Raw genomic sequence first — 55,652 nt, 5'->3', positions numbered from 1 at the left:
GTGGACGTGCATCTCGAGCAACGCCTGGAGGTCAATCTGAACGAAGATCGCGCCTCGATCAGCGATCTGGTGCTGGAAGCCGCCGGCACCCGCACCACCGGCCAGGCCACCGTCACCGGGCTGACCGGCAAGATGAAAGTGGCCGGCCAGCTCAACACCGAACCGTTCGACGCCAACAAGGCCCTGGAAGCGATCGGCGAGAAACCGATTGAAACCAGCGACGACAACGCCCTGAGCAAGATCGCCATGAGCGCCACCCTGGCGGGCCCGGAAAACAGCGTCATGGTTAACCCGCTTAAGATCACCCTGGACCAGAGCACCCTGAGCGGCAGCGCCGGATTGCAAAGCCTGGACACCGGCAAAATCGTGTTCGACCTGGCGCTGGACAAGATCGCCCTGGACGGCTACCTGCCGCCGCAAGCCGCCGCCAAGGAAGAGCCCAAGGGCGAAGCCACCGCCGCCGGCTCCAGCACCGGTAAGACCGGCGGCACCGAAGCGCTCTCCGACGCCGAACTGATTCCGGTGGACACCCTGCGCCCGCTGCTGGTGGACGGCAAACTGCGCATCGGCCAGCTCAGCTACCAGGGCATTCAGGCCCAGGACATGCTGTTCGCGGTGAACGCCAGCAACGGCATCTTGAAACTGACCCAGGCCAGCGGCAAGGCGCTGCAAGGCAGCTTCAAGGCCAGCGGCAGCCTGGACGCTTCCGCCAAGACCCCGCGTATTCAGGTCGCCAGTGAGCTCAACAACATGCAGCTGCAACCGCTGGCGCAACTGGCCAGCGACAAGGATCTGGCCAAGGGCATCCTCAACCTGAAAGCCAATCTCAACGCCAGCGGCAACAGCGAAAAAGCCCTGGTCGGCTCCGCCAAAGGCAACGTGGACATCGGCCTGAGCGACGGCACCGTGCGCGGCTTGAACCTCTACAACACCCTGGTCGGCGGCATCAACGACATGCTCGGCCGCTTCCAGGCACTGGCCGCGCTGATTCCCAACCAGGAATCCGGCAAGCTGCCCAAGGCGCTCTCCGAGGACACCAAGATCATTGATCTGAACGCCAAGGCCAGCCTGGACAAGCAGGTCGCCACCCTCAACAGCCTGGACGCCAAACTGGAGAAAGGCAGCATTTCCGGCAACGGCTGGGTGAACACCCTGAACCAGGATTTCGATCTGCGCATCGGCATGCAAAGCCCGGAACTGGGCGGCGGCAAGTATCTGCAACAGGCCACCTGGCCGCTGCGCTGCCAGGGCAATCTGGCCGGCAGCCCGGCGAAATGGTGTGGCCCGGACCGCGAGGGCTTTGAAAAGCTCGCCCAGCAGGCCGCCACCAACGCCGCCAAGGGCAAGCTGAAAGAGAAGCTGGGCATCGACGCGGAAGGCGATACCACCGAGGAAGTACTGAAAAACGCCGCCAAGCAGAGAGCCCAGGAAGAGATCGACAAAAAACTGGGCGACAAGCTCAAGGGGCTGTTTAACCGTTGAGCGAACCCGCCTTCAGCGACGCCGTGCTGGCCTGGTACGACCAGCACGGCCGCAGCGACTTACCCTGGCAGCACCCGCGCACGCCTTACCGCGTCTGGGTTTCCGAAATCATGCTGCAACAGACCCAGGTGAGCACCGTGATCGGCTATTTCGACCGTTTCATGGCCGCGTTCCCCGACGTGCACGCCCTGGCGGCGGCGGACACCGACCAAGTGCTGCACCTGTGGACCGGCCTCGGTTACTACGCCCGCGCCCGCAACCTGCACAAGGCGGCGCGGCAACTGGTGGCCGAGCACGGCGGCGAATTTCCCGCCACCGTCGAGGAAGTCGCGGAGCTGCCCGGCATCGGCCGCTCCACCGCCGGCGCCATTCTCGCGCAAAGCCGGGGCGTGCGCGCACCGATTCTGGACGGCAACGTCAAACGGGTGCTCGCGCGCCTGCACGCGGTGCCCGGCTGGCCGGGCAAGAAACCGGTGGAAAAGCGGCTCTGGGAACTGGCCGAACAGCACACCCCCACCCGGCGGCTGGCGGATTACACCCAGGCGGTAATGGACCTCGGCGCCACGCTGTGCGCCCGCCGCCCGGATTGCCCGCGCTGCCCGGTGGCGACACTGTGCCAGGCGCGCGCCGACGGCAACCCCCAGGACTACCCCGGCCGCAAACCGGCCAAACAAAAACCGGTACGCCAGACCCGCATGCTGATTCTGCGCAACCGCGACGGCCAGGTGTGGCTGGAGCCACGCCCGCCCAGCGGCATCTGGGGCGGCCTGTGGTGCTTCCCGCAACTGGACGGCGACGAGCCGGAGCAACACGCCCTGCAAGCGCGTGGCCTGAGCGTGCGAGACACGGAAAGCCTGACGCCCTTCCGCCACACCTTCAGTCACTTTCACCTGGACATTCAACCGCGCCTGCTGCGGGTGGACAGCACCGGCCGCGACCTGCACGATGCCGACGGCCGCTGGGTCAGCCCCGCCGACCCCGGCGAACTGGGCCTGGCCGCCCCGGTCAAGAAACTGCTCGACCGGCTCGACTCACCCCGCCAGCGCGGGCTTCTGTAACCACGGCCCCGCCCCGGAATCAGCAAGGAGAAACCCATGACCCGCACCGTGTTCTGCCGCAAAAACCAGCAGGAGCTGGAAGGCCTGGACAAGCCGCCGTTCCCCGGCCCCAAGGGCCAGGACATCTTCGACAACGTGTCCCGCCAGGCCTGGCAGGAATGGCTGCACCACCAGACCCTGCTGATCAATGAGAAGCATCTCAACGTCATGGACCCCAAGGCCAAGGCCTTTCTCGACGAACAGCGTGATCGCTTTTTAAACAACGAAAGCGTAGAGAAAGCAGAGGGTTATGTTCCGCCCACGAAAGACGCCAACCAATAGCCGCCGACTCTTGACGGAGCCACGCACAGCCGGTTTAATACGCGCCCTAACGCCCGGATAGCTCAGTCGGTAGAGCAGGGGATTGAAAATCCCCGTGTCGGCAGTTCGATTCTGTCTCCGGGCACCATCTCTGAAAGGCCTCGCTTATGCGGGGCCTTTTGCGTTGTGGCCGCGTGGTCTGAGATCCACACTGTTACCTGTCACCACCGCCGCCGGATGCCCGCCATGATCGTTCGAGACCGCCCCCACGCCCTGGCCCTGCTGATTGCCCTGCGCGGTTCGGTGGTGCCGGCGATACTGCCGCACATTCTGGCTGCCTCGCTGTTCGCCGCCGGGCTGACTTTGATCAATCAGTTTCACTACCTGGACATCAGCCATTACACCGTGCTGCCGGTGACGCTGCTGGGCATTGTGTTGTCGATTCTGCTCAGCTTTCGCAACAACGCGGCCTACGACCGTTGGTGGGAGGCGCGCAAGCAGTGGGGCCAGATGGTTTATGAGATCCGCGCGCTGGCGCGGGCCAGCGGCACGCTGCTGGGCGCGGAAAACGCACAGCGGCGGGCGTTGCTAGGCTTACTGCTGGGGTTCGTCCATGCCCTGCGCGGGCAATTGCGCGATGAGACGGTGGAGGAGGACCTGCGCCGGGTGACGGGCGACGCCGCCGTGCAGCGTGCGTTGACACGCAGCAACGGCGCCGACGATTTTTTGCATCAGGCCGGCGAGCTGCTTGGGGAGCTTTACCGCGGCGGACAACTGGACAGCGTCGGCGTGCGCGTCCTCGACGAACGGCTGACCGCACTGGCCGGCATTCAGGCCGCCTGCGAGCGCATCGCCTCGACGCCGCTGCCGTTCGCCTACACCTTGCTCGCCCACCGCACCGCCTATCTGTACTGCTATTTGTTGCCGGTGGCGCTAATCGGCGCGATTGGCTGGGCGACGCCCCTGTTCGTGGCGCTGGTGGCCTACACCTTCTTCGGCCTGGACCGCCTCGCCGAGGAACTGGAGACGCCGTTCGGCCGCAATGCCAATGACCTGCCCCTGGACGCGCTGTGCCGCACCCACGAAATCTCGGTGGCGCAGGCGCTCGGCGAGACACCACCGGAGCCGTTGGTGCCGGTTAAGGCTTGGTTGCAGTGAGGTGGGGCGCTGAGCGCCTGACGCTGGACGCTGGACGCTGGACGCTTTTAAACACCTTAACTGAACCGGGTTGCGGCTTCGCAATGCGGCGATGCAAATCCGCAACGCTGGCAAACCCGGGTTTTGATTTTAGCGTCCGGCGTCCAGCGTCAGACGCCTACCCTCAAACCCCACCCTTATCCGAACCACCCTGCTGAGCCACGGCGGTGCCGGCTTGCTGGTCGTCGCGGTCCAGTTTGAAGTAACCGGCGTAGCGGCTTTGGAAGCGCTTGAGCTCGTCGCTTTGCAGTTTGCCCTTGGTGGGCAGGGACACCGCCATGGCGTTGACCGGGCGGCCGTTCATGCGCAGTTCGTAGTGCAGGTGCGGGCCGGTGCTGCGGCCGGTGTTGCCGCTGTAGGCCAACACCTGGCCCTGGTGGACGGTGTCGCCGGGGCGCACCTTGATGCGGCTCAGGTGCAGGTAACGGGTCTGGTAGCCATCGCCGTGGTCGATCACCACGTAATTGCCGGCCAGCGCATGGTGCACCACCTGTTTGACCACGCCGTCGGCGGGCGCTTCCACCGGCGATCCCACCGGCATGGCAAAGTCGGTGCCCAGATGCGGGCTGACCCGGCCGGTGATCGGATGCAGGCGACGCGGGTTGAAGTTGGAGCTGATCCGGTAGCTCTGCTCGAACGGATAGCGCCAGAAGCTGGGCAGCAGGCTTTCGCCGCTGGGGGTATAAAAACGGTCGTCGTCGAAGCGGGCGGCGGCCACCTGGATCTTGGCGCCTTCGTAGTCAAAGCCCATCAGTTTGGCGGAATAGGCTTCGGCGTGATCGCCGAGCCGCTCCACTTGCACCATCACCGAGAAACGGTCGCCACGGCGGGCTTTCTTGGTCAGTGGCAGCAGTTCCGCCACCTGCCGCGCGATGCTGTCGGCGCTGCCGCCCAGCGACGGGTCGCCGGCCAGGGCGGCGGCCAGGCTGGTGTCGATGCGCCCGGCGATCTGTACCTCATGGAGGGTGCGGCTCAGGTTGAGCGGCCCGCCGCTGATGGCGTCGCCATCCAGGTGCCACTGATAGCCCTCACCTTCGTTAAGCCAGACGCGCAGGTTCAGCAACCGGCCTTCGCTGTCGGCCTGCCATTCCAGGTGCTGCCCGGGGCGCAGGCGCGCCAGCATCTGGCCCTTTTCGGCGTTGGCGAGCAGGTGATAGAGGGTCTCGCGCGGCAGCTGCCACTGATCGTTCCAAAGGTTGGCGAGCACGTCGCCACGGGCAATCGTGTAATGTTCCCAGGGCAGCGGCTCCGGGGTCTCATCCAGGGTGTGGAATTCGGTGTTGCCGGTCAGGCGCATCAGGGCCTGATCGAGCATTGGCGGTGGCTCCGGCAACGGCCGGCTGGCCCACCAGAAGGCCAGGGATACGACAATCAGAGCCGGCGCCAGCAGCGGCTTGAAAATCGAACTCAAAGGGGTGGCCTTCACCGTAGTGCTGGACATAACGATGACCTATTCTTGCGCCTGCTCACAGGCCGATCTGATTCGCGAAAGGCGTTACTCTATTACATCTTTTGCCAATTGCCCAATTCTTCACGCCTTGACGACCGGTTCGCCAGCCAGAATCCGCTTGCCCCGGGCCAGGTTATAAAGAGGGATCACCCCGGTGGCGAACAGCATCGCCAGCAACAAAAAAGCGTCCCGGTAGCCCTGGGCGGCCCCGGCGCCCTGACCGAACGGGAACAAAGCGGAGTTCTCCTGCAGCACCACCGCCACCAGATTGATGCCAAAAGCGCCGCCCAATTGGCGGGCAAAACTGATCACTCCGGCGCCCTGATTGATCTGATCCTCACGCAGCAAGCTCAACGCGGCGACGATCACCGGCGGCATCAGGAAGGCGCAGGCCACCCGGGTCATCACCGCCCAGAACGCCAGCCAGAAGAACGAGGCGCCACCGGCGCACACACTCAGCGCCAGCGCGGCCAGGCAAAAGCCCACCAGCCCCACCGACGCCATGCTGGTGACGCTGTAACGGTCCGCCAGCCGGCCCACCACCGGATAAATCAGGCCCATGGCCAGGCCGGCGGGCATCAGCATCAGCCCGGCCTCGGTGGGCGAATAATCGAGCACCGTTTGCATCAGCAGCGGCAGCAGATAAACCGAGCTGAACAGGCCGCCGCCGGTGAGCATGGCCAGCCCGAAGGCGCCCTTGAAGCCCGGCCGGCGGAATACCGACAGCGCCAGCAGCGGGTCCCGGCAGGTCAATTCCCGGGCCACGAACAGCACCGCCGCCAACGCGCCGATGGCCAGGGCGCTCAGTACCGCGCCATCGTCCCAGCCACGGTGAGGCCCCCTTGCCAGGGCCCACAGCAGGGTCGGCAGCCAGCCGACCAGCAGGATCACGCCGGGCAGATCCAGACGCCGGCGCCGGCCCTCTTCACGGCCATCGAACAGAAAGCGCGAGCCCATGAACAAAGCCACGAAGGAGCTGGGCACCACCACCAGAAACACCGCCCGCCAGTGAATCAGATCCACCAGCACGCCGCCGAGCACCGGCCCGAAGGTGGGCGCCAGGATCACCCCCATGCCATAAAGGCCAACGCTGCGGCCGCGCTGCTCGACGGGAAATACCCGGTAGATGATCAGCAGCGCGAGCGGCTGCACCAGCCCGGCGGTCAGCCCTTGCACCGCCCGCACCGCGATCAGCGAGCCGAATGAGGGCGCGATGCCACCGGCCGCCGAGGCCAACAGGAACACCAGCAAGGCGCCCCGGTAGGTGTATTTGACGCCGAACGCGCCGACGCACCAGGCGTTGATCAGCATGCCCATGGTCATGCAGCTCAGAAACGCGGTGGACAACCATTGGGCGTCGGTGTGGCCAACGTGGAAGTCGACCATGATGTGCGGCAGGGCCACGTTGATAATGGTTGAGGAGAGCGACATGGAAAGCGAGCCGACCATGGCGGTGGCCGTGACCAGCCAGCGGTAGCGCTCACCGTGGCGTTCGATCATGCGGCTTAATTCACTACTCAACCGGCCTCTCCTCTGCGGTGTTTTGTTGTTGTGCGCGCCGCTTCCCACCGCGCCTTCAGGGCGTTCTCAGGCTCCCGGGTCACGCGGGGCGGCACAGGAGCCGCGCAGCACCAGTTCGGTGGGCACCGTGACACGCCCCGGCGCGGCGCCCGCGGCCACGCCATTGATCTGCGCCAACAACAAGCCGACCAGGGCGTCCGCCACATCGTCGGCGCTCCAGCGCAGCGCGGTAATCGGCGGTTCGTGGACCGCGGTCCACTCGGTATCGCCGATGCTGATGATCGACAGGTCGGCGGGAATCCGCAGCCGGCGCTCGCGCAGGGTACGCAGGGCGCCGGCCAGAATGCGCGTGCCCAGCAACACCAGCGCGGTGGGCGGTTGCGCCACATCGAGCAGGTCGGCGACGTCATCGGCGGTGTCCAGCCCCAGATTTTGCGGCCGGACAAGGGCGTTTTGCTCCGGCAACCCCGCTTCCCGAAAGGCCGCGCGGAATCCCGCGATGCGCTCGCGCCCGGGCCACAGGTGCGCCAGCGGTGTCAGCAAGGCAATACGACGGTGGCCCAGATCCAGCAGGTAACGGGTGGCGGACTTCACGCCGCTGCGGTAATCGGTGGTCACCGAGGCGAAGCGACGCGGGAAGTCGCCGCTCATCAAAGCGATTGGCGCGCCAAAACGCTCCAGGGTCTCCAGCATCGGCCCATTGGCGTCGCTGCCCGGCGCCATCAGCAGGCCGTCCACGCGGCGGCGCTTGAATTCCGCCAGCACGTCCAGCTCGGTCTGCAAGCGGTTGCCGGAACTGGCCAGCAGCAGCATCAAACCGTTGGCGCGCAGGCGCGCGTCCACCGCGTTGATGGTGGCGCCATAAAGAGGGTTGGAAATGTCGGTGACCAGAAACCCCACCGCGCCGGTGGAGCGGGTGCGCATGCTGCGCGCCAGACTGTTGGGCTGGTAGCCCAACTTGGCGACCGCGGCATCGACCTTTTTTTTCATCGCCTCACTGACCGCGAGGCCGTTCAACACCCGGGAAACGCTGCCCACCGAGACCTTCGCCTCACGTGCTACGTCCTTGATGGTAAATCCCGTCATCTGGGTTCCAGGGTGCCGCGCCGGGATCACAAAAAACGCGTTCGCGGGCACCCGACGTGCCCGCAAGCGGTCAAAATCAGGCGCGATTATATCGTTTCATTCACGCCCTGTCGCCTTGTCGCCTGCCCGGCCGGCTACATCAACGACGGCAGATACAGCGCCAGGCCGGGAAACAGGATCAGAATCGCCAGCGTGATCAGGTCCATCACGATGAACCAGCTGACACCACGAAAGATCTGCCCCAGCCGGATACTGTCGCCGGCCACCGCCTTGATGATGAACACATTGATGCCGATGGGCGGCGTCACCAGGCCGATTTCCAGGTACTTGATCATGATGATGCCGAACCAGATCAGGTCGTATTCCAAGCCCTTGATGATCGGGATCACGATGGGCAGCGTCAGCAGCATGATCTCCATGGCACCCATAAAGGTGCCGAGAAACACATACAGCAACGACAACGAAGCGAGGATCACCAGCGGCGGCACATTCTCGAACCCGGCCGCCCAGGTGGTCAGATCGCCGGCGATGCCGGTCAGCGCCGTGAAGGTGGTCACCATATAAGCGCCGATGATGGCGGCGAACAGCATGGAGGTGTTCTTCAGGGTCTCCTTGAACGCATTGGACGTCTTGTGGCGGTTCAGCCGGCCGCTGAGAAAGCAGATCAGAAAGGCGCCGAACGAGCCGATGCCGCCGGCCTCCGACGGCGTGAACATGCCGGTGTAAAGGCCAATCACGATCACGCCGATCAAGGTGATCATGCCCCAGGTGCCTTTCAGAGAGTGTACTTTTTCACGGAAGCTGACCTGCGGCACCGGCGGCGCCAGCGCCGGGTTCAGCTTACAGCGCAGCATCACCATGCCCACGTACATAAACAGCGACAGCAACCCCGGAATGATGCCGGCGACGAACAGCTTGGCGATGGATTGTTCGGTGAACACCGCATAGAGAATCATCAGGATGCTGGGCGGAATCAGCGAACCCAGCGTGCCCGACGCCGCCACCACGCCAGCGGCCAGGCCCTTGTCGTATTTCCAGTTGAGCATCTCGGGCACCGCCATGCGCCCCATCGCCGCGGCGGTGGCCAGGCTCGAACCGCTGATCGCGGCGAACAACGCGCACCCCACCGACGACGCCACCGCCAGGCCACCGGGCACGCGCGCGAACCACAGACGCGCGGTGCCGTAGATGTCCCGGGTAAAACCGCCTTCGGTGGCGAGATAGCCCATTAACAGAAACATGGGAATGGTAGTGAAGGTGTATTCCGCAGTACTGGAATAGGCCAGCTGGCCGAGGAAGCTGTTGGCGGCGTTGAAGGCGTTCTCGAACATCAGGGTGTCGCCACCGCGCGCCGCCAGCACCAGCACCAGGCCGCCATAGCCGGCGGCCACCAGGGAAATCGCGATCGGCACGCGCAATAACAGCATGCCCAGCATCAATACGGTGACGCCGATACCAATGGTTTGCGGGTTCATGGGCGCGTCTCCCGGTGGCGGGCGCCGTCGCCGCGATCCGCGTCGGCGGCCATGTCCACTTCGTCGAGCGCCTGGCGCACCTCGGTCTGCGCCACCGCCGGGCGGGTGGCGGGCAGCACCAGTTGAATCAGCATGCGCAGACACCACCAGCCCAGCCCCAGGGGGATCAGCATTTTCACCGGCCACTCCGGAATATAAAGCACGCTGCTGAAGCCATAGCCGCCGGTCCGCCAGGATTCATAGGCATTCAGCCAGCCCAGCCAGGCCATCAGCCCGAATACCACGATGCCAAACACCAGCCCCATGGAGATCAGCAGGCTCTGCACCCGCCGGCTGAACAGGTCGCTGAGCACGGTGACCTCGATATGCGCGCCCACCGATTGCACATAACCGAGCGGCAAAAACACCATGCCGACCATCAGCATTTCGCTGATCAACAGGCCATCCGGAACCGTTTTGTGCAGAAAACTCCGGCCCACCACGGAAACGAAAGTGAGCAGCATCATCGCCGCCAGCAACAGCTGCGCGACGAAAATAAACACGCCATCCACGCGGTCCATGAAACGCACCAGTGGAGAATCGATTGTTGTCATTATTGGCTCCTTATTGATTGCCGCCATTGGTCGCAAGCGTTGATCGCAAGCCAGCCGGCGGCCGTTACATCGGCGCCGCGCCCACCGTGATACCGCCGCACACGTACAGCACTTGGCCGGTCACGAAGCCGGCGGCGGCGAAGAACGCCACCGCGTCGGCCACGTCGGCGGGCTCGCCCATGCGGCGCAGGGGCACGCCGTCGATAATCGCCCGGGTCGCGTCACTGTCCGCCGGGTTGGCGCCTTCAAAGCCGGCGGTGCGAATCGGCCCGGGAGCCACGCAGTTAACGGTGATGTTGTCGCCCGCCAGCTCCAGCGCCATGGTTCTGGCCATGCCGATCAGCCCGGCCTTGCTGGTGGAATAGGCGGTGCGCAGTTTCTTGCCCAGCGCGGTGCGGCTGCCAATGTGCACCACGCTGCCACCCCCGGCGCGGCGCAGCGCCGGCAACACCGCCTGGGTGGCGGCGATGCTGCCGCGCAGGTTGATGGCGAAGATGCGGTTGATCTGCTCATCGGTGGTGGATTCGAGGTCGGCCGGCAGCGCCACCCCGGCGTTGTTGACCAGGCAGGTCACCGGATAGAGGTTGCCCAGCGCGGTCACTTCTTTTCTTAACGCGACGCTGTCCGCCACATCCACAACCCGGTGCTCGCTGGCGTGCGGGTGCTCTGGCGTCAGCGGATCAAGCACCAGCACCTGATAACCATCGGCGGCGAAGCGCTCGCAAATGGCGGCGCCAATGCCCCGCGAGCCGCCGGTCACAATCACTGCGGTCATTTCGAATTCCTTATTAGGGACGATGCCCACGTTAGGGACGATGCCCACTCAGTTTGATGGCCGCGCCGGCGGGAAGCTGTCCATGGAAGGCTCGTTGTCTTCCAGGTCGACTTCGAAGTTCTCCAGCAGGCGGCTCACCAGCATGTAATAGCCAATGGTCAGTTGAAGCTCCACCAGCGCCCGCGGCGAAAGCCGGTCGTGCAGGGCGTAAAACAGCGAATCGCCGGCTTTGCCACGCAGCACCACCTGGTCGGTAAAGCGCAGCACCAGGGCCTCGTCGGCGTCGAACACGGCGGCCTCCGGGCCATCGTGCAGCGCCTGGATTTTCGCCTCGCTGACCCCGACCCGTGCCGCCAGCCGTTTGTGTTGGTGCACCTCGTAATCGCTGCCGCACAGAATGCCGGTGCGAACAATCGCCAACTCACGCCAGCAATCGTCAAGCTCGTTGTCGCGCAGCAGCGCCGAGCCGAGAGCGAGCATGCCCTCGGCGGCGGGCCCGGCGTGGGCGGCGATGCGGTAAATATTCAAGGGCGGCCGGGTGCTCACCAAAGCTTTGAGCGGTGCCGAGGCATCCCGCAGGTCGAAATAGGCGATACGTGCCATGGCGCGGCTCCTTTACTGGCTGGCCTGCTTGTCCCAGGGATAACCGTCGCGCGCCACTTCCTGCTCGACCTTGTCGATCTCGGCGCGGAATTTCTTGTGGAAAGCGGCGGCGTGATCGCTCCAGCGCGACATTTGCTTGACCATTTCGTCGGCACCCAGCGCCAGGCCCTTGGCCCATTCCGCGCGCTGCTGCGCGTTGATCTTTCTGAACTCAAGCGGGTATTTGGGATCTTTCTGCAACGACACCCGGTAATGCGCTTCGTCTTCCACGCTGGCGCGGGCCAGTTTCACCAGCAACTCGTCTTGCAGGCCGTCGATCAGCGTCTGCTGCTTGGCGTCGAGACTGTTCCAGGTGTTCAGGTTCATCATCACCACGTTGCAGTTTTGCCCCAGGTTGGGCTCGACCACATATTTGCCGACCTCGTTCTGGCTGTTCGGGCCGATCAACGGCACATAGGTCATGGCGCCGTCCACGGTGCCGCGCTCCATGGCGGAATAGATGTCGGGGAACGGCAGGCTTACCGGCGAGACATTCCAATCCGCCAGCATCGCCACCTTGGCCATGGTGCCGGGCATGCGCACCTTGTCGCCCTTGAAATCCTCTGGCGTCAGGTAGGGGCGATCCTTGCTGAGAAACACCTGCGGGCCGTTGGAGACATGCACGATGTATTTCATGTTGTTGCGCTTCTCTTCTTCCTTGAGCGGCGCGTCCTCATTACGTACCCGCCGCAACGCCTCGGCCACCACGTACTGATCGCCGGAGCCGGTGCGGGTGTTCTCCAGATACCACAACGGCATTTTGTCCGGCGAGTGGGCTGGAGAGATAAAGGCGATGTCGGCGATGCCCGAACTCACCGCGCCGGCGGCGTCTTTCAATTTCACCAGGCTTTGCAGCCAGTAGTATTTGATTTCCAGCGAGCCAGCGGATTGCTCTTTGACTTGCCCGGCCCACCATTCCCATACCTGGTTGACCCGAGTTTCACTGGGCGGGCTGGACATAGCGAACGACAGCGTTCTGGCCTGGGCCGCGCTCACGCAGCTCAGCAGCAGCACGCCCAGCGCGATCGCCAGGGTGCGCCCGCCGGTGACGGATTTTCCGTTTGCGTTGATCATCGTTGTTCTCCTGAGTTGTTGTTATCGGAGCCACGGCACGCCCGGCCCTTCCGATCAGGCGGAGGGCGCGGGCTCGCTGTCTTCCAGATCCACTTCGAAGTTCTCCAGAAAACGCGACACCATCATGTAAAAGCCGATCAGCAGATGAAGCTCCACCAGTTGCTGGGCGCTGAGCAGTTTTTCCATGGCGCGGAACGCGGTCTCTCCGGCCTTGACGTTGAGCACCACGGTGTCGGTGTAGCGCAGCAGGGTGCGCTCCTGTTCGCTGAACACCGCCGCGTCGGGGCCGTCGTACAGAGCGTCGATTTTTTGTTGCTCAATGCCGACGCTGAGCGCCAACCGGGTGTGCTGGTGCACTTCGTAAGGCGCGCGGCAAAGAATGCCGACGCGCACGATCACCAGCTCCCGCCACTGGGTATCCAGGCTGTTTTCGCGCAGCAGCGCCGAGCCCAAAGCAAGAAAGCCTTCCGCCGCCGGGCCGCCGTGGGCGAGCATGCGATAGATGTTCAGTGGCCGGCGTGAGGCCACCAGGGCGCGCAGCTCATCGGACAGGGAATCCACATCCGCATAGGGAATTCTGGCCATGGCGTTGTTCTCCTGTGTGTCGGATTAAAAAATGCTGTTGCCGAGACCGCCGTCGACCATCAGGGTGTGGCCGTTGACGTAACTGGATTCATGGCTGAGTAGAAACAGCATCGGATAGGCCACTTCCCAGCCGGTGCCCTGGCGGCCAAACGGCACGTTAACCGCGCGGTCAGCACGGCGCGCGGTGGCGGCGCGGCCCATCGGGGTATCGATCAGGCCCGGCGCCACCACGTTGCAGCGAATGCCCTGCCCGTGGCCGGCCATGGCAACGCTGCGGCCCAGCGCCAGTTGCGCCGCCTTGGAGGTCTCGTAAGCGGGGTTGCGGCCAGTGGGTCGCTGGCTGGCCAGCGACGAGGTCAGCACGATCGAGGAGCCCGGCTCCATCACCCGCAACGCCTGCTGACAAATCAACATGTGGCTGCGGATATTGATGCCGTGTTCCTTGTCCCAGCTTTCCGCGCTGATCTTGTCCAGCGGCAGCCCGTGGCTGATGCCCACGTTCACTACCAGCGCATCCAGTTGGCCGAGCGCGGCGCGCGCCTGCTCGATCATCGCGCTGATCGCTTGCGGGTCGGACACATCCACTTGCAGGGCGCTGGCCTGGCCGCCGTCGGCGGTGATCCGGTCCACCGTGCCCTGCACGCTTTGCTGGTTGATGTCGGCGCACGCCACCCGGGCGCCCTCGCGCGCCGCCAGCAGTGAAATGGCGCGGCCATTGCCCACCGCCACTTCTTCGTCGTCGGTGTCGCGCTGCCCGGCGCCCACCACCAAAAGATGGCGGCCTTCCATGCGGCCACGGCCGGGGGCCGCGCCAATCGCTTCCTGGAACATCTGCGTGGCCGGGCTGACTTTCCGTTCTGGCACATTCATCGGCTTATCCTTTTCTTATTCGTTGGTCTCTTGTTCGCGGGTCTTTTCCGTTTGTTCATCAATGGCGGGCATGGCGGGCGCACTGAAATTATATCGATTCAATTTCTCACCCAAGCCAGCCCAACGCCATAACTCTAGAAGGTAGTTTTAGGCCAACCGGCGCGTCAAACTATTTATTGAATCGTTTCAATTTCGACCCTGAAAAGGCGCCAACCCAAAGGCAAAATCAGCGCAGGATCAGACAGTTAGCCGGCGAGATACAGAATAAAGAAATACATATACCGTGCGCACGTGCATTGCACAGCGATGGCGCAGCCGCCCCAAGAAAACGCACCGCCGGCCGCTGGCGGCCTCCCCTTCGCTCTGCCGCTCATATCGATAACCATTTGATTTTACTGCTCTTTTATTTTTTCTGCTGGCTGGCACCCGCTTTGCACCGCAGCGCATACCCACTTGTATACAACGAGGTATGCGAACGTGCTTGGCTGGACCATCGATCAATGGCGCGCGGCCTATCGGGACCATCACTACACCCCGGTATCGGCCATGAAAGCTCTCTCCGCTCAGCTGCAAGACAGCGAGCGGGCCCTGTGGATTCACCTGCTCGACGAATCCAGTCTGCTGGCCCAGGCGGAGCGCCTGCGTGATGACTCCCTGCCGCTGTATGGCGTGCCGTTCGCGGTCAAGGACAACATCGATGTGGGCAGCCTGCCGACCAGCGCCGCCTGCCCGGCCTACACCTATACCGCCAAACAGACCGCGCCGGCGGTGCAGGCTCTATTGGATGCCGGCGCCATTCTGGTGGGCAAAACCAACCTGGATCAGCTCGCCACCGGGCTGGTCGGCGTGCGTTCGCCGTTCGGCGAAGTGCCCAATCCGTTCAACCCGGACTACGTCACCGGTGGCTCCAGCTCCGGCTCGGCGGCGGTGGTCAGCCTGGGCCTGGTGCCGTTCGCCCTGGGCACCGACACCGCCGGCTCCGGCCGGGTGCCGGCGGCGTTGACCAATCTGGTCGGGCTGAAGCCCACCAAGGGCAGCATGAGCACCCGCGGCGTGGTGCCGGCCTGCCGCACCCTGGATTGCATCAGCGTGTTCGCGCTCACCGTGGACGACGCCGACACCGTGTTCCAGCTCTACAGCGGTTTCGATGAACAGGACGGTTACGCCCGCCAAGCGCCCGCCAACCGCCCTGGCGCTCTACCCGCACGCCCGCGCCTGGGGGTGCCCACCGATACCCCCTGGTTCGGCGACCAGCAAGCGGCGAACGCCTGGCAGGCGCAGCTGACCGAGCTGGGCGAAATCGCCGAGCTGGTGCCGATCGACGCCGGCGTGTTCCACCGCACCGCCGCCCTGCTTTATCAGGGCCCCTGGGTGGCGGAGCGTTACACCGTGGCGGAACAACTGCTCGACCAGCCCGACGCCCTGCTGCCGGTGATCCGCGACGTGATCATGCCGGCCCGGACGATGAGCGCCGCTGACGGCTTCCGCGCCCAATACCAGCTCGCCGATCTGCGCCGCGAAGCGGATCAGTTGATGGCCGGGCTGGACGCCCTGGTGGTGCCCAGCACACCCGGCATCTATACCCGCGCGGCGGTCAACGCCGACCCGATCACCCTGAACAGCCAACTCGGCACCTGGACCAACTTCGTCAACCTGCTCGACCAGTGCGCGCTGGCCCTGCCCGGCGGATTGCGCGAGGACGGCCTGCCCTGCGGCATCACCCTGATCGGCCCGGCCTGGCACGACGCCGCCCTGGCCGAGTTCGGCCGCCGCTGGCAACGCCGCCGGCCATGGCTGGCCGGCGCCACCGGACAACCCTTGCCGACGCCCGCCGATGAACCCGCCGCCAGCGCCGACGACGGCACCGTGACAGTCGCCGTGGTCGGTGCCCACCTCACCGGCATGCCGCTCAATCATCAGCTCACCGAGCGTGGCGGCGAGCTGCTGGAAAGCACCAACACCGCCGCCTGCTATCGCCTCTACGCCCTGGCCAACACCACGCCGCCAAAGCCTGGCCTGATCCGCGACACCGGCGGCGCCGGCGCGGCCATTCCGATTGAACTGTGGAAATTGCCGCTCAGCGAATTCGGCGGCTTCGTTGCGCTGATCCCGGCACCGCTGGGCATCGGCACCCTGGAAACCGCCGATGGGCGCCTGGTGAAGGGGTTTATCTGCGAAGGCTGGGCGATCGCCGACGCCACCGAAATCACCGCCCTGGGGGGCTGGAAGGCGTTTCTGAAACTGCGCGAAGAGCAGCAACAAAACGCCGACACCGGCGCCTGACCGCGCCGACCGGGGGCCGCGGCGCGGCCCCCGTTTCAATAAAAGCAAAAGCAACTGTATGAGGTCCGCAACATGCTTAAGTCTGCCGCACTGACCAAGAGACCCATGGCCAAAGTGCTGATCGCTAACCGGGGCGAGATCGCGGTGCGCATCTGCCGCACCTTAAAACAAATGGGCGTTGCCTCGGTGGCGGTGTACTCCAACGCGGATCGCAACAGCCAGCATGTGCGCGCCGCCGATGAAGCGGTGGCTCTGGGCGGCGAAACCGCCGCCGAAAGCTATTTGCGCGCCGATGCCATTCTCCAGGCCGCGCGCGACACCGGCGCCGACGGCATCATCCCCGGCTACGGTTTTTTATCGGAGAACGCGGATTTCGCGGACACCTGCGAAGCCAACGGCATTGCCTTTATCGGCCCCACCGCCTCGCAGTTGCGCCGCTTTGGTTTAAAGCACGAAGCGCGCGCCCTGGCCGAGCAGGCCGGCGTGCCACTGGCACCGGGCACCGGCTTGCTCAACGACCTGGATGAGGCAAAACGGGCGGCGCGGCAAATCGGCTACCCGATCATGCTGAAAAGCACCGCCGGCGGCGGCGGCATCGGCTTGTCCCGTTGCAACGACGAACAGCAACTGGTGGCCGCCTTCGAATCGGTGAAACGACTGGGCGAAAGCTTCTTCTCCGATTCCGGCGTGTTCATTGAACGGTTCGTGGCGCGCGCCCGCCACATCGAAGTGCAGATCTTCGGCGACGGCGAAGGCAAGGTCCTGGCACTGGGTGAGCGCGAATGCTCCCTGCAACGGCGCAACCAGAAAGTGGTGGAGGAAACCCCGGCGCCCAACCTGCCTCAGGCGACCCGCGAAAAGCTGCATGAAAGCGCCGCGCGGCTCGGCGAATCGGTGAAGTACCGCTCCGCCGGCACCGTGGAATACATCTACGACGACGAACGCGACGAATTCTATTTCCTGGAAGTGAACACCCGGCTGCAGGTTGAACACGGCGTCACCGAATCGGTGTTCGATGTGGACCTGGTGCGCTGGATGGTGATGCTCGCCGGCGGCGAGCGCCCGCCCCTGGACGCCACTTACATCAGCCGCGGTCACTCCTTCGAAGTGCGCATTTACGCCGAAGACGCGTTGAAGCAATTCCAGCCCAGCCCCGGCGAACTCACCGAGGTCTTCTTTCCCGATGACATCCGCCTGGACGGCTGGGTGGACACCGGCACCCAGGTGAGCCCGCACTATGACCCGATGCTCGCCAAGGTGATCGTGCACGGCGACGACCGCCCCGCCGCGCTGAAAAAAATGCAGGACGCCCTGGCCGCCACGCGGCTCTCTGGCATCGCCACCAATCTGGATTACCTGCGCCGTATTCTGATCGACGAGAACGTTGTCGCGGGCCGCGTTTCCACGCGCTATCTGGAGACCTTCGAGTACCGGCCCACCGCCTTCGAGATCATCGAGCCCGGCACCTACACCACGGTGCAGGACTACCCGGGCCGCGCCGGCTACTGGGACATCGGCGTGCCGCCCTCCGGCCCGATGGACGACTATGCCTTCCGGCTTGGCAACCGCATTGTCGGCAACCATCCCAGCGCCGCCGGCCTGGAAGCCACTCTTGTTGGCCCCGCCCTGCGGTTTCATAGCAACACCGTGATCGCCCTGACCGGCGCGCCCTGCGCCGCCACCCTGGACGGCGAACCGCTGGCGTTCTGGAAACCGGTGGCGGTGAAGGCCGGCCAGACCCTGATCACCGGCAAGGTGAGTCACGGCTGCCGCACTTATCTGGCGGTGCGCAACGGCATCGACGTACCCGACTACCTCGGCAGCAAATCGACCTTTGTGCTCGGCCAGTTCGGCGGCCACGGCGGGCGCACCCTGCGCAAAGGCGACGTGCTCGCGCTCTGCCAGCCGCAACTGGCCGGCTGCCCGACTCCGGCACCCGAGGACGAACCCGGCGCCGTCGATGCCGCTCTGATCCCCGATTACCCACAACACTGGCACATCAAAGTGTTGTACGGCCCCCACGGCGCGCCGGATTTTTTCAGCGAAGACGCCATCGAAACGTTCTTCGCCGCCGACTGGCAGGTGCACTACAACTCCAACCGCCTGGGCATTCGGCTGGTCGGTCCCAAACCGCAATGGACCCGCACCGACGGCGGCGAAGCCGGCCTGCACCCCTCCAACGTGCACGACAACGAATACGCCATCGGCTCGATCAATTTCACCGGCGACTTCCCGGTGATTCTCACCAAGGACGGCCCCAGCCTGGGCGGTTTTGTCTGCCCGGTGACCATCGCCAAAGCGGAGCTTTGGAAAGTCGGCCAGCTCAAACCCGGCGACAGCATCCGCTTCGCGCCGATCGGCTTCGCCGACGCCCTGGCCCTGGAGCAAGCCCAGGACGCCAGCATCCAGCGGCGCCTGGCGGTGCCGGCGATCACCACGCCGGACAGCGCTTTAACTTCGCCGGCGTTTACCTCCAATACCATGCTCGCCGAACAGCAGGCCGACGGCGACACGCCCCGCATCACCTACCGCCAGGCCGGCGACAAATACATCTTGATCGAATACGGCGACAACGTGCTCGATCTGGCCCTGCGCTTCCGCGTGCACGCGCTGATGGAAAACCTCAAGGCGACGCCACTGCCAGGCATTCTCGAATTGTCGCCGGGCGTGCGCAGCCTGCAGATTCACTACGACTCGCGCCGGCTCGGCCAGCACGAATTGGTGAACGCGCTGTTGGAGCGCGAGAAATTGATCGGCTCGGTCGACAACATGGTGGTCACCTCGCGCGTCGTGCACCTGCCGCTGGCCTTCGAGGACAGCGCCACGCTGGACGCGGTGCAGCGCTACCAGGAAACGATCCGCGCGGACGCTCCCTGGCTGCCCAACAATGTGAAATTCATCCGCCGCATCAACGGCCTGGACTCCGTCGAGCAGGTGCGCGACATCGTGTTCGAGGCCAGCTACATGGTGCTCGGCCTGGGCGACGTGTATCTGGGCGCGCCGTGCGCCGTTCCGGTGGACCCCCGCCACCGCCTGATGACCTCCAAGTACAACCCGGCGCGCACCTACACCGCCGAGGGTACGGTGGGCATCGGCGGCGTTTATATGTGCATCTACGGCATGGATTCGCCGGGCGGCTACCAACTGATCGGCCGCACCCTGCCGATCTGGAACAAGCATCTCAAGAACCCCCAGTTCCAACCCGGCGAACCGTGGCTACTGAAATTCTTCGACCAGGTGCGCTATTACCCGGTCGGCGAGGCGCGGCTCGATGAAATGCGCGAGGCGTTCCGTGAGGGCCGCCTGCAAGTGGAGATCAGCGAAGAAACCTTCAGCCTCGCCGAACACCGCGCCTTCCTCGCCGACATCGAACCGGAGATGGCGGCGTTCCGCGACAAACAGCAAGCCGCCTTCAATCGGGAAGTGGCCCGCTGGCAGAACGAAGACGCGGCGGTGGAATCGGCGCTGATGGGTGAGCGCGTCGAGATTGGCGACGTGGACGGGCATCTGATCAGCGCCGAAATCAGCGGCAATGTGTGGAAGCTGCTGGTCGCCGAGGGCGCCGTGGTCGAGGCCGGCCAGACCCTGGCGATTGTCGAGGCGATGAAAATGGAGTTTGAAATCACCGCCAGTGTCGCCGGCATCGTCACCGGCCTGCATTGCAAACCCGGAGCGGTGATCAACGCCGGCGACCCGGTCGCGGTGATCGACACGGAGAGCGCGGCATGAGCCTCTCTTTGCAAACCGGCGGGCGCAAAGGCGAGAACCTGGCGGACCGCATCTATCAGCACCTGAAGAAAGACATTTTCGATTTTCGCCTGCTGCCTGGCGATCGCTTCAGCGAAAACGAGATCGCCGAACGCATGGGCGCGTCGCGCACACCGGTGCGCGAGGCGCTGTTCCGCCTGGAACGGGAAGCCTATGTGGAGGTGCTGCATCGCAGTGGCTGGCAGGTGAAACCGTTCGATTTCACCTATTTCGAAGAGCTCTATGACGTGCGCACGGTGCTGGAATGCGCGGCGGTACGCCGCCTGTGCGAACACAGCGAACCGGCACCGCTGCTCGACGACCTCAACCGCATCTGGCGGGTGCCGGCGGCGGCCCGGCTGGAAGACGGCGCCACGTTGTCCGGCCTGGATGAGCGCTTCCACGAAATGCTGGTGGAGGCCGCCGGCAACGGCGAAATGGCACGCATCCACCACGACCTCACCGAGCGGCTGCGCATCATCCGCCGCCTGGATTTCACCAAGCCGATGCGCATCGGCGCCACCTACGACGAACACGGCGCGATTCTCGAAGCGATTGAGCACCGCCGCTGCGAGCCGGCGCAAATGATGCTCAAGGCGCACATCCGCGCCAGCCGCAACGAGGTCCGTAAGATCACGCTTCACATGCTGCACGAAGCACGCCAGCGGGGTGGCGAAGCCGTATGAACGACAAGTGGCAAGTACATAAAACGCCGGCAAGGCGACGGTTTATCAATGACGATGGGGGGAAACCCATGTACCACAAAGCAGCACTGAAACACGGCGTATTGCTCGCCGCCCTGGGGGCTTCGGCAAGCGCCGGCGCCGTGCAGATCAATGACAAGTTGTCGGTGGGGGCCGGCCTGAGAACCAGCTTTACCAGTGTGGAGAACGGCGCACCGGATGGCGACTCCCGTTCCAACGACTTCAATCTCGACAGCATCCGGCTGTACATCAACGGCCAGATCACCGACCAGATCGGCGTCACCTTCAACACCGATTACGACGACGTGGACGAGAAGGTGAAGGTGCTCGACGCCATCGCCCGCTTCGAATATTCCGACACCGTCAATTTCTGGGCCGGTCGCTTCCTGCCGCCCAGTGACCGTTCCAATCTTTCCGGGCCCTATTATCTCACCACCTGGAACTTCCCCTCCGTGCAGGCCTACCCGGCGATCTTCGCCGGCCGCGACGACGGTGTCGCCTACTGGGGCCAATACCAGGGCGGCCAGGTGAAATGGCAGTTCTCGGTCACCGAAGGCCCCGACGATCCGGTGCCCGCCGACGACGATGACGATCTGCTGTTCAGCGGCCGGCTGACCTTCAACTTCCTGGACCCGGAACCGGGCTATTACAACGCCAGCACCTACTACGGCGAAAAAGACATTCTCGCCCTTGGCCTGGTGACCCAGCAACAGGGCTCCGACAACGCCTACAGCGTGGACGCTCTGTTCGAGAAAAACCTGGGCGTCGGCACCGTTACCGTGGAAGGCGCCTACTACAAATACGACGGCCTCGGCGGCCTCGCCGACCCGATCGATCCGACCCTCGATGAAAGCGAAGGCTACTTCGCCTTGATCGGCTATCTGTTCCCGCAGGAAATCGGCCCAGGCCGCTTCCAGCCGGTGGTGCGCTACACCAAGGGTGAAGTCACCGACGGCGCCGAAGGGGACATCAAGGAGTTCAACCTGAACTACATCATGCTCGGCCACAACGCGCGCATCAGCGCCGCCTGGCAGCAACGCGACGACGAGCTCTTCACCGACAACAACACCTTCGTACTTGGTCTGCAGTTACAGATGTAACCGCGGTGATCTCACACGGAAACGCAAAGGGGAAAGTGATGAAATCGAAAATCAATCTGAAACGGCTGGCCGCCGCCGGCCTGGCCTGCGGCTCACTGCTCTACGGTAGCGCCGCGCTGGCCGCCGACACCATCAAGGTGGGCGTGCTGCATTCGCTGTCGGGCACCATGGCGATCAGCGAATCAACGCTCAAGGACACGGTCCTGATGATGATCAAGGAGCAAAACGCCAAGGGCGGCGTAATGGGCAAGAAGCTGGAACCGGTGGTAGTGGACCCGGCCTCCGACTGGCCACTGTTCGCCGAGAAAGCGCGCCAACTGATTACCCAGGACAAGGTGGACGTGATCTTCGGCTGCTGGACCTCGGTGTCGCGCAAGTCGGTGCTGCCGGTGGTCGAAGAACTGAACGGCCTGTTGTTTTATCCGGTTCAGTACGAGGGCGAGGAATCGTCCAAGAACGTGTTCTACACCGGCGCCGCGCCCAACCAGCAGGCGATCCCGGCGGTGGACTATCTGCTTAACGACCTGGGCGTGAAGCGCTTCGTGCTGGCCGGCACCGACTACGTGTACCCGCGCACCACCAACAAGATCCTGGAAGCCTACCTGAAAGCCAAGGGCATCAAGGAAGACGACATCATGATCAACTACACGCCGTTCGGGCAGTCCGACTGGCAGTCGATCGTGTCGCGGATCAAGGAGTTCGGTGGCGAAGGCAAAAAGACCGCGGTGGTGTCCACCATCAACGGCGACGCCAACGTGCCGTTCTATAAAGAACTGGCCAACCAGGGCGTGGACGCCTCGGACATTCCGGTGGTGGCGTTCTCGGTGGGTGAACAAGAGCTGTCCGGCATCGACACCGGGCCTCTGGTCGGCCATCTGGCCGCCTGGAACTACTTCGAAAGCGTCTACAACGACGCCAACGACAAGTTCATTGAGCAGTGGCATCAGTACATCGGCGATGACAAGCGCGTCACCAACGATCCCATGGAAGCCACTTATATTGGCTTCAACATGTGGGTGAAAGCGGTGGAGAAAGCCAAATCCACCGACACCGACAAAGTCGCCGCCGCCATGATCGGCATGCAAACCCCCAACCTCACCGGCGGCACCGCGGTGATGAACAAAAACCACCATCTTTCCAAACCGGTGCTGATCGGCGAGATCCAGGACGACGGCCAGTTCGCCGTGGTCTGGCAGACCGATGGCCTGGTCAAGGGCGATGCCTGGTCCGACTACCTGCCCGGCTCCAAGGATTTGATCGCGGACTGGACCAAACCGGTGATGTGCGGCAACTACAACAGCAAAACCAAGACCTGTGGCGGACAGGCGGCTCAATAGCCGCCGCCAACGTGCAACCCCGCGGGCCGGTGCGCCGGCCCGTTTTTTTCACTGAAGAATGCCCGCCGGGCGTTTTCAGGGGTGAAGGCTCACCCCGCCATCAAGAACGCGAGGAAGCATCATGCCCAGGGTTCTGATTTTATTACTGGTGCTGATCGGTGCCAGTGGGCTGGCCCGTGCCGACCTGCACGAGGCGGTGGCCGGCCTTGGCAGCCGGAGTTTTGACGATAAGGCGCAGGCGATTGAACAAATCGCCCGCTCCGGCGACCCCCAGGCAACGGTGATTCTCGATGCCTTGGAGAGTCGCGAACTGGTGGAAGATCGCGCCAACCAGCGCATCGTACTCGGCGAAAAAGGCGGCGACGGCTGGGTTCTCAAAGACCCGATCAGCGGCGAAGCGCTGGGCACCGTGGGCAGCCGCGACGCGCGCCCGGTGGTGATCAACAACCGCCTTCGCGAGCTGATTCATAATTTACGCGCGGTGGCGGCGCTGGCCAGCGCCAATCCGCTGGAACGCCGCGCCGCCGCCAGCCAGCTGGTGGGCAACGACGACCCGGTGGTGCTCGATGCCCTGCGCGAACGGCAGCGCGAGGAAGACAACCCGCTGGTCAGCGGCGTCATCGACACCGCTCTGAACATCGCCGTGCTGCGCAACCCGGACACCGAGTTGGCGGTGCGCCTGAACGCCATCGACGCGGTCGCCGGCAGCCTGGAACCAGCGGTGCGCAATGTGCTGCGCGACCGTTTTTCTGAAACCGATGCCAGCAGTGAAAAACGCGCCGCGCAAAAAGCGTTGGCCAGCATTGATGCCCGGGCCGAACGTTACCAGATGGCCGATACCTTGTTCTTCGGCCTCAGCCTGGGTTCGGTGCTGCTGCTCGCCGCCATCGGCCTGGCGATCACCTTCGGCGTGATGGGCGTGATCAACATGGCCCACGGCGAGCTGATCATGCTCGGCGCCTACACCACCTACATGGTGCAACAGATCTTTCCGCAAGGGCACGAATGGTCGCTCTTGGTGGCGGTGCCCGCCGCGTTTCTGGTGTCCGGCTTCGCCGGCGTGCTGATCGAGCGGCTGGTGATCCGCTTTCTTTACGGCCGCCCCCTGGAGACCCTGCTTGCCACCTTCGGCGTCAGCCTGATTCTGCAGCAGGCGGTGCGGCTGATCTTCTCACCGCTCAACCGCACCGTGGTCACCCCGGAGTGGATGAGCGGCGCGCTGCAAATCAACCCGGTGTTTTCGCTCACCTTCAACCGGCTCTATATCGTCTTCTTCGCGCTGGCGGTGTTTCTGCTTCTGCAACTGGTGCTGAAAAAAACCCGGCTCGGCCTGCAGGTGCGCGCCGTCAGCCAGAACCGCAATACCGCCCGTGGCCTGGGCATCCGCCGCGAGCGGGTCAACGCGCTCACCTTCGGCCTGGGCTCGGGCATCGCCGGCATTGCTGGCGTGGCTCTGGCGCAACTGACCAACGTGGGGCCCAACCTGGGCCAGGCCTACATCATCGATTCGTTCATGGTGGTGGTGTTCGGCGGCGTCGGCAATTTGTGGGGCACACTCACCGCCGCCTTCGGCCTGGGCATCGCCAACAAGCTGATCGAGCCGATGGCCGGCGCGGTGCTCGCCAAGATCGTGATCCTGGTGTTCATCATCCTGTTTATTCAACGCAAACCGCGCGGCCTGTTTCCGCAGCGCGGCCGGGCAGCGGAGGAGTAATGCGACACTCGGACCTGAAAACCGCGCTCACCGACCGCGCCGCCAAAGTGTTCATCGGCGTGTTGTTCAGCGCCGTGATTCTGGTGGCGCTGCTTAACCTGCTGGTGCCGGTGGACTCGGCGCTGCACGTGAGCAGCTACACCGTGACCCTGCTGGGCAAGTACCTGTGCTACGCCCTGCTGGCGCTGGCGCTGGATCTGGTGTGGGGCTTCGGCGGCATTCTCAGCCTCGGCCACGGCGCCTTCTTCGCTTTGGGCGGCTACGCCATGGGCATGTACCTGATGCGCCAGATCGGTGATCGCGGCGTCTACGGCAACCCCAACCTGCCTGATTTCATGGTGTTCCTGAACTGGAAGGAACTGCCCTGGTATTGGCAGGCCTCCGACCACTTCGGCCTGACCCTGCTGCTGGTCGGCCTGGCGCCGGGCCTGCTCGCGTTCGTGTTCGGCTGGCTGGCGTTTCGCTCGCGGGTCACAGGCGTTTACTTGTCGATCATCACCCAGGCGCTCACCTACGCCTTGATGCTGGCGTTTTTCCGCAACGAGTTCGGCTTCGGCGGCAACAACGGGCTCACCGACTTCAAGGACATCCTCGGTTTCTCGCTGCAGGCGGACAGCACCCGGGTGGCGCTGCTGATCGCCACCGCCCTGGCTCTGGCCGGCGCCTTCGTGCTGTGCCGCTGGATCACCGGCAGCCGCTTGGGGCGCGTCACCCTGGCGGTACGCGACGGCGAATCCCGCGCCCGCTTTCTCGGCTACCGCACCGAACACTACAAGCTGTGGATCTTCACTCTCAGTGCCGTTTTGGCCGGCATCGCCGGGGCGCTGTACGTGCCCCAGGTGGGCATCATCAACCCGGGTGAATTCTCACCGCTCAACTCCATCGAACTGGTGGTGTGGGTCGCCGTCGGCGGCCGCGCGACCCTGTATGGCGCGGTGATCGGCGCGATTCTGGTCAACTACGGCAAAACCGTGTTCACCGGCGTGATGCCGGAAGCCTGGCTGTTTGCGCTGGGCGGCCTGTTCGTGGCGGTCACCGTGTTCCTGCCCCAGGGCCTGGTGGGCTTGGCTTCCGATCTTTTAAAGCGGAAACGCCGCACCCCACCCACTGCGCCACAAACGACGAACAAGGAGAGCCCCCATGAGCCGGCCTGATTCGTTGCCCAACGCCGTGCGCGACACCTTCCGCCGCGACCAGGTGTTCTCGCCGCTGCGTTCCGGGGTTCGCCCGGTGCAACCCGGCGAACTGGACGCGCGCGGCAAATACATTCTCTACATGGAAGAGATCACCGTCAGCTTCGACGGCTTCAAAGCGCTCAATGACCTGACGCTGTACATCGAACCCGGCGAGCTGCGCTGCATCATCGGCCCCAACGGCGCCGGCAAGTCCACCATGATGGACGTGATCACCGGCAAAACCCGGCCCGACCACGGCACCTGTTATTTCGGCCAGACCCTGGACCTGACCCGCCTCAGCGAAACCGACATCGCCACCGCCGGCATCGGCCGAAAATTTCAAAAACCCACCGTGTTCCCCGAGCATACCGCCCTGGAAAACCTGGAACTGGCCATGGCCGGCCCGAAAGGCCCCTGGCAGGCCCTGCTCGCCCCGATCACCGGCGAACAACGGGACTGGATGGCCAGCACCCTGGACACCGTGGGCCTGCTCGCCGAACGGGACCGCCCCGCCGGCGCGCTCTCCCACGGGCAGAAACAATGGCTGGAGATCGCCATGGTGCTGATGCAGAAACCGCGACTGCTGCTGGTGGACGAACCGATCGCCGGCATGACCCGCCAGGAAGTGGAACGCACCGGCGAACTGCTGCAATCCCTGGCCGGCGAGCACTCGGTAATGGTGGTCGAACACGACATGGAATTCATCCGCTCCATCGCCAACACCGTCACCGTGCTGCACCAGGGCAGCGTGCTCGCCGAAGGCCGCATGCAGGATGTGCAGAACGACGCGAAGGTGATTGAGGTTTATCTCGGGGAAAACGTTGAAAGTTAAAGGTTAAAAGTTGAAACGCGGCAGAAGCCGTGCCGACCGCACGGCCGTGCTCGCGCCTTTTAACTTTCAACTTTTAACTTTCCACCGCCCCCTACGGAGAAAAAAATGCTGAACATCCAAGGCCTGAACCAATTCTACGGCCAATCCCACACCCTCTGGGATCTGGACCTTGCACTGCCCGAAGGCGAATGCCTGTGTGTGATGGGGCGCAATGGCGTGGGTAAGACCACCCTGCTGAAATCGATCATGGGGTTGCTACCGGTGGCCTCCGGCGCGATTGGGTTTCAGGACCAGGACCTAAGCAAAAAAGCCGCCGAGGAGCGCGCCCGCGCCGGCATCGGCTACGTGCCCCAGGGCCGGGAAATCTTCCCACTGCTGAGCGTGGAAGAAAACCTGGAAACCGGCCTGCAGGCGCGCGCCGACCGCAGCCGTAAAATTCCCGAGCGCATCTACGAGCTGTTCCCGGTGCTCCATGAAATGCGCCACCGCCGTGGCGGCGACCTCTCCGGCGGCCAGCAACAACAACTGGCCATCGGTCGCGCCCTCGCCCTCGGCCCCAAGCTGCTGATCCTCGACGAACCCACCGAAGGCATCCAGCCCAACATCGTCGACATGATCGCCCGGGTGATCAAAACCCTGAACCGGGAAGAGGGCCTCACCATTCTGCTGGTGGAACAAAAACTGCACTTCGCCCGCGCCGTCGCCGACCGCTTCGCGATTCTCGACCGGGGCAGCAAGGTGGCGGAAGGGGGCGTGGGGGAATTGAATGACGGCCTGGTGAAGAAATATCTGACGGTTTGAGGCCAGGGGCTAGGCGTAATGGCTCCAGAGGCGAAGCACTTTCACAACGCGTTGGTTTTCAAGCACCTGATAAACCAGACGATGTTGAATGTTGATACGCCGCGAGTACGCCCCGGAAAGGTCACCGATGAGCGTTTCAAACGGAGGCGGCCTGCGAAACGGGTCCTCACCGATCAGTGTCAGCAATTCCTGGGCTTTCGGCTTGAGGCCGCTTGAAGCCAGCTTCCTTGCGTCTTTTTGGGCTTGTTTGGTGTAAACCAACTTCCATGTCACCAATCCAACTCCTTGCCGCATTCATCCACGGGGGTATCCATCCCCTCACGAATTGACTCCCGCATCCCCGGTACGGACAGCAGATAGAGTGTTTCCTGAATCGCGGACCAATCCTCCTCGGACACCAGGACCGCCTTGTTCCGCTTACCCAGGATCACGATAGGCTGATGGGACTCGGCGGTCTCATCGATCAACCGGTAAAGATTGCTGCGCGCCTCAGTTGCGGTAATGCCGGTCATGACGCACCTCTGATAAGTTCATGCCGACACAGTGTACGCTTTCCAGTACGTACGTCAATGCGAACGTAATCGTTTTGGCCGTCATCAACAACTCAAGCAGACGGCCCGCGATGGAATCAATGCCGCCAGAAACGAAGGCAGAGAGTGAACGTCGCGGACACCAATACAATGGCCTACCTGTACCTGCCAACGGACCAGACCGACGATGTGATCTCGCTGCTGCAAAAAGACCCGCGGGCTGAACCTGAAGCTGATCACAGGAAAAAAACTGTTTCGCGCCTTTCCCGCGATCGCGCTGTCCGCAGGGGATCACTTGGGAGATCAAACAACCGACTATTGAGAATGCCGCTTCTCGCGCCATGAAAGCAGACCATCCAACACCGGGCACAGGGCCTGGCCCCAGTCGGTAAGCTGATATTCCACCCTGGGCGGCACTTCCGGGTAGACCGTTCTTCGCACCAGGCCGTCCGCTTCCAGCGCACGCAACTGTTGCGCCAGCATCTTCTGCGAGATGCCGGGAATGCGTTTTTTCAGCTCCGAATAGCGGCGCACCTGTCCACCAAAAAGATGAAAAAGAAGAATCAGCTTCCAGCGCCCTTCCAGGACCTTCAACGCCGCCGCCACATCGGCCGCCGCCGTCTCCGGCGTGTATCCCTTACCCATAGGTAACCCACTTACTTAGCAGTGCGTTCTTGATGAATGGACGCGCCCTGATCAAACTTCAGGACCATCCATTCACCACCACAGGAACCGCCAATGGCCATTCATTTCCCGGCGCCCATCGCTCTCTTCTTCCAGCTCAGCAACGACAAGGACAGCGCTTCACTGGATCGTTGCTTCGCCCCGGACGCTGCCGTTCATGACGAGAAGCATACCTACAACGGGATCGCCGAGATCACCGATTGGTTTATCGAAGCCAAGAAGAAGTACAGCTATACGGCGGACCCCCTGGAAATGGAAGAGCATGATACAGGCGTTGTTGTTCGCGCCCGGGTGTCGGGCAACTTCCCCGGCAGCCCGGCGGTGCTTCGCTACGTGTTCGAAACTGGCAACGACAAGATTCAATCACTCGCTATCGGTTAAACCGGCGTCGCGGCGAACCTCTTGAATGTTCAATAATTGCTCGAGTTGTACGCCACCCCGAACGTGCGTCAATACGAGCGCGGGGCAGCCACCATGCTCACCGAATCTCGGCGTGGGTGACCAAGGGCCTTTAGAATGAACGAAACCCGCGCTTCCACCCCGGCCCGCGGCACCTCCACCGTGTCGTACCCCCACCGCGAGTACCAGCGCTTGATACCCTCGAACACCGCCACGGACTCCTCGAAGGTCTGATCGCGCTCGGTATCCGTGCCGTAGATGGCCTCCCAGGGCGGCAGAAGGAACACCCGATCATTGTAAGAAAACCGCTGAATCAATTCGGCGGCCTCTCCCTCCGTGATCGCGGATTCCAGGTCCAGCATGTAAAGCGCATCCGGCACGCCCCGGTCGAAGAAGGTGATGTCGTCATGGGCCGTCGCGGCCTGATACTGCTGCATATCCGAATTCAGGATGGCGCGCGCAAAGCAGACAGGGTCCGGACGCGGCGCAAGCCCCGCCGCCAACCGCCCCTTGATGATACGCCGGGCCACTTCCGGCATGACGCGATAGCCGCGCGCCGCCAGAGCATCGAGCAGGGTGGTCTTGCCACCGCCGGGTCCGCCGGTAATCACGAACCTCAGCTTCATCGCGCTACGGCCCGCAGCGCCACTCGCCCTGCCAGTCACGCTGCGCACCATCGGCCCGGTCGTAGGTCAAGGAGGCCGGTCTGGGCGGCGACTCCCCGCCCTCGGTGGGCTCACCGGTGACCTCAATGCGCACCGTCTTGCCCTTGCCATTGAAGGTGGGCGAATCCGTCATGCCATCGAAACCACCAGGCGCGGCGACGCGCTCCACATAACCGGCGACCTTCACCACACCCTGTGCCGCATCGGACGAATCCACATTGCCCTTGGCCAGCAACAGAACCTCCCCGCCCGCCGTGGTGAACTGGCAACCCAGCTCACCGGAAAGACCGGCCTCGCCGATGTCGCCCTCCGTCAGCGCGTTCAATGTAATCTCCGAGCCATCCCCGCCCCGGGTCGGCGACACCGGCTCCGCGGCGTCTTTGCGGTCGGAGACCTGCCCCCCTGCGGGCATCTGGTCGGCCGGCGCCGTGGGTGAGGGTTCCCGGGATGTCGTGTCGTCGCTCGGCGAAGACGAATCCGAGCAACCGGCCAGCAGCACCAGCGTGAGTAAGGTTGCGGTCAGCGTGCCGGCATGACGTTTCTGGTGTGCGGAAACCAACATGGAACCTCCTTGAAAAGTCGATGACGTCCTGTATTGATCCTGTGATGACTGTATCGCACAGTGGCGGTTAGATCTTGCCTTGGCAAGACGCAGCATCCGAGGCCGAATGGCGCCGCCCGCAAACCAATCTTTTGCGAGCCACCATTATTTTTCAGGCAAATATCGGGTTACATCCGTCCACGAAATCAGGCGATTAAGCTGGATAGTCTCAAATACCGCTTTCGCCTTTCGTTCACTGCTCATCAGAGCCAGCAAGACCAGCGCCCCTTGATAAGAAGGAATCCCGCCATTGCTGGAGACTCTGTTGCGGTCAACCACCACATTGCGGTCCTCGACCACATTGATGTTCGGGAACTCGCGCTGCAACTGCTTCTCACCACCCGCCCACGTCGTCGCGGTATAGCCATCCAACAGCCCCGCATGAGCGTACAAAAAGGCGCCGGAGCAATTGCTTGCCAACCAAGACACTTTACTCGCCTGCGCCTTCAGAAATTTCGTTAGATCCTTGTTGTCAAAAAGCGTGTCCATCACATACGAACTGGTCACAATCAGCGCATCCAGTTTGGGGGCGTCATAAATGGTTTTGTCCACCGTCAGTCGTATGCCCTCCTCGGTGGTAACAACGGATTTGTCCCGGTCCACACCAATCAGCAACACTTCGTACTCCGAGAACCACGACTTTCTCGTGGCCACACCAAACACCTCGGCGGGCGCCGTCACGTCACTGCTCAACACCTTGTCGTAAACCAGAATGCCGATCCGCTTGTCAGCCGCGAACGACGGCAACGAATAAAGCGCAACAACAATCAACAACGTAACCTTGCCGATAAAACCCAGACTCTTCATCAAGCTTTCCTCCAGCCAATCAAACTTGTCAATTTCGGTCATCGTCGAATGAGCTTCACCCGACCTTGTCAGGCAGCCCCGGCGGCACCGTCCAGCACACGCGTGAGCCGATCCAGGTTCTGCTCGTTCGCGGACCCCGCCCTCGCCTTCACCGCCCGAGCGGTCTCCGCGTCGTCAAATACCTGATTCCAGGTCAGATGCGTGCCCTCCCCGGCGGGGATCAGCTCAATGGTCAGCGTAAAGTGCGGCAAGCAATCGTGCCGGATCACCACTTTTGCACCGGGAACCAGCTCTTCAAACCGGCTTTCATTGAGGTAGTCGCTCCCGTCAGGCCCATGCATCATAAATTTCCAGCGCCCGCCTGGCCTGAACTCAAAGGTCTCGAAAGTGTTCGTAAAGCCCTCCGGCCCCCACCATAAGGCAAGCAAATCAGGTGAGGAGAACGCGCCGTATATCGCCTCTGGCGGGTGCGGCAATGTTCTTTCGGTGCTTAAGGTCTTGTCGTCGCTCATGTGGAGATTCCAGGTAGGCACAAGACTATGCCGTGTAGCGGGCAGCTTACGCGCCGGTTTTTAGCCGCTAAGCGGCGGAAGGGTTGTTGTGCCGCCGATTGCCAACCCTCTTGTGGTACGACATCCTATAAATGATCAACATTTTGTACAGGATACTCCGATGGATGCCATCACCTACACAGCCACCGGAACCAATCTGGCAAAAACCATGGAGCAGGTCTGTGACGACCATTCTCCTGTGATTATCACACGGAGCAAGTCGCAATCCGTGGTCATGATCTCCCTTGACGACTATGAGGCACTGCAAGAGACCGCCTACCTCCTGCGCGCACCAAAGAATGCCCGCCGTCTTCTGGAGTCCGTTGCCGAGCTGGAGCAAAGCGGCGGCCAGGAAAAGGAACTTCGTGAATGAGGCTTATCTTCTGCGAAAAACGCCCGGGAAGATTAGCTGTACTGGCAGAAAACCGGCAAGAACCTCCTGAACCGCATCAACAAGCTGATCAAGGAGACGAAACGCGAACCGTTCGAAGGTGTTGGCAAACCGGAACCCTTCAAACACTATCTCGCCGGTTACTGGTCCCGCCGGATTAACGACGAGCACCGCATGGTCTACAAGGTCACGGGTGACGCACTGCTCCTTGCGCAGCTGCGGTATCATTACTGATTCAAAGCCGCCAATACCAGCGCGAGTGCGGTGAGCGTCCAGTGCCGACAAACGCGCATTGATTTTCCCTGTTATGTGTTTTGACCACTGCCATTAATATACGAATAAAGCTTAATATCCGTGCGATCCTCCCAGCCAAGGCTGGCCCAGAACGACCGCGCAGTCTCGTTTTCCACAAGGACCATTAAATGCGACTTAAGAATCCCCTCGGCCTTCAAGGCGTCCAGACATAGCTTCACCAGCTCCCTGCCGATTCCGCGCCTTCGATGAGCGTCAGAAACTGACAAGTGCTGGATATAGCCTCGTTTGCCATCATGTCCCGCCATAATGGTTCCAACGATACATTCCGCGCTTTCAGCCACAAAGCTCAATCCGGGGTTTCTAGCGAGGTACTTTTCGATGCCAGCTCTTGAGTCCGCGTCCCGTAACCGCACACCCTTGGATTGAGCCCAAAGTTCAATGATGGCGTCGTAGTCACCAATGGCCATGGGTCGGTACTGCATCAATACTCCTTAGACGCGTAACGCCCGCATTCAAGCGTCAGCATCGCTGGTCGCGTGCAATTGAATGTCAGAAAGTGTTTTCCGGGAAGTTTGCACAGTGATCTGTAAACCGAGCGCCTTTGCGACTTTTGCGACTGTGCTGAACGTAGGGTTACCTTCGGGCGACAAAGCCTTGTACAAGCCTTCTCGGGTGAGTCCTGTATCTCGTGCGAGTTGGCTCATGTTCCTGGCGCGCGCGATAACACTCAACGCACGCACAATGAATGCAGGATCGTCACCGGCTTCCTCGATGCAGGCCTCAAGATACAGTTGAATATCCTCTTCTGTTTCAAGGTGCTCTGCTGAATCCCAGCGCGTAGTTTTGATACCCATAGCCTTACACCTCCAACTGCCTGGCAATTTCTTTGGCTTTGGCGATATCAGCTTTCTGAGAACTTTTGTCGCCACCGGATAGAAGTATCACGACAACAGCGTCTCTCTGTACAAAATAGACTCGGTAGCCCGGGCCATAGAAGATCCGCAACTCACTCACGCCTTCCCCGACGGGAGCCACATCCCCGAAATGTCCCAGTTCGACTCGATCAATCCTGGCCTGAATCCGAGCCTTTGCCCGTCGGTCCTTGAGAGATCTAAACCACTGCGTGAATCTAGCTGTCGTCCTGACTTCTATCATATGATAACTGTAATTCACACGTGGCAATATGTCAACTGTGGTTCACGCCAAGCCCGCTAACGCAAAGTACATGGGCGACAAGCCACGCAGCGGGTTGGCGTCCCAGCGGCCGAAGGCCGCAAGTGCAGGCATCGGGGGACTGGCCCTGCCCTTTGCCCCGCAAACGCACTTCTCTAAAAGGTTTCATGAGAAGCAATTCAGGCAAAACGCAAGACCTGACCCGCTGTAACCGGCGCGACGTACGAGCGTTCGGCGCCGTAGGCGCGAAGTCGATGTTTTTGTTAGGCATTACTTTCATGGCGCATTGAAAACAGACGCCCTAGTGGCAGCGCAAAATACAGCCATGTAGATGTTGCCATAATAAGAACAGCATATTCTGCACTTTTCCAAAGTATTTCCGGTTCTCCTGGATATGACAGAATTTTTGACAAAGGAAGACCAGGCGAAGTAAGAATATAAAACAACATTAAAGAGACGTAACTTGTGGCACTCCCGATTAACGGAATTGTTTTCTCTGCGACGACACCAACGACAAGGAGGGCAATGGATGTAAGCAGGTGAAGAAGAACTAACCGCTTCCCCCCCCCCAATATTGTTCCTGCCAAATGTTCGGTGGAATAGCATTGTGTAGGCTGCCACAAGCGCAGCGGCGTAAATAAACCCAAAAACCGCCGTTGGAACCCGATGGAATATCCCTCCAAGTATCACCAAAGCCAAAATGAGGAAACAGTGAAAAATGAAAGCAATAGACGCTGACCGTTTTGCTATTTGAATGATTCTCATCGTTTCTGCTTTTATGCCTAACGCCGCGCTCTGCGGAAAACTTGAAACGCAGCGGAAAATTTGTCCGATAGCAGCGCCTTTTTATACGAAACTGGAAGACAAGCAGGCCGGTTATTCAAATCGCTGTTCTCGCTGGTTGTATTCGTCCGACTCGCGTTCTCTATTCTCTCTAATCGACTTATATAAAAGAGAAAGCTTATCATTTGCAATCTTTTGCACCTCAGACGTGTCGTGATTTAATAACTCTGCGAACGCCTTCGATCTAACTTCAAGAATGTCGGCAAGTGAACCTGACCACGCACCAGGAAAGGTCCTAGAGAAAATAGTTTCAACTATAGCGACTTTGTCCTCTGCGGCATCTAAAAGTGATGTGATATGTTTACTAAGAGCTACTTCCTTTGGATTATCTAGATTCTGTGATTTCTTGTCTAAGGACGTATATGCTGAAACAGCACCTGCTACTTTCTGGATCTTATTTTGATTTCCATTACACCAATCTAACATGCGCTCAATTGGAGCTAAATTCAATGGAGAGCTACTACGATTGACCCTATCTTTGAAAAGCAAATACATAAGTTGTTCGCTGTTCTCACTATTGATGAATACTCTATCCAATACATATTCAGGATAGGTTTTCACCAGATAGGCTATGGTATTTTCTAATTCGAAGCCATATAAGCGATATGTCTCTACGCCGCCGCAAAGCAAGTTAACAATATCGCGAATTTCATTCTCCGTAGCGGGTTCTGATAAACACTCTTCAATAACTCGGTCCATTCCATGAGACTGCCGCCTATTTATCTCATCCCTGTGCATTGAAAGAAGTTTCAAAATAGCGAGCCTTCCAACTGATCTTATCTCATTGCTAGGACTATAGTTGCTATCCTTATCAGTAAAGAATCGCATGCTCAATATTTCAATGGTTGCAAATATCCCATCAGCCAAATCATTAATTGCTCCAAGTAGTTTTGATAAATCATCATCACATATAGGTTCATGAGTTCGACCATAACTTATCTGTTGGAACCGCCAAGCTTCCAGTTCACCAGCCAGCGCTAATTCTATGAGCCTTTTTGTACCCCAAGGTGCTATCGGCGTTGCAGACAGAATATCAACGAAATACGGCTTTAGCTCAGGTACAACCAAGACAGACTCTTGGAGTATCCGTGACAAACTAGGATTATCTGCATGAACGCCAGCAATAAATCCGCGAAAGAGGATAGTTTGAACTAATTGCAATTCTTGCTTTTGCATCAACTGAACCAAATTATCAAAGGTTGCTCTTTGATCGGATGAACCTTTAGCTAACCCCTTGCCGAATGACCAAAGCGCATCGATATGTTGCTTCCAAAGCTTTGGTGCCAATTTTTCAAGATACTCAGGTTCAGATACAGCTAACTCCCCTAATTTTTCTATCTTACGGTGAATTTCTTCTGAATTTTCTGTGAAATCTCCACTTCTCACCTCTATTTGGTCCCATGTGTTAGTCAGTGCATACGCTTCGATTTCAGAATAGGGATCAGTCGGTGCAGCTAAGCGTTCTAGCTCCTCAATCTTTTTCAATAGTTCTGGAGTGTGCTCCTTTCCATGGTAATGGATTGTCCGTTTAATAGACCTCCACATATCTGGCCACTGCCCACCAGCACCATATTTGCGTACAATACCTTCAAGAAAGTCAAAACAACCTGCATAGGTCCATAAACCTACAAAATGGTTTGCCAGTAGTTCCTTTGCCCAGTTCACTCTGAGCTCATTTTTAGAATTTAAAAGTGGCACTAATAATTCAGCAAAACCTACGTACCAATCCAATTTTTCTTTATTTGTTTTCGGCTCCCATCCATAGTCCCTGCTTCGAGCACCAAAATCAAAACCTCCAAATGAGGTCCAGTGAGAAGCCTCAAAAGCAGACCGAAGAATATCCTGTGCAATCTCTAGTTGTCTCGTATCACCGGAACCCAACATTCTTTTGACAAAAGAATGCCTTCGTATAGGCGTAGCTTGTGTACCTGAGAGGTACAATGAAAAAAGGCTCGACAATTGGCTGGCGATACTATTGTTATTCTCTCCAGATTTTTCTGTTTCAGCAAAGCGAAGGATTAGTTCAGCTGCGCGATCAAAGTACTGATCATCATATGCAATCTTTCTAAGTAGTCGAACAATAACGGAGAAATTCTGATTATTTCGCGAGCAAAATTCTTGGATTTCCGATGCATTGTCGATAGCAGCTAAAACTGCATCCGGAAAAACAGGGGCGATATGGCTTAAAGCCGTAAGTAACTCAGCATCACACACTGCAATATTGTGAAATGGCCCATCAACCTTCATCCATGTATACGCGAGTTTACGAGCTGGTTCAAAATCATGTAGATACCCTAATCGGTGAGCGCATGATTTGAATAGACGTAAATTATCACCCCTTAACAACTCTGCATTAATTTGGTCAGGATTGATGTTTTGAAGTGCTCTTCGTGCAAGACGATTAGCTAACGCATGCGGCAAAACTGCTCTCCAATTTCCTCGCTGCTGTGAGAGCTGTCTCCGCAGTAACTCTGCATGGTTACGATTTAACTTGTTGCGCTCTAACCCGCCAATTTTAGAAAGAGCGCATAATTCATTATTGAAATCTTTCGTGCTTACGTTAAAGGAATAAACTAGCGATAATACCTCTGCACTTTCAAGTAAACTTTCAGCAGCCCCTTTTCTTTGATTAAATAGCCTCTGAAACAACTCTTCATCAGAAAACTTTGCCAACGTCTCATCTGAATCTACTCGACTTGCCAATGCAATAGCAACACGTGCATTCCCCCCAGAAAACTCTGCAATTTTATCGGCGTTCACACGCCCTAGAGACGAGAATCTTTTTTGAATAAGCTTGGAAACAGTCTGCTCACTTGAGGGCTCAATATGTATTACTTCCGTTTCTTCTGGGCGATCATCCGAAATGTCATATTCAATAGTAAGAAGGCTTAATTTCGCTTGATTTGATGATACTTGCTTTTGCAGTCTCCTATGAACATCTGGCGGGCAATTATCCAGAACCACATAGCATGAAAAATCATTAGCTATTAAATATGAAACAAGCTCAGATGCTGTTGGGGATAGATCGTCACCAAGATCTGCATAAATTACATTTGCTTCCGGCAGCGGTTTTTCGCATACACCATCTTCAAAAAGTGCTTGAGCAAAGCGTGTTTTTCCAACTCCAGAAAGACCGGTTATTCGAACTACTGAACCTGCTTTAAGTAATCTTTCACGTACAAGCCTGATTCCATCAGAAATAGCTACAGGTGTCGTTTGGGGAGAATTTACATCGATAACGCAGGGATGCTCGTCTAATAAAAACGCATCATCTTGATCTGCCGGGGTAGCGGTCCACTTCCCAAAAGGAACCCATCCAGCTAGAGGCTTCCCCAGTCTAGAGCGAACCCATAAGGCAACGCCAGGAAACTGCCTCAGCCATGCGCATAGTCGATCTCTTCCATAGAAATCGAGAAGAAGAGCATCACTATTTGGTAAATCTTCGAGGGCTGACTTCATACCAAGAATGCGTTCAGACAGCATTTTATCTGAGCAATCATCCCTGCCACTTACAATTACATAAGCGCCTTTTTTAGCTAACAAATCACTTATAACAGCTTTTACTTTTCCTTTTTCAAGCATTTCCTTTTTACAGGCAGCTTTACTCATACTGTTTTTCTTTACTTGATAACCAGTATTATCACGGCTTACAAAGCCTGGATTTGATAACGGGGCTGCATCAACAACTCGAACATCAAGGCCACCATCGGCAGCTTCTTGCGCACCACCCCACAGAACACAAAAAGGCTGAAGCTCTTGGCTAATTAATTCCGCTTCACACAATCTAGCAACCATTTCTCTTAGATCAGCATCACTAAGATTAGAAATATCAGATGGTTCAAGCTCAAAAAATATCATTAGGTTTACAATCACCTATGCTGCCAATTAATATGTGTAAAACTGAAAGGTCGTATAATGCCGAAGCTCAGTTGCCGCCGGAGCGGCCGCAGGCCGCGAACGGAACCCGAAGCGCGGCAGCGCTTTGGGCGGTCAACTGCAGCGGATTGTTAGCTGCTTATCTAAAGCTTCCAGAATGAATGAGGCTCGCTCTTCAACATTACTACGCGGCACCTCCAAGGTTTCATACCCCCATTTCTGATACCACCTTTTCATAATTTCAAAAACCTCAGCAGCCTGCTCAAATGTCTGGTCACGCTCTGAATCGGTGCCATAGATCTCTTCCCACGGAGGTAGAAGAAAAACAACTCTGTTGTAAGGGAAATTGCGAATGTATCGAGCAGCTTCATCGTGTTTTAGTGCGTTCTCCGCATTGAGCATATACAGCGCGTCTAAGATACCTCGGTCAAAGAACGTTGGGCGAACACTGGTATCTACGGCCCGATACTTTTCGATATCCGTACTCAGGATCTCATGGGCAAAGGAGACGGGCTCCGGCCGAGGCGACAACCCCGCCGCCAACCGTTCCTTGATTATCCTCCGGGCAGACTCTGGCGCAAAACTGTATCCACGCTCCGCTAGAGCAGTAAGAATAGTTGTTTTACCGCCGCCTGGGCCGCCGGTGACTACGAATCGATAGTTCATTTGACCCCTAACAGGTATTAGGCCGCCGGCTCGAATATCCAATGAACGCGCCAGCGTCCTATCACTTTGGTTTAGTTTTAATAACTCATAATAAAATCAGAAATTTCAACCGGTTACAAACCATTGGCGATTATCTGTCCCCGCTTCGCTTGACTTCCTCATTTCCCAATCACCATGATACTGTCCATAAGGACAGCAAAAGAGAGAGCGGCCATGCACAAGGATCGTGACGGGCAACCCAGGCTTCGTGATCAATTTCGTGATGCCATTCGTGTACGCCATTACAGCCCCCGGACCGAGAAGACGTATTGGTACTGGATTCGCTATTTCATCCGGTTTCATCAATTGCGGCATCCCTCGGAAATGGCGGAGCCGGAGGTCTCGGCCTTTTTAAGCTGGCTTGCCACCAAGAGGAACGTGGCGGCCGCCACGCAGAATCAGGCGTTGAACGCGCTCGTCTTTCTTTATCGCCATGTTATCAAGGCGCCGCTTGGCGAGCGGCCGTTTGTAGCGGCAGCGGACCAGCGTTTAGATAGCAGCACACTGTGGTATCTTGCCTCAATTGTGGCATTTCGCTACAATTCGGCAAAACCTCTAGGAGGGCATTAGCATGGCGACTAACAGCATACGCTTAGACCAGAGTCTTATCGAAAAAGCCACTATTATAGCCAAAGCGCTTAACCGAACGCCTCCCAAGCAAATCGATCACTGGGCAAGAATAGGTGAAATCATGGAAGACAATCCTGATTTGCCTTATGAGTTTGTCAAGCAGGCGATAATTCCAAAAGCAGAGCGAGAAGCCGGGAAGTTCGAGGTCTACGATTTTGGCTAAAGCCACCAGAGTCTTACAGACCCCGACCTTTAAGAAGGCCGTTAAGAAACTTAAAGCCAATCAGAAAAAAGATCTCGACGCGGCCATCAAGGACTTGATGGCCGACGCGACTCTTGGGGAGCAAAAAAAGGGAGATCTTTCATTCTTGCGCGTACACAGATTCAAAATGAACAAGCGATTGACTTTGCTTGGATACAGTTTTGATGATGGAGCCCTCGTTCTCGAACTCATGGCCTTAGGATCCCACGAAAACTTTTATCGTGACGTCAAGCGACGCAAGTAGGTTTAACGAACGTCATGCAGGCCAGCGCGAGCCCAACACTTAAGGGCGCGTTTTTTCTGGCCCTTGTTATTGCTCAAGGCACGCCTTGATTACGGTGTGTGGCCCTTTCAAATTCACTGACGTTCATGACAACACGACTCTCGATCAAGTCCTGCCTCTTGCCTGTGAGAACTACGGATTAAGGCGCCAGCCGCTCCCTTTCCCAACCCCCGCCTTCACGACGATATCGAAACCGGTCATGCAACCGGCTGGGCCGCCCATGCCAGAACTGAATCTCTTCCGGAACGATCCGGTAGCCGCCCCAGCTTTCCGGCATCGGCACCGGTTCGCCCTCGGCGATTTCGGCGGCCAGCTTTTCCATTGCCTGTTCCAGTTGCTCGCGGCTGGCGGGGCGGCTTTGCGGGGAAATGGCGGCGCTGAGCTGGCTGCCGCGGGGGCGGGAGACGAAGTAGTCGCGGGATTGTTGGGCAGGAATCTTTTCGGCGCGGCCGGCGACGGTGAGCTGGCGGTCCAGGGCCGGCCAGAACATGACGAAGGAGACGTTGGCGTTGGCAGCGATGTCGTCGCCTTTGCGGCTGTCGTAGTGGGTAAAGAAGGTGAAGCCGCCGTCTTCGATGCCTTTGAGCAGCACCACGCGGCTGGAAGGCCGGCCGGCGGCGTTGACGGTGGCGAGGGTCATGGCATTGGCGACGGGCAGGCCGGCGTCGATGGCTTCGTCCACCCAGAGCCGCGCCTGTTCCAGCGGGTCGCTGTTCAGGGCCGCTTCGGTCAGGCCCTTGGCGTGGTATTCCTGGCGTACGTCTTTCATGGGAGCCCTTGTCCGTTGGTTCTTGGTGTGGGGGATTGTAGCGGAAATCGCGTTCCGGGCTGCAAGCTGCAAGCGGCAAACCGAGACGGCCACAGGCCGCGGCAGAGCCTCTCGGTCACGACCTTTGAACTTTTAACTTTCAACTTTGAACTGGTCGTCGCCGGCACGGCGTCCGCCGCCGCGCAATCCTTACTTGTAGCTTGCCGCTTGCAGCTTGAAGCCGCCACCCTGAAACTGCCCAACCATGACCTTAGACACTTCTTCCCTCAACAAATCCCGCCATGATTTCTCCGGCCGCGACAGCGTCTGGCTGTTCGGCTATGGCTCGTTGATCTTCAAGGCGGATTTTCCTTATCTGGAGCGGCGGCCGGCGAGCATTCGCGGGTGGGCACGGCGGTTCTGGCAGGGGTCGCACGATCACCGGGGCACGCCGGAAGCGCCGGGTCGGGTGCTGACGCTGATCGAGAGCCCGGGCGCGGTGTGCGCGGGCATGGCGTATCGGGTGGCGCCGGCGGTGTTCGATCATCTGGATGTGCGCGAGAAGAACGGTTATTTGCGGTTTTCCACGCCGATGGCCTTCACGGATGGCGGCCACGAAGAGGGCCTGGTGTACATCGCCACCGAGGACAACGCGGCCTTTCTGGGCGGCGCGCCGGACGCGGACATCGCCGCGCAGATCGCCGCCAGCCACGGCCCCAGCGGCGCCAACCGGGATTACCTGCTTGAGCTGGCGGCGGCTTTGCGTGAGCTGGGCGCCGAGGATGAGCATGTGTTCGGTTTGGAGGCGTATTTGTTGCGGCTGTAGTTCAGCCGCGATTCAGGATACAGGATGAAGGATACAGGGGCGGACAAGGGCTCTGCCGGCTCCACGGTCGTGCCCGCGTTTCACGCCTTAATCATGGGCTCTTCGCGGATTGGCGGGAACAGTTCAGCACCGTCCGGCTGCGCCGGAGTCGGGTTGAGCCTGGAGCTGGCACTGTCTTTTGTGGGAGCGGTCCTTGACCGCGAATGGGCCTTGCCAGGTCTTGCCTCGCCTTCGGCTCGGTTCGCGGTCAAGGACCGCTCCCACAGCGGCTTCGTTGCTTGGCAGGGGTAAACCTGCCATTCAGCCGCGAGTCAGCATCAGTGCCGGTTGCGCATTTGCCGGGGCGTTTCGCCGAACCAGCGCTGGAAGGTGCGGCTGAAATTGGAGGGGTCCTGGTAGCCGAGGCGCTCGGCGATGCGTTCCACCGGCAGGGCGGTTTCCAGCAGGTACCAGGCGGTCAGTTCCTGGCGCACGTCGTCGAGCAGTTCCTGGTAGCTGGTGCCTTCGGCTTTCAGTTTGCGGATCAGGGTGCGCGGCGACATGGCGAAGTGGTCGGCGACCCATTCCAGGCCGGGGTAATCGCCGTCGCGGTCGAGCAGGATCACGCCGATGCGCTGGCTGAGCGGGCCGCCGCTCTGGATTTGTTTGAGCTGGTGTTCGCAGTCGCGCACGGCGCTGCGGTGCAGGGTCGGGTCGGCGGTCAGGCAGGGGGTGTCGAGCACGCTTTTCGGCAACGTGATGGTGAGGCGCTCGGCGCCGAACGTCACCGGGCAGCCGAGCCGTTGCTGGTATTCGCTGGCCCAGGGCGGCGCCGGGAACGGCAGGGTGACGCGGGCGTCGCGCAGGCGCCGCGAGGTGACGGTGTCGACCAGGTGAAAGTAGGTGGCGAGAATCGAGCCACCGGTGAATTCGCGCATTTCCGCCAGATCCACCTCTTCACGCAGGGTCAGCTGGCATTCGGTATCGCTCTCTTCGAAGTCCACGCTGACCAGTTGAAAGCGCACGCCGACAAAGCGGCTGACCACGCGCAGCACGGTGCGCAAATCCGGGGCGGAGATCACCGCGTAGCCAAGCGGCCCATGGGCGGACACCGAAGTGGCGCCGCCAATCTCCAGGCCGATCCAGGGCTGGCCGGTGAGGTCCACGGCGCGCCGCACCAGCCGCGACATCTGCTCCAGGCTCAGGTAACGGTGCTCGCCGAGCAGTTGCTCCCAGTGCAGGCGGGTGCCCTTGAAGATCACTGCGTTTTCAAAGCCTTTCTGGTGCAAATGGGCGCACAACAGCCGGGAATAAACCGGATGCACAGCGGGGCGGAGCCGATCGGTAACCTGGACGCTCATGGCGGGCTCTTGTTGTTAGTGGCCCAAGACGTCGGGCCGGTGAAGACGGAACCAGGGCCAGCTTAGCGCCAAAACGGGCTTCCGCGCCTGTCACTTTATGACGATTTATTGCCACCTTTGACGGTGCCGCCGGGCCGGCGCGGGAGACATGCTGTTTCCATCGCCCATAACAGCAAAACAGCGACCGAGGTGTGTATGAGCAAGGCAGGCGTTTTCATCGGCCCCTCCGGGGTCGTTTATCGGGACCGTAAACGGCGTCTATGGTTTTCCTCGCTGTTCGTGCCCGCCATTGTGTTCGCCGGGCCGGCGCTGTATTTCGCCACCGGCAATGCCCTGACCCTGTGGCTGCCGCTGGCGTTCTACTATCTGACCGTGCCGGTGCTGGACATGCTGATCGGCGAAGACACCAGCAACCCGCCGGAAGAGGTGGTGCCGCAGCTTGAGGACGACCCCTACTACCGCTGGATTCTCTACGCGCTGGTGCCGCTGATCTGGGGCGCCTGGTTCTATGGCGCCTGGTTCGTGGGCACCCAGGATCTGCCCTGGCACGGTGTGCTGGCGATGGTCTATCTGATTGGCGGCACCTGCGGCGTGGGCATCAACCTGGGCCATGAGCTGGGCCATAAGAAAGGCAAGGGCGAGCGCTGGCTGGCCAAGTTCGTGCTGGCGCCGTGCGCCTATGGGCATTTCTTTATTGAACACAACAAGGGCCACCACAAGGACGTGGCCACCCCGGAAGACCCCGCTTCGTCACGGATGGGCGAAAGCATCTGGAAATTCGCCCTGCGCGAGCTGCCCGGCGCCGCCAAGCGTGCCTGGCGCCTGGAGAAAGACCGCCTCAATGCCCAGGGCAAATCGGTGTGGTCCCTGGAAAACGAGATCATCCAGCCGGCGATCATCACCGCCGTGGCCTGGGGCACCGTGCTCGCCGTGTTCGGCATCGGCCTGCTGCCCTATATTCTCGGCACCGCGTTCTGGGGGGCGTTCCAACTGACCTCGGCCAACTACATCGAGCACTATGGCCTGCTGCGCCACAGGCGCGCCAATGGCCGCTACGAGCGCACCCAGCCCTACCACAGCTGGAACAGCAACCACATGTTCTCAAACTGGGCCACCTTCCACCTGCAGCGCCACTCCGATCACCACGCCCACCCGACCCGGCGCTACCAGAGCCTGCGCCATTTCGAGAATCTGCCGGAACTGCCCAACGGTTACTTCGGCATGTTCCTGGTCAGCTATTTTCCGCCGCTATGGTACCGGATCATGGACAAACGCCTGCTCGAACACGCCGGCAACGACGCCCGCAACATCAACTTCGACCCCGCCAAGCGGGACACGTTGATCCGCAAGTACGGCATTCAACACGGCGACGCGCCGCCGAAGGTCGCCGCCTGAGGCGGCGCTGCAAGCTGCAAGCTGCAAGCTGCAAGCTGCAAGCTGCAAGCCAGAAAAGGATCGCGGCCCGGCAAAGCGGGCCAGGCCCTTCTGGAGGTGTTTTTGTAGCTTGTAGCTTGCGGCCTGAAGCTTGTAGCATCCGTTAATGCCCACAGACACCCACTTCTACGAACCCGCCAACGGCCATGGCCTGCCTCATGATCCGTTCAACGCCATGGTGGCGCCGCGGCCGATTGGTTGGATTTCCTCACAAAGCCGCGATGGCGTGCTAAATCTGGCGCCGTACAGTTTTTTTAACGGCTTCAACTACCACCCGCCGATCATCGGCTTCTCAAGCGTGGGCTATAAGGACAGCGTGCGCAACATCGAGCAGACCGGTGAATTCGCCTGGAACCTGGCCACGCGGGCATTGGCGGAGCGCATGAATCAAAGCTGCGCCATGGTCGGCCCGGAGGTGGACGAATTCGAGCTGAGCGGCCTGACGCCGGAGCCTTCAAGGGTGATCGGCGTGCCCCGTGTTCAGGAGACGCCGGTGTCGTTCGAGTGCAAGCTGACCCAGGTGCTGCGCCTGAAAACCGCCGCCGGTGACGACGTGGATACCTGGGTAGTATTCGGCGAGGTGGTCGGCGTGCACATCGCCAAGCACCTGTTGAAAGACGGCATCTACGACACCGCCGCCGGCGAACCGATTCTACGCGGTGGCGGCCCGGCGGATTACTTCGGCATCACCGACAACGAAAAATTTCTCATGCGCCGTCCGACAAAAGACCAGTGAAAGGTTAAAAGTTAAAAGTTGAAACGCGGTGATTTCCTTGCCGGCGGTACGGCCGTGCCCGCGCCTTTAACTTTCAACTTTTAACTTTCTCCGTTTTCAATTTTTTCCGACAACAAATACCCCTCGAGAACATCCCGCACCACCTCCGCGTACTGATTCACACAGACCTTCTGTTCCCGGTATTTGCCGCGCTTGAGGTACCAGTCTTGCAACATGGCTTTGGTGAGCGAAGCGGTGAGCCGGGCGTTGACGTCGCGGAACACGCCGGCGGCGACGCCCTGGTCGATGATGTCCCGGAAGATGCCTTCCACTTCCCGTTCGATGGCGATGGCGTCAAGGCGCTCTTTTTCGGGAAGACTTTTGGTTTCCATGTAGGAGAAGTAAAACCAGGCGCGCATCAGCTCACTGAGATACAGGTGCGCCTGGATAGCCGTAAGCAGCTTTTCGCGGGGGTCTTGCACCCGTTCGGTGTAGCTGAGCAGGGTGCGCCGGGTGAGCATGAAACCATGGCTCTGGATCAGGTTGAGCAAGTCACCTTTATTTTTGATGTAGGCGTACAGCCCGCCCATGCTCAGCCCCGAGTCGGCGCACAGGTCGCGCAGCGACATGGCGTGAAAGCCCTTGGAGTTGGCCAGACGCAGGGTGGAGTCGATCAGCTTCGCCAGATTCCTGACCGCCACCGCTTCTTTTTTAATGCGGATGTGGTCGCGGTTCTGGCGGAACAGCTCCTTGCAGATGTCTTCCTTGGAGAGGCGCAGATCGATCTTGAAGGCCTCGTAATCAGTAATCATGGTCGTGGTTCGGGCAGGCAGTGGGCAGGCGGCGCCGGCGGGCGCCGTTCGGGCCGGGCAGTATAAACCGTGAACGCGGCCCTGGCCCGGGCATCGTCAGGCCACCGACAGATAGCGCTGTTGGGTGGCCACGTCGTCGCGCAGTTCGGCGCTGCCGGCTTCGTGAACCACCACGCCCTTTTCAAGAATATAGGCGCGCTGGGCGTGCTTGAGCGCGAAATGCACGCTCTGGTCGGTGAACACAATGGTGGTGGTGGCGGCGAGCGCATCGATCAGCGCGCCGATCTGTTTGACGATCACCGGCGCCAGGCCCTCGTTGGGTTCATCCAGCAGCAGCAGGCGCGGTTCAATCATCAGCGTGCGCGCCACCGCCAGCATCTGTTGCTGCCCGCCGGAGAGGGTGCTGCCGTCCTGGTCCGCCAGTTCGGCGAGCATCGGGTATTCGTCGAAGATCCGCGCCACGCTCCAGCGCTTGTCGCCATCCACGCCCTTGCGCTCGGCGACCTCCAGATTCTCGCGCACGCTCAGGCCGGGAAAGATGCGGCGGTCTTCCGGCACATAGCCGATGCCCAGGCGGGCGATGCGGTGTGGCGGCTGGCCGGTGATGTCCTGGCCGCGCCAGGTGACGGTGCCCTGGCGCGGCGGGGTCAGCCCGATGATGCTCTTCAGGGTGGTGCTTTTGCCGGCGCCGTTGCGGCCCAGCAGGCACACCGTTTCGCCTTCGCTGAGCGACAGCGTTACCCCCTGCAGGGCCTGGCTTTCACCGTAGTAGGTGTGAATGTCGTTCAGTTCAAGAATCATTGCGGCGCCTCCTGACTCAGGCTTTCCTGATCGTCGTCGTCTTCGCCCAGGTAGGCTTTCCTCACCTCCGGGTGGCGGCGCACTTCCTCCGGCGTGCCGGCCACCAGCGCCTTACCACGGTGCATCACCAGAATCCGGTCGGCGAGGCTGAACACCACCTCCATATCGTGCTCGGTGATCAGAAAGGTGTAATCGCCGCTGTCGGCCAGGGATTTCACCAGGGCGGTGACACGGCGGGTTTCTTCCGGGGTCATGCCGGCGGTGGGTTCATCCAGCAACACCAGTTTGGGGCGAGTGGCCAGCACCACGGCGATTTCCAACAGACGTTTGTCGCCGTAGCTGATCACCCCGGCGCGGCGCGCGGACAGCTCGCCAATGGAAAGGCGCTCCAGCAAGGATTCGGCTTCCTCCTGGATCGGCCGATTTCGCGACGCGAGATTGAACCAACGACGGCTGTGGTGATGGAACGCGGCCAGCGCCACCTCGACGTTCTCGCGCACTGTCATCTCGGTGAAGATGTTGTTGATCTGAAACGAGCGCGACACCCCCAGCCGGCTGATGCGGTGCGGTGGCTGACCAGTGATGTCGCGTCCGTTCAGCAGAACCTGGCCGGCGCTGGGCGTCATGCGCCCGGAGACCATGTTGTAGAAGGTGGTTTTGCCGGCGCCGTTGGGGCCGATAATCGCCACCGTCTCACGGGCCGGCACGTCCAGGTCGATGCCGTCCACCGCGGCGACGCCGCCAAAGTGTTTGCTCAGCGAGCGGATGCTCAATAGGGGCTCATTCATCGTTGCCGCTCCTGCCACCAGTCGAGAAAGGTGCCGAGCACGCCCCGGCGGAAAAACATCACCATCAATGCCAACACGATGCCCAGCACCAGCATCCAGGCGTGGGTGATGCTGGTGATCCAGGTTTCCAGAAGAATAAAGATCGCCGAGCCCACGAACGGGCCGAGAAAATAGCCGGTGCCGCCGAGAATCGACATCAGCACCGGCTCCGCGGAGGTAGACCAGTGCAACATCTCCGGGCTGGCCACGCGCAGAAACGGGGCCATCAAACCGCCGGCCAGGCCGGCGAAGCCACCACCGATGGTAAAGGCGGCCAGCCGGTATGCGCGCACGTTCAAGCCACAGAAAGACACCCGCTCCGCGTTCTGGCGAATCGCTTGCAGAATCATGCCGAACGAGGAGCGGCCGATCAGATACAGCAACGCCGAGGCCAATACCACGATCACCAGAACCACGTGGTAATAGACCGCCGGATTGCCCAGGGTGAGCGGCAGGCCGAGGCCGAATTCACCCACCGTGAAACCGGCGATGCCATCGCTGCCGTTGGTCACCGAGCGCCACTGGTGGGCAATGGAAAACACCATCATGCCAAACGCCAGGGTGAGCATGGCGAAGTACACTTCGTTGAGGCGCACGCTGAGAAAGCCGATCACCAGCGCCAGCAACGCGCCGAACACCACCGAGGCGATCAGGCAATAGACCAGTGGCCATTGCAGGTGAAGCAACAGCATGGCGGTGGCGTAGCTGCCAATGCCGAAGAAGGCGGCATGGCCAAAACTGAGCATGCCGGTGTAGCCGAAAATCAGATTAAAGCTGGCCGCGAACAGCCCCATGATGAGAATTTCGGTGGCGATAAAAATATAAAAATACGGCGTGAACCAGGGCAGCAGTACCAGGCCTGCCAGCACCACCACGAACACCGCCATCAGGATTGCGTTTTTCATACCCCGGCCCCCTTGCCCATGATGCCAGTGGGCTTGATCAGCAAGATCAGCGCCATGCCCACGAACGGCAACAACATGTTGATGCCGGGCAGATAACGGCCGCCGAAGCCGTGGATCAGCCCCAGCACCAGGGCGCCAATCAAGGCCCCGGGGAAGCTGCCGAGACCGCCGATCACCACCACGATGAACGACTCGATGATGATCTTGTCGCCCATGCCGGGGTCGATGGCGCGCATCGGTGCCGCCACCACGCCGCCGATAGCGGCCAGCCAGGCGCCAAAGGCGAACACCCCGGTGACCACCCTTTTGGTATTGATGCACAACGCCTCGGCCATCTCCCGATCCAGCGCGGCGGCGCGCATGATCTTGCCGGCGCGGGTGCGGTTGAACAAAAACCACAAGCCGGCCAGCAGCACCAGGCCGACCACGATTACGAACAGGCTGTAGGTGGGATAGCTGGCGCCGAACACATGAACGGTACCTTGCAGCAGCGCCGGCGGCTCAACCACATGGATGCCCGAGCCCCATAGGGAGCGCACCGACTCATTGATAATCAGCAACAGCGCGAACGTCAGCAGCAGGCTGTCGGCCACGTCGCGCTGGTAGATAAAGCGCAGCACCAGGCGATCAATCAGCACCGCCACCGCCGCCACCACCAGTGGCGCCACGATCAGCGCCACCCAGAACGGCATGCCGAGCAGGTTGATCAGGCTGTAGGCCAGATAGGCGCCCAGCATATACAAAGCGCCGTGGGCGAAGTTGATCACGTTGAGCACGCCGAACACGATATTCAGGCCCACCGCGATCACGAAAAGAAGCAAACCGATATCGAGGCTGTTAAGAAAAGCCGCGCCGATGCCAGACATGGCACCTCCGTTACCTGGTCAGGAAAGCCGGAGGCGTTGATGGCCGTGCCATCAACGCCGTGGGTGTCGCGCGGGTTACAGCTTGCAGCCGGTTTCCGCCACGCTGCGCGAGATCTTTTCGCCGTCGAAAAGGCGCAGGTCTTCCAGGTCGCGAATGCCGTCTTCCTCGTCCATGGCGCCGGCGCGGCCGACGTTCGGCCCGACCAGGGCCTGATGGTCGCCTTTACGGAAAGTGATGGTGCCGTTGGGGGCGTCCAGGCTCATGCCATCCAGTGCCGCCGCGATTTTGTCGCCGTCGTCGGCGCTGCCTGCTTTCTCGATGGCTTTTTTATAGGCGTACACGGCGGCGTAGGCGCCTTCCGCGTTGTAGCTGGGCGGCACGCCATAGCGGTCTTTGTAGGCGGCAACGAAGTGTTTGTTCTGCTCATTATCAAACGCTTTATACCAGTAGCGGGTGGAAAGCCACACGCCCTCGGGCATCTGCTCGCCCAGCGCGGAGAGCACTTCGGTGGCGGCGCCAACGGTGAAGATGATTTGCATGTCCTTTTCAAAGAAGCCCAGGTTGTTGGCCTGGCGGACGAAGTTGACCAGGTCGCCGCCCCACACCGAAATCAGCACGCCATCCGGTTTGGCCGCCATCACGCCGTTGATAAACGGGGTGAAGTCTTCCGCGCCGAAACGGGGAAAGGCGGTGTCCTTGAGCAGTTCCACATCCGGGTTGATCTTCTTCAGGGCGTTGCCGAAATATTCCCAGGACTGGTGACCGAAGGCGTAATCCGGGCCGATGGTGGTCCAGCGTTTGGCGCCGGTTTCCGCCGCCACCGAGGCCAGCGCGTTCATGTTCTGCGCCACGTTATTGCTGATCCGGTAGGTGTAGGCGTTGCACAGGCTGCCGGTGGCGTCCGGAGTGGCGGCGTGGGTAATGATCAGCGGCTTTTTCAACTCCGGCATGATCGGCACCAGCCCCTGGGCGACGCCCGAGCTGTCCAGCCCCAGCAAACCGCTGACCTGATCCTGGTAGACCAGTTTGCGGGCCGCCTGAATGGCGGTGGACGCCTTGCCCTGGCTGTCTTCGATCACCAGTTCCAGATCGCGCCCCATCACCCCGCCGCTGTCGTTGATTTCGTCGATGGCCAGGTCAATGCCCTGGCGGGCGAACTTGCCATAATTGGCGGCGCTGCCGGAGAGAATATGAATGGCGCCCAGGCGGATCGGCTCATCCGCCGCCCAGGATGGCGTGGCACTGATGCCCACGGCCATGACCAGTGCACTCAGTAGTGTTCCTCGCTTGAACGATTTCATGCCGGAGTCCTCTTTGTGTGCTGTTGTTATGATGATGTGTTGTTGGTCGGGCCGGTCCGGTCGCGCAGCACGTTCTTGCGCACCTTACCGGTCACGGTTTTTGGCAACTCGCCGAACACCACTTTCTTGGGCACTTTGAAGCCCGCCATGTGGGTGCGACAAAATTCGATCAGGGCGCGCTCATCGCCGGGGCCGTCATCGCGCAGTTGTACGAACGCACAGGGCACCTCGCCCCATTTGTCATCGACCATCGCCACCACCGCCGCTTCGCTGACCCGTGGGTGGCGATAGAGAATTTCCTCCACTTCCAGGCTGGAGATGTTCTCGCCGCCGGAAATAATGATGTCCTTGGCGCGGTCCTTGATCTCGATGTAGCCGTCCGGGTGCATCACCGCCAAGTCGCCGGTGTGGTACCAGCCGCCTTCGAACGCCTCGGCGGTGGTCTCCGGGTTTTTCAAATAGCCTTTCATCACGGTATTACCGCGCAGCTGTATCTCGCCCAGGCTGATGCCATCGGCGGGCAGCGCCTGGCCACTTTGTGGATCGGCGATGCGGGCCTCATCGATGGCGAAATTGATCACCCCCTGGCGGGCCATTTTTTCCGCCAGCGCGTCGTTTTCCAGGTGCGCCCAATTCGCCTGCGGCACGCACAGGGTGGAGGGCCCGTAGGTTTCGGTGAGGCCATACAGGTGGGTAATGCGGAAGCCGATTTCGCTGGCCTTGCGAATCACCGTGCTGGGCGGCGCCGCGCCGCCCAGGGCAAAACGCGCCGGCGCGCTGAGCGTTTTGCCCTGGGCACCGAGGTCGTTGATCAGGGTGTTCATCACCACCGGCGCGCCGCACAGATGGGTCACGCCATGGCGTTCGATGCGCTGGTAGATCAGATCGCTGTCGATCCGCCGCAGGCACACATGGGTGCCGCCCACCGCGGTGATCGCCCAGGTGTAGCCCCAGCCGTTGCAATGGAACATGGGCAGGGTCCACAGATAAACGGTGTCGGCGCTCATCTCGAAGGCCATGGCGTTGCTCATCGCCGCCAGCCAGGCGCCACGGTGGTGATACACCACGCCCTTGGGATTGCCGGTGGTACCGGAGGTGTAGTTCAGGGTGATCGCCTGCCATTCGTCCGCCGGCCAGAGCGGCTCGGCACTGGCCTCGGCGCCTTGCAGAAGGGCTTCATAGCTGATGTCCGCCAGCCCGCCGGAGGCGCCATGGTCGCGCTCGATGGCCACCAGCCTGGGCCTCTGGCTGACACTGCTCAGTGCCTGCTCCACCACCGCTTCGTACTCGCTGTCGTAACACAGCACGCGCGCTTCGCCATGCTCAAGAATAAAGCCCAGGGTGGCGGCATCCAGGCGTGTGTTCAGGGCATTCAACACCGCCCCCGCCATCGCCACGCCGTAGTGCGCCTCCAGCATTTCATGGCTGTTCGGGCACAGCACCGCCACGGTGTCGGCGTCTTGCACGCCCAGCCCTCCGAGGCCGGCGGCCAATTGGCGGCAACGCGCCAGCAGGGTGCGGTAATCGAATTGTCGGTCGTCGTCGATCACCGCGATCTTGTCCGGGAACACGGCGGCGGAGCGGCGCAAAAAGGCCAGCGGTGTCAGCGGCGAATGGTTGGCGGCGCTCTGGGGCAGATCCTGCTCGTACTTGTTGGTCATAAACCATCCCGATCGGCGGTGCGGCGGCCGGTCGCCGGAGCATTATTGTTGTCGCACGGGCCTCTTTGAGCTGGGCCACCCCAAAAATATAGCGAGCGCTCGAAATATTAAGTATGCGACTTTAGTCGCATACCGGTCGGGTGCTGCCAGATTGCCGGCGATCTGCCACCATGGCGGCCCTTTGGCCTGCTTCTCCCTGCCCATGGACAACCTGCCCTGCCCTTGCCAATCCGGCTTCGGCTATGCCCGCTGCTGCCAACCGCTGCACCAAGGCCAGCCGGCAGCCACTCCGGAAGCGCTGATGCGTTCGCGCTACAGCGCCTTCGTGCTTAACCACGGCGATTACCTGCTCGCCAGCTGGCACCCGGACACCCGGCCGGCGTCGCTGAACCTGGACGACGGTGGCCAATGGCTGGCGTTGGAGGTATTGGAAAGTGACGAAAGCGGCGAGAGTGGTCGGGTCCACTTCCGCGCCACCTGCAAAGAGGGGAACGGCTTCGCGGTGCTGGAAGAGCGCTCCCGTTTCGTGCGCGAATATGACCGCTGGTTCTACCTGGACGGCGAGCACACCGTCACGCCGCTCAAGCCAGGCCGCAACGACCTCTGCCCCTGCGGCAGCGGCCGTAAATTCAAGAAGTGCTGCGCCTGAGCCAAAAGCAGCGACCGTGCTGGAAAACTGAATAACCACCGCGGCTCTTAGCCGGTCCGGCCGGCGGCTCCATGCCCCAAGCCGCGCTCAGGCAGCGTCGAAATCAATCCGTTCCACGCCGTCCAGATTCACTGCCTGGCGAGCCACCCAGAGATCATGGGCATCCTGCATCGCCAGCCAGCTTTCCGGCGTCCTGCCCAGCGCTTTGGATAGCCGTAATGCCATTTCCGGGCTGATCCCACTGTTGCCCTTGAGAACCCGCGACAGCGTGGACGGTGACACCGCCAATTTGACCGCGAGCTGGCGCGCGCTCAGCCTGAATGGGGTCATATAAACATCGCGAATGAACTCGCCGGGATGAGGAGGGTTGTGCATCTTCATCAGTGATAGTCCTGGTAATCCAACACGAAGGCGCTGCCATCCCTGAATTCGAAGGTCAGCCGCCAGTTTCCGTTAACGCGGACCGACCAACGGCCTTTCTCGCGTCCTTTCAGCGAGTGCAGGTGGAAACCGGGGATGTTCATGTCATCAACCGTCACGGCGGTATCCAGCGCCGCTAATTGCATACGCAAGCGCTTGGCGTGCCGCGGCTGGATTCCCGCCGTGCTGCCGCCGAGAAAGAACCGCTGCAATCCTTTGTGGCGGAACGTCTTGATCATGAGCGAAATATAGCGCGTTGCGCACCGCGCATCAATTGGTGCTTAGGGAACCTCTGAATATAGCTCCCTGATGGTTCTGCGGGGAGTTGTTCAGAGGTTCCTTAACTTTTCTCTTTCCTCTTCTCCATCTGATGCCGGTCTTCGGTCAGGCCGATCTGCCAATAACCGCTGGCATAGAGCCGTCCGCGCTCAACCTGATGCTCTTCGTTCAGGTACCGGCGAACAGCGCGGACCGAGCCGCTCTCCCCAGCCACCCAAACCGCCGGCGATCCGGCCAGCCAGGGTTGCGCCAGTACTGCATTCACCAATGTCAGCGAGGCAATTTGCGGGGATCGGTTGACGCACCAGCTTACTTTGATGCCCTCGGGAAACGGCAGGTCCTGCTGGTCCGCCGGGTCGAGAATTTCCAGCACCGCGTAACCCCTGGCGTGGGCCGGCAGACGTTCGATGTTGGCGCTGATCGCGGGCAGTGCGGACATGTCGCCAGCGAACAAAAACCAGTCCGCCTCGAAATCCACGAACTTGGGGGCGCCGGGCCCGGCGAAGCCGATGCGATCCCCGGGCCGGGCGTTCACGGCCCATTCCGAGGCGGGGCCGTGGGGTTCATGGAGCATGAAATCCACGCTGATCTCACCCCGGGCTTTGTCAAAATGGCGCAGGGTGTAAGTGCGCACTATGGGTCTGTCGTGCTCCGGGGTGTCGCCGTAGGGCGGCAGCGCGATGCGGGCCTGTCCCGGGCGGGGAATCAGCAGCTTGAAGTTGGCGCTTTCATGATCTTCAGGAAAATTACTGAGATCCTCACCGCCCAACACCACCCGCCGCATGTGCGGGGTGATATCGTGCGAGCGGATCACGTGCAGAATTCGGGGAGCCGGTCTGGCCATGGAATACCTCGTCGAGCGCGCTCGCCGGAGCGCGGCTTGTTGCTTACGGAAATTTAGTAGACAATATCAACCATAAATCCAATTAATTGATATTGTCAACCAAAAGGCAGGCACCCGTGGCCCACCCCGACAACGACATTCGCGACGTTCTCTGGCAACTCGCGTTTCAATTCAAACTCAGCACCAAAGCGGCCATCGCCGACGACAACCTGCCACTTAACGGCATGCACGTTCGTCTGCTGCGCCTGATCCGTACGCAACCGGACTGCACCGCCAACCAGTTGGCCAACCTCACCCGCCGCGACAAAGCGCAGATCACCCGGGTGCTCAAGGAACTGGACGGCATGGGCCTGATCCAGCGCGCCCCGCACCCGGACGACAAACGCAGCCAGATCATCTCCCTCAGCGCGCCGGGCCGCGCACTGATGAGAAAAGCCGAACACGCCCAGGAAAAAGTCAAAGCCACCCTGCTCAAAGGCCTCAGCCAGACCGAAATCGACGCCTTCCTCGCCACCGCCCGGCGGATGATCGATAACCTGGACCGGGAACAGGGCGGCCAAAGTTAAAAGTTAAAAGTTAAAAGTTAAAACGCGAATGAGGCCGTGCCAACCGATACGGCAGTGCCCGCGTTCATACCAGTGGTGTCCATTACGGGCCTGGCTGCTTGCGACCAACCCCCGACCTTTCCACACGCTCTTCCTTTCAACTTTCAACTTTTAACGTTCAACTCAAGATCCCCCACCGCTCTCAATCCCCTCCCAGCCCACGCAAAAAAAAAGGTTCTTCGCGCTTTAGCGGGAAGCGACTTTCCTGGATCGTGATTGGGT

58 protein-coding genes and 1 tRNA gene (1 of these 59 running past the window's edge) are annotated in these 55,652 nt (G+C 60.6%); 25 read left to right on the top strand and 34 right to left on the bottom strand.

The genetic code is table 11. The annotated features are described in order from the left end of the window. The 5 genes from CGS25_RS05045 to CGS25_RS05025 all read left to right on the top strand — a co-directional run. A protein-coding gene (locus CGS25_RS05045; protein WP_101674789.1) for an AsmA family protein crosses the window boundary here: on the top strand, positions 1–1,482 show its 3' portion. It extends 750 nt beyond the left edge of the window; 1,482 of the gene's 2,232 nt are visible here — the last part of the coding sequence; the start codon falls outside the window, past its left edge; the stop codon is at positions 1,480–1,482. Further along, positions 1,479–2,540, top strand: coding sequence for an A/G-specific adenine glycosylase (mutY, locus tag CGS25_RS05040; protein ID WP_232802260.1), 1,062 nt, complete (start codon positions 1,479–1,481; stop codon positions 2,538–2,540). Before CGS25_RS05045 ends, mutY begins: the two co-directional genes overlap by 4 nt. Positions 2,541–2,576: 36 nt before the next feature. Beyond that, on the top strand, positions 2,577–2,861 hold the full coding sequence (locus tag CGS25_RS05035) for an oxidative damage protection protein (RefSeq protein WP_101674788.1): 285 nt from the start codon (positions 2,577–2,579) through the stop codon (positions 2,859–2,861). 51 nt (positions 2,862–2,912) lie between these two features. Further along, positions 2,913–2,988: transfer RNA gene (locus CGS25_RS05030), tRNA-Phe, on the top strand. A gap of 98 nt (positions 2,989–3,086) precedes the next feature. After that, entirely contained in the window at positions 3,087–3,998 is a 912-nt protein-coding gene (locus tag CGS25_RS05025; RefSeq protein ID WP_157933783.1) for a bestrophin family protein, read from the top strand. Between the two features lie 163 nt (positions 3,999–4,161). Here CGS25_RS05025 and CGS25_RS05020 read toward each other — a convergent pair whose 3' ends face one another. From CGS25_RS05020 to CGS25_RS04975, 10 genes are all read right to left on the bottom strand, one after another. Further along, positions 4,162–5,478, bottom strand: coding sequence for a peptidoglycan DD-metalloendopeptidase family protein (locus tag CGS25_RS05020; protein ID WP_101674786.1), 1,317 nt, complete (start codon positions 5,476–5,478; stop codon positions 4,162–4,164). A 90-nt stretch (positions 5,479–5,568) separates the two neighbouring features. Then, on the bottom strand, positions 5,569–7,008 hold the full coding sequence (locus CGS25_RS05015) for a DHA2 family efflux MFS transporter permease subunit (protein ID WP_157933782.1): 1,440 nt from the start codon (positions 7,006–7,008) through the stop codon (positions 5,569–5,571). A 66-nt stretch (positions 7,009–7,074) separates the two neighbouring features. Continuing rightward, positions 7,075–8,094, bottom strand: a complete 1,020-nt coding sequence (locus tag CGS25_RS05010; protein WP_089031007.1) for a LacI family DNA-binding transcriptional regulator — start codon at positions 8,092–8,094, stop codon at positions 7,075–7,077. Positions 8,095–8,228: 134 nt separating this feature from the next. Beyond that, positions 8,229–9,569, bottom strand: a complete 1,341-nt coding sequence (locus tag CGS25_RS05005) for a TRAP transporter large permease (protein ID WP_089031006.1) — start codon at positions 9,567–9,569, stop codon at positions 8,229–8,231. Then, a complete protein-coding gene (locus tag CGS25_RS05000) occupies positions 9,566–10,162 on the bottom strand; it encodes a TRAP transporter small permease (protein ID WP_101674784.1) in 597 nt (198 codons plus the stop codon). Before CGS25_RS05000 ends, CGS25_RS05005 begins: the two co-directional genes overlap by 4 nt. Before the next feature lie 64 nt (positions 10,163–10,226). Further along, entirely contained in the window at positions 10,227–10,937 is a 711-nt protein-coding gene (locus CGS25_RS04995; protein WP_089031004.1) for an SDR family NAD(P)-dependent oxidoreductase, read from the bottom strand. 48 nt (positions 10,938–10,985) lie between these two features. Then, positions 10,986–11,540 (bottom strand): carboxymuconolactone decarboxylase family protein, encoded by a 555-nt coding sequence (locus CGS25_RS04990; RefSeq protein ID WP_101674783.1) that lies wholly within the window; start codon positions 11,538–11,540, stop codon positions 10,986–10,988. 12 nt (positions 11,541–11,552) lie between these two features. Next, entirely contained in the window at positions 11,553–12,653 is a 1,101-nt protein-coding gene (locus CGS25_RS04985; RefSeq protein WP_101674782.1) for a TRAP transporter substrate-binding protein, read from the bottom strand. Between the two features lie 54 nt (positions 12,654–12,707). Then, positions 12,708–13,238, bottom strand: a complete 531-nt coding sequence (locus tag CGS25_RS04980) for a carboxymuconolactone decarboxylase family protein (protein WP_101674781.1) — start codon at positions 13,236–13,238, stop codon at positions 12,708–12,710. A 24-nt stretch (positions 13,239–13,262) separates the two neighbouring features. Next, positions 13,263–14,108: an SDR family NAD(P)-dependent oxidoreductase gene (locus CGS25_RS04975; protein ID WP_089031000.1), complete on the bottom strand. Its 846-nt coding sequence runs from the start codon at positions 14,106–14,108 to the stop codon at positions 13,263–13,265. A 477-nt stretch (positions 14,109–14,585) separates the two neighbouring features. On the opposite strand from CGS25_RS04975, the gene atzF reads away from it, so the two are divergent. The 9 genes from atzF to urtE all read left to right on the top strand — a co-directional run bounded on the left by atzF (position 14,586) and on the right by urtE (position 27,801). Beyond that, positions 14,586–16,391, top strand: coding sequence for an allophanate hydrolase (gene atzF / locus CGS25_RS04970; RefSeq protein ID WP_101674780.1), 1,806 nt, complete (start codon positions 14,586–14,588; stop codon positions 16,389–16,391). A gap of 105 nt (positions 16,392–16,496) precedes the next feature. Beyond that, entirely contained in the window at positions 16,497–20,120 is a 3,624-nt protein-coding gene (gene uca / locus CGS25_RS04965; protein WP_101674779.1) for an urea carboxylase, read from the top strand. Then, positions 20,117–20,824 carry a GntR family transcriptional regulator gene (locus tag CGS25_RS04960; protein ID WP_101674778.1) on the top strand — a complete coding sequence of 236 codons (708 nt, stop codon included), beginning with the start codon at positions 20,117–20,119 and terminating at the stop codon, positions 20,822–20,824. Before uca ends, CGS25_RS04960 begins: the two co-directional genes overlap by 4 nt. A 68-nt stretch (positions 20,825–20,892) precedes the next feature. Beyond that, positions 20,893–21,942 (top strand): hypothetical protein, encoded by a 1,050-nt coding sequence (locus tag CGS25_RS04955; RefSeq protein ID WP_089030996.1) that lies wholly within the window; start codon positions 20,893–20,895, stop codon positions 21,940–21,942. Positions 21,943–21,980: 38 nt separating this feature from the next. Next, on the top strand, positions 21,981–23,279 hold the full coding sequence (gene urtA, locus CGS25_RS04950; protein WP_101674777.1) for an urea ABC transporter substrate-binding protein: 1,299 nt from the start codon (positions 21,981–21,983) through the stop codon (positions 23,277–23,279). Between the two features lie 121 nt (positions 23,280–23,400). Next, a complete protein-coding gene (urtB, locus tag CGS25_RS04945) occupies positions 23,401–24,993 on the top strand; it encodes an urea ABC transporter permease subunit UrtB (protein WP_101674776.1) in 1,593 nt (530 codons plus the stop codon). After that, complete coding sequence (gene urtC / locus CGS25_RS04940) at positions 24,993–26,147, top strand: urea ABC transporter permease subunit UrtC (protein ID WP_101674775.1); 1,155 nt, start codon at positions 24,993–24,995, stop codon at positions 26,145–26,147. Before urtB ends, urtC begins: the two co-directional genes overlap by 1 nt. Then, on the top strand, positions 26,134–27,000 hold the full coding sequence (gene urtD / locus CGS25_RS04935) for an urea ABC transporter ATP-binding protein UrtD (RefSeq protein WP_101674774.1): 867 nt from the start codon (positions 26,134–26,136) through the stop codon (positions 26,998–27,000). Before urtC ends, urtD begins: the two co-directional genes overlap by 14 nt. Positions 27,001–27,105: 105 nt before the next feature. Further along, complete coding sequence (gene urtE / locus CGS25_RS04930) at positions 27,106–27,801, top strand: urea ABC transporter ATP-binding subunit UrtE (RefSeq protein ID WP_101674773.1); 696 nt, start codon at positions 27,106–27,108, stop codon at positions 27,799–27,801. A 9-nt stretch (positions 27,802–27,810) separates the two neighbouring features. Here urtE and CGS25_RS04925 read toward each other — a convergent pair whose 3' ends face one another. From CGS25_RS04925 to CGS25_RS04915, 3 genes are all read right to left on the bottom strand, one after another. Further along, positions 27,811–28,074: a Txe/YoeB family addiction module toxin gene (locus CGS25_RS04925; protein WP_101674882.1), complete on the bottom strand. Its 264-nt coding sequence runs from the start codon at positions 28,072–28,074 to the stop codon at positions 27,811–27,813. Next, positions 28,071–28,313, bottom strand: a complete 243-nt coding sequence (locus CGS25_RS04920) for a type II toxin-antitoxin system Phd/YefM family antitoxin (RefSeq protein ID WP_089030989.1) — start codon at positions 28,311–28,313, stop codon at positions 28,071–28,073. The genes CGS25_RS04925 and CGS25_RS04920 overlap by 4 nt, the downstream gene beginning before the upstream one ends. Before the next feature lie 333 nt (positions 28,314–28,646). After that, positions 28,647–28,976, bottom strand: a complete 330-nt coding sequence (locus CGS25_RS04915) for a winged helix-turn-helix transcriptional regulator (RefSeq protein ID WP_101674772.1) — start codon at positions 28,974–28,976, stop codon at positions 28,647–28,649. A 93-nt stretch (positions 28,977–29,069) separates the two neighbouring features. Here CGS25_RS04915 and CGS25_RS04910 point away from each other — a divergent pair, with 93 nt between their 5' ends. Then, positions 29,070–29,396, top strand: a complete 327-nt coding sequence (locus tag CGS25_RS04910; protein ID WP_101674771.1) for a nuclear transport factor 2 family protein — start codon at positions 29,070–29,072, stop codon at positions 29,394–29,396. A 68-nt stretch (positions 29,397–29,464) separates the two neighbouring features. On the opposite strand, the gene CGS25_RS04905 is transcribed toward CGS25_RS04910, so the two are convergent. The 4 genes from CGS25_RS04905 to CGS25_RS04890 all read right to left on the bottom strand — a co-directional run bounded on the left by CGS25_RS04905 (position 29,465) and on the right by CGS25_RS04890 (position 31,999). Continuing rightward, entirely contained in the window at positions 29,465–30,040 is a 576-nt protein-coding gene (locus CGS25_RS04905) for an AAA family ATPase (RefSeq protein ID WP_101674770.1), read from the bottom strand. 4 nt (positions 30,041–30,044) lie between these two features. Beyond that, positions 30,045–30,641, bottom strand: coding sequence for a hypothetical protein (locus tag CGS25_RS04900; protein ID WP_101674769.1), 597 nt, complete (start codon positions 30,639–30,641; stop codon positions 30,045–30,047). Between the two features lie 144 nt (positions 30,642–30,785). Then, positions 30,786–31,529: a DJ-1/PfpI family protein gene (locus CGS25_RS04895; protein ID WP_232802258.1), complete on the bottom strand. Its 744-nt coding sequence runs from the start codon at positions 31,527–31,529 to the stop codon at positions 30,786–30,788. 26 nt (positions 31,530–31,555) lie between these two features. Then, entirely contained in the window at positions 31,556–31,999 is a 444-nt protein-coding gene (locus CGS25_RS04890; RefSeq protein WP_101674768.1) for an SRPBCC family protein, read from the bottom strand. Between the two features lie 160 nt (positions 32,000–32,159). On the opposite strand from CGS25_RS04890, the gene CGS25_RS04885 reads away from it, so the two are divergent. Next, positions 32,160–32,411, top strand: a complete 252-nt coding sequence (locus CGS25_RS04885) for a type II toxin-antitoxin system Phd/YefM family antitoxin (protein ID WP_101674767.1) — start codon at positions 32,160–32,162, stop codon at positions 32,409–32,411. Positions 32,412–32,447: 36 nt separating this feature from the next. Beyond that, positions 32,448–32,663, top strand: coding sequence for a Txe/YoeB family addiction module toxin (locus CGS25_RS04880; protein ID WP_101674880.1), 216 nt, complete (start codon positions 32,448–32,450; stop codon positions 32,661–32,663). Positions 32,664–32,734: 71 nt separating this feature from the next. Here CGS25_RS04880 and CGS25_RS04875 read toward each other — a convergent pair whose 3' ends face one another. The 5 genes from CGS25_RS04875 to CGS25_RS04855 form a co-directional block, all read right to left on the bottom strand. Further along, on the bottom strand, positions 32,735–33,166 hold the full coding sequence (locus tag CGS25_RS04875; RefSeq protein WP_101674766.1) for a GNAT family N-acetyltransferase: 432 nt from the start codon (positions 33,164–33,166) through the stop codon (positions 32,735–32,737). A gap of 30 nt (positions 33,167–33,196) precedes the next feature. Further along, positions 33,197–33,538, bottom strand: a complete 342-nt coding sequence (locus CGS25_RS04870; RefSeq protein ID WP_101674765.1) for an addiction module antidote protein — start codon at positions 33,536–33,538, stop codon at positions 33,197–33,199. A 4-nt stretch (positions 33,539–33,542) separates the two neighbouring features. Continuing rightward, positions 33,543–33,839, bottom strand: a complete 297-nt coding sequence (locus tag CGS25_RS04865) for a type II toxin-antitoxin system RelE/ParE family toxin (protein ID WP_101674764.1) — start codon at positions 33,837–33,839, stop codon at positions 33,543–33,545. An 894-nt stretch (positions 33,840–34,733) separates the two neighbouring features. After that, positions 34,734–38,558 carry a hypothetical protein gene (locus tag CGS25_RS04860; protein WP_198588697.1) on the bottom strand — a complete coding sequence of 1,275 codons (3,825 nt, stop codon included), beginning with the start codon at positions 38,556–38,558 and terminating at the stop codon, positions 34,734–34,736. Between the two features lie 132 nt (positions 38,559–38,690). Continuing rightward, positions 38,691–39,242, bottom strand: coding sequence for an AAA family ATPase (locus CGS25_RS04855; RefSeq protein ID WP_101674763.1), 552 nt, complete (start codon positions 39,240–39,242; stop codon positions 38,691–38,693). A gap of 213 nt (positions 39,243–39,455) precedes the next feature. Between CGS25_RS04855 and CGS25_RS04850 the strand changes: the two genes are divergently transcribed. The 3 genes from CGS25_RS04850 to CGS25_RS04840 are packed head-to-tail and all read left to right on the top strand — an operon-like array spanning position 39,456 to position 40,357. Next, positions 39,456–39,851: a phage integrase N-terminal SAM-like domain-containing protein gene (locus tag CGS25_RS04850; RefSeq protein ID WP_101674762.1), complete on the top strand. Its 396-nt coding sequence runs from the start codon at positions 39,456–39,458 to the stop codon at positions 39,849–39,851. A 1-nt stretch (position 39,852) separates the two neighbouring features. Further along, positions 39,853–40,074 (top strand): TA system antitoxin ParD family protein, encoded by a 222-nt coding sequence (locus CGS25_RS04845; protein WP_101674761.1) that lies wholly within the window; start codon positions 39,853–39,855, stop codon positions 40,072–40,074. After that, on the top strand, positions 40,067–40,357 hold the full coding sequence (locus CGS25_RS04840; RefSeq protein WP_101674760.1) for a type II toxin-antitoxin system RelE/ParE family toxin: 291 nt from the start codon (positions 40,067–40,069) through the stop codon (positions 40,355–40,357). Before CGS25_RS04845 ends, CGS25_RS04840 begins: the two co-directional genes overlap by 8 nt. A gap of 178 nt (positions 40,358–40,535) precedes the next feature. Here CGS25_RS04840 and pdxH read toward each other — a convergent pair whose 3' ends face one another. Continuing rightward, on the bottom strand, positions 40,536–41,165 hold the full coding sequence (pdxH, locus tag CGS25_RS04835; protein ID WP_101674759.1) for a pyridoxamine 5'-phosphate oxidase: 630 nt from the start codon (positions 41,163–41,165) through the stop codon (positions 40,536–40,538). 244 nt (positions 41,166–41,409) lie between these two features. On the opposite strand from pdxH, the gene CGS25_RS04830 reads away from it, so the two are divergent. Next, the gene (locus CGS25_RS04830) at positions 41,410–41,970 is read left to right on the top strand and encodes a gamma-glutamylcyclotransferase (protein ID WP_101674758.1); all 561 of its coding nucleotides are present in this window, start codon (positions 41,410–41,412) and stop codon (positions 41,968–41,970) included. Between the two features lie 317 nt (positions 41,971–42,287). On the opposite strand, the gene CGS25_RS04820 is transcribed toward CGS25_RS04830, so the two are convergent. Next, positions 42,288–43,310, bottom strand: coding sequence for an AraC family transcriptional regulator (locus tag CGS25_RS04820; RefSeq protein WP_101674757.1), 1,023 nt, complete (start codon positions 43,308–43,310; stop codon positions 42,288–42,290). Positions 43,311–43,505: 195 nt separating this feature from the next. Between CGS25_RS04820 and CGS25_RS04815 the strand changes: the two genes are divergently transcribed. Both CGS25_RS04815 and CGS25_RS04810 read left to right on the top strand, forming a co-directional pair. After that, entirely contained in the window at positions 43,506–44,705 is a 1,200-nt protein-coding gene (locus tag CGS25_RS04815) for an alkane 1-monooxygenase (RefSeq protein ID WP_101674756.1), read from the top strand. Between the two features lie 145 nt (positions 44,706–44,850). After that, positions 44,851–45,480 (top strand): flavin reductase family protein, encoded by a 630-nt coding sequence (locus CGS25_RS04810; RefSeq protein ID WP_101674755.1) that lies wholly within the window; start codon positions 44,851–44,853, stop codon positions 45,478–45,480. Between the two features lie 80 nt (positions 45,481–45,560). Here the strand turns inward: CGS25_RS04810 and CGS25_RS04805 are convergent, their stop codons facing one another. From CGS25_RS04805 to CGS25_RS04775, 7 genes are all read right to left on the bottom strand, one after another. Then, positions 45,561–46,271 carry a TetR/AcrR family transcriptional regulator gene (locus tag CGS25_RS04805; protein WP_089034376.1) on the bottom strand — a complete coding sequence of 237 codons (711 nt, stop codon included), beginning with the start codon at positions 46,269–46,271 and terminating at the stop codon, positions 45,561–45,563. Positions 46,272–46,367: 96 nt separating this feature from the next. Beyond that, positions 46,368–47,072 (bottom strand): ABC transporter ATP-binding protein, encoded by a 705-nt coding sequence (locus CGS25_RS04800; RefSeq protein WP_101674754.1) that lies wholly within the window; start codon positions 47,070–47,072, stop codon positions 46,368–46,370. After that, complete coding sequence (locus CGS25_RS04795; protein WP_101674753.1) at positions 47,069–47,860, bottom strand: ABC transporter ATP-binding protein; 792 nt, start codon at positions 47,858–47,860, stop codon at positions 47,069–47,071. The genes CGS25_RS04800 and CGS25_RS04795 overlap by 4 nt, the downstream gene beginning before the upstream one ends. Then, entirely contained in the window at positions 47,857–48,804 is a 948-nt protein-coding gene (locus CGS25_RS04790; protein ID WP_101674752.1) for a branched-chain amino acid ABC transporter permease, read from the bottom strand. The genes CGS25_RS04795 and CGS25_RS04790 overlap by 4 nt, the downstream gene beginning before the upstream one ends. Next, positions 48,801–49,670, bottom strand: coding sequence for a branched-chain amino acid ABC transporter permease (locus CGS25_RS04785; protein ID WP_101674751.1), 870 nt, complete (start codon positions 49,668–49,670; stop codon positions 48,801–48,803). The genes CGS25_RS04790 and CGS25_RS04785 overlap by 4 nt, the downstream gene beginning before the upstream one ends. A 75-nt stretch (positions 49,671–49,745) precedes the next feature. After that, positions 49,746–50,972: an ABC transporter substrate-binding protein gene (locus CGS25_RS04780; protein WP_101674750.1), complete on the bottom strand. Its 1,227-nt coding sequence runs from the start codon at positions 50,970–50,972 to the stop codon at positions 49,746–49,748. Between the two features lie 26 nt (positions 50,973–50,998). Beyond that, positions 50,999–52,633 (bottom strand): AMP-binding protein, encoded by a 1,635-nt coding sequence (locus CGS25_RS04775; protein ID WP_101674749.1) that lies wholly within the window; start codon positions 52,631–52,633, stop codon positions 50,999–51,001. Between the two features lie 202 nt (positions 52,634–52,835). Between CGS25_RS04775 and CGS25_RS04770 the strand changes: the two genes are divergently transcribed. Then, positions 52,836–53,282: a YchJ family protein gene (locus CGS25_RS04770; protein WP_101674878.1), complete on the top strand. Its 447-nt coding sequence runs from the start codon at positions 52,836–52,838 to the stop codon at positions 53,280–53,282. 87 nt (positions 53,283–53,369) lie between these two features. Here the strand turns inward: CGS25_RS04770 and CGS25_RS04765 are convergent, their stop codons facing one another. The 3 genes from CGS25_RS04765 to CGS25_RS04755 form a co-directional block, all read right to left on the bottom strand. Further along, positions 53,370–53,663: a HigA family addiction module antitoxin gene (locus CGS25_RS04765; protein ID WP_089034369.1), complete on the bottom strand. Its 294-nt coding sequence runs from the start codon at positions 53,661–53,663 to the stop codon at positions 53,370–53,372. Continuing rightward, positions 53,663–53,941 (bottom strand): type II toxin-antitoxin system RelE/ParE family toxin, encoded by a 279-nt coding sequence (locus CGS25_RS04760; protein ID WP_101674748.1) that lies wholly within the window; start codon positions 53,939–53,941, stop codon positions 53,663–53,665. The genes CGS25_RS04765 and CGS25_RS04760 overlap by 1 nt, the downstream gene beginning before the upstream one ends. 101 nt (positions 53,942–54,042) lie before the next feature. Beyond that, a complete protein-coding gene (locus tag CGS25_RS04755; RefSeq protein WP_089034367.1) occupies positions 54,043–54,825 on the bottom strand; it encodes a siderophore-interacting protein in 783 nt (260 codons plus the stop codon). A gap of 116 nt (positions 54,826–54,941) precedes the next feature. On the opposite strand from CGS25_RS04755, the gene CGS25_RS04750 reads away from it, so the two are divergent. Further along, positions 54,942–55,391: a MarR family winged helix-turn-helix transcriptional regulator gene (locus tag CGS25_RS04750; protein WP_101674747.1), complete on the top strand. Its 450-nt coding sequence runs from the start codon at positions 54,942–54,944 to the stop codon at positions 55,389–55,391. Positions 55,392–55,652 lie beyond the last annotated feature (261 nt).

Origin of the sequence: Alloalcanivorax mobilis (genome assembly GCF_002864685.1) — a bacterium.
GTDB lineage: Bacteria > Pseudomonadota > Gammaproteobacteria > Pseudomonadales > Alcanivoracaceae > Alloalcanivorax > Alloalcanivorax mobilis.
This window is presented reverse-complemented; position numbering and strand designations above follow the sequence as displayed.

Excerpts from the sequence above, each read along its gene's own strand:
- CGS25_RS05035 (WP_101674788.1), top strand. The coding sequence starts at position 2,577 with ATGACCCGCACCGTGTTCTGCCGCAAAAACCAGCAGGAGCTGGAAGGC.
- CGS25_RS05025 (WP_157933783.1), top strand. The coding sequence starts at position 3,087 with ATGATCGTTCGAGACCGCCCCCACGCCCTGGCCCTGCTGATTGCCCTG.
- CGS25_RS05020 (WP_101674786.1), bottom strand. The coding sequence starts at position 5,478 with ATGTCCAGCACTACGGTGAAGGCCACCCCTTTGAGTTCGATTTTCAAG.
- CGS25_RS05010 (WP_089031007.1), bottom strand. The coding sequence starts at position 8,094 with ATGACGGGATTTACCATCAAGGACGTAGCACGTGAGGCGAAGGTCTCG.
- CGS25_RS05005 (WP_089031006.1), bottom strand. The coding sequence starts at position 9,569 with ATGAACCCGCAAACCATTGGTATCGGCGTCACCGTATTGATGCTGGGC.
- CGS25_RS05000 (WP_101674784.1), bottom strand. The coding sequence starts at position 10,162 with ATGACAACAATCGATTCTCCACTGGTGCGTTTCATGGACCGCGTGGAT.
- CGS25_RS04995 (WP_089031004.1), bottom strand. The coding sequence starts at position 10,937 with ATGACCGCAGTGATTGTGACCGGCGGCTCGCGGGGCATTGGCGCCGCC.
- CGS25_RS04990 (WP_101674783.1), bottom strand. The coding sequence starts at position 11,540 with ATGGCACGTATCGCCTATTTCGACCTGCGGGATGCCTCGGCACCGCTC.
- CGS25_RS04985 (WP_101674782.1), bottom strand. The coding sequence starts at position 12,653 with ATGATCAACGCAAACGGAAAATCCGTCACCGGCGGGCGCACCCTGGCG.
- CGS25_RS04980 (WP_101674781.1), bottom strand. The coding sequence starts at position 13,238 with ATGGCCAGAATTCCCTATGCGGATGTGGATTCCCTGTCCGATGAGCTG.
- CGS25_RS04975 (WP_089031000.1), bottom strand. The coding sequence starts at position 14,108 with ATGAATGTGCCAGAACGGAAAGTCAGCCCGGCCACGCAGATGTTCCAG.
- uca (WP_101674779.1), top strand. The coding sequence starts at position 16,497 with ATGGCCAAAGTGCTGATCGCTAACCGGGGCGAGATCGCGGTGCGCATC.
- CGS25_RS04960 (WP_101674778.1), top strand. The coding sequence starts at position 20,117 with ATGAGCCTCTCTTTGCAAACCGGCGGGCGCAAAGGCGAGAACCTGGCG.
- CGS25_RS04955 (WP_089030996.1), top strand. The coding sequence starts at position 20,893 with ATGTACCACAAAGCAGCACTGAAACACGGCGTATTGCTCGCCGCCCTG.
- urtA (WP_101674777.1), top strand. The coding sequence starts at position 21,981 with ATGAAATCGAAAATCAATCTGAAACGGCTGGCCGCCGCCGGCCTGGCC.
- urtB (WP_101674776.1), top strand. The coding sequence starts at position 23,401 with ATGCCCAGGGTTCTGATTTTATTACTGGTGCTGATCGGTGCCAGTGGG.
- urtC (WP_101674775.1), top strand. The coding sequence starts at position 24,993 with ATGCGACACTCGGACCTGAAAACCGCGCTCACCGACCGCGCCGCCAAA.
- urtD (WP_101674774.1), top strand. The coding sequence starts at position 26,134 with ATGAGCCGGCCTGATTCGTTGCCCAACGCCGTGCGCGACACCTTCCGC.
- urtE (WP_101674773.1), top strand. The coding sequence starts at position 27,106 with ATGCTGAACATCCAAGGCCTGAACCAATTCTACGGCCAATCCCACACC.
- CGS25_RS04920 (WP_089030989.1), bottom strand. The coding sequence starts at position 28,313 with ATGACCGGCATTACCGCAACTGAGGCGCGCAGCAATCTTTACCGGTTG.
- CGS25_RS04915 (WP_101674772.1), bottom strand. The coding sequence starts at position 28,976 with ATGGGTAAGGGATACACGCCGGAGACGGCGGCGGCCGATGTGGCGGCG.
- CGS25_RS04910 (WP_101674771.1), top strand. The coding sequence starts at position 29,070 with ATGGCCATTCATTTCCCGGCGCCCATCGCTCTCTTCTTCCAGCTCAGC.
- CGS25_RS04905 (WP_101674770.1), bottom strand. The coding sequence starts at position 30,040 with ATGAAGCTGAGGTTCGTGATTACCGGCGGACCCGGCGGTGGCAAGACC.
- CGS25_RS04900 (WP_101674769.1), bottom strand. The coding sequence starts at position 30,641 with ATGTTGGTTTCCGCACACCAGAAACGTCATGCCGGCACGCTGACCGCA.
- CGS25_RS04895 (WP_232802258.1), bottom strand. The coding sequence starts at position 31,529 with ATGACCGAAATTGACAAGTTTGATTGGCTGGAGGAAAGCTTGATGAAG.
- CGS25_RS04890 (WP_101674768.1), bottom strand. The coding sequence starts at position 31,999 with ATGAGCGACGACAAGACCTTAAGCACCGAAAGAACATTGCCGCACCCG.
- CGS25_RS04885 (WP_101674767.1), top strand. The coding sequence starts at position 32,160 with ATGGATGCCATCACCTACACAGCCACCGGAACCAATCTGGCAAAAACC.
- CGS25_RS04875 (WP_101674766.1), bottom strand. The coding sequence starts at position 33,166 with ATGCAGTACCGACCCATGGCCATTGGTGACTACGACGCCATCATTGAA.
- CGS25_RS04870 (WP_101674765.1), bottom strand. The coding sequence starts at position 33,538 with ATGGGTATCAAAACTACGCGCTGGGATTCAGCAGAGCACCTTGAAACA.
- CGS25_RS04865 (WP_101674764.1), bottom strand. The coding sequence starts at position 33,839 with ATGATAGAAGTCAGGACGACAGCTAGATTCACGCAGTGGTTTAGATCT.
- CGS25_RS04860 (WP_198588697.1), bottom strand. The coding sequence starts at position 38,558 with ATGATATTTTTTGAGCTTGAACCATCTGATATTTCTAATCTTAGTGAT.
- CGS25_RS04855 (WP_101674763.1), bottom strand. The coding sequence starts at position 39,242 with ATGAACTATCGATTCGTAGTCACCGGCGGCCCAGGCGGCGGTAAAACA.
- CGS25_RS04850 (WP_101674762.1), top strand. The coding sequence starts at position 39,456 with ATGCACAAGGATCGTGACGGGCAACCCAGGCTTCGTGATCAATTTCGT.
- CGS25_RS04845 (WP_101674761.1), top strand. The coding sequence starts at position 39,853 with ATGGCGACTAACAGCATACGCTTAGACCAGAGTCTTATCGAAAAAGCC.
- pdxH (WP_101674759.1), bottom strand. The coding sequence starts at position 41,165 with ATGAAAGACGTACGCCAGGAATACCACGCCAAGGGCCTGACCGAAGCG.
- CGS25_RS04830 (WP_101674758.1), top strand. The coding sequence starts at position 41,410 with ATGACCTTAGACACTTCTTCCCTCAACAAATCCCGCCATGATTTCTCC.
- CGS25_RS04820 (WP_101674757.1), bottom strand. The coding sequence starts at position 43,310 with ATGAGCGTCCAGGTTACCGATCGGCTCCGCCCCGCTGTGCATCCGGTT.
- CGS25_RS04815 (WP_101674756.1), top strand. The coding sequence starts at position 43,506 with ATGAGCAAGGCAGGCGTTTTCATCGGCCCCTCCGGGGTCGTTTATCGG.
- CGS25_RS04810 (WP_101674755.1), top strand. The coding sequence starts at position 44,851 with ATGCCCACAGACACCCACTTCTACGAACCCGCCAACGGCCATGGCCTG.
- CGS25_RS04805 (WP_089034376.1), bottom strand. The coding sequence starts at position 46,271 with ATGATTACTGATTACGAGGCCTTCAAGATCGATCTGCGCCTCTCCAAG.
- CGS25_RS04800 (WP_101674754.1), bottom strand. The coding sequence starts at position 47,072 with ATGATTCTTGAACTGAACGACATTCACACCTACTACGGTGAAAGCCAG.
- CGS25_RS04795 (WP_101674753.1), bottom strand. The coding sequence starts at position 47,860 with ATGAATGAGCCCCTATTGAGCATCCGCTCGCTGAGCAAACACTTTGGC.
- CGS25_RS04790 (WP_101674752.1), bottom strand. The coding sequence starts at position 48,804 with ATGAAAAACGCAATCCTGATGGCGGTGTTCGTGGTGGTGCTGGCAGGC.
- CGS25_RS04785 (WP_101674751.1), bottom strand. The coding sequence starts at position 49,670 with ATGTCTGGCATCGGCGCGGCTTTTCTTAACAGCCTCGATATCGGTTTG.
- CGS25_RS04780 (WP_101674750.1), bottom strand. The coding sequence starts at position 50,972 with ATGAAATCGTTCAAGCGAGGAACACTACTGAGTGCACTGGTCATGGCC.
- CGS25_RS04775 (WP_101674749.1), bottom strand. The coding sequence starts at position 52,633 with ATGACCAACAAGTACGAGCAGGATCTGCCCCAGAGCGCCGCCAACCAT.
- CGS25_RS04770 (WP_101674878.1), top strand. The coding sequence starts at position 52,836 with ATGGACAACCTGCCCTGCCCTTGCCAATCCGGCTTCGGCTATGCCCGC.
- CGS25_RS04765 (WP_089034369.1), bottom strand. The coding sequence starts at position 53,663 with ATGAAGATGCACAACCCTCCTCATCCCGGCGAGTTCATTCGCGATGTT.
- CGS25_RS04760 (WP_101674748.1), bottom strand. The coding sequence starts at position 53,941 with ATGATCAAGACGTTCCGCCACAAAGGATTGCAGCGGTTCTTTCTCGGC.
- CGS25_RS04755 (WP_089034367.1), bottom strand. The coding sequence starts at position 54,825 with ATGGCCAGACCGGCTCCCCGAATTCTGCACGTGATCCGCTCGCACGAT.